Origin of the sequence: Streptomyces sp. 4F14 (assembly GCF_048159485.1) — a bacterium.
In the GTDB taxonomy this organism is placed as follows: Bacteria; Actinomycetota; Actinomycetes; order Streptomycetales; family Streptomycetaceae; genus Streptomyces.
Genome location: NZ_JBLRVY010000005.1, coordinates 56,071 through 113,112, shown reverse-complemented (window position 1 = coordinate 113,112; position 57,042 = coordinate 56,071). Strand labels below are relative to the sequence as shown.

49 protein-coding genes, 2 tRNA genes, 1 pseudogene and 1 riboswitch (2 of these 53 cut by a window edge) are annotated in these 57,042 nt (G+C 71.9%); of the genes and pseudogenes, 21 read left to right on the top strand and 31 right to left on the bottom strand.

The window, feature by feature from the left end; translation table 11 throughout:
* A protein-coding gene (locus ACLZOT_RS09960; protein ID WP_416968676.1) for a glycoside hydrolase family 3 protein crosses the window boundary here: on the bottom strand, positions 1-245 show its beginning. The gene continues 1,288 nt to the left of window position 1, outside the view; 245 of the gene's 1,533 nt are visible here — the first part of the coding sequence; the start codon lies at positions 243-245; its stop codon lies beyond the left edge, outside the window.
* 179 nt (positions 246-424) lie between these two features.
* On the opposite strand from ACLZOT_RS09960, the gene ACLZOT_RS09955 reads away from it, so the two are divergent.
* From ACLZOT_RS09955 to ACLZOT_RS09935, 5 genes are all read left to right on the top strand, one after another.
* Entirely contained in the window at positions 425-1,189 is a 765-nt protein-coding gene (locus ACLZOT_RS09955) for a GntR family transcriptional regulator (protein WP_416968416.1), read from the top strand.
* 126 nt (positions 1,190-1,315) lie between these two features.
* Entirely contained in the window at positions 1,316-1,573 is a 258-nt protein-coding gene (locus tag ACLZOT_RS09950) for a DUF3311 domain-containing protein (protein ID WP_416968415.1), read from the top strand.
* The gene (gene mctP / locus ACLZOT_RS09945) at positions 1,570-3,183 is read left to right on the top strand and encodes a monocarboxylate uptake permease MctP (RefSeq protein WP_416968414.1); all 1,614 of its coding nucleotides are present in this window, start codon (positions 1,570-1,572) and stop codon (positions 3,181-3,183) included. Before ACLZOT_RS09950 ends, mctP begins: the two co-directional genes overlap by 4 nt.
* Before the next feature lie 267 nt (positions 3,184-3,450).
* Positions 3,451-3,589: riboswitch (cobalamin riboswitch) on the top strand.
* A gap of 132 nt (positions 3,590-3,721) precedes the next feature.
* Complete coding sequence (locus ACLZOT_RS09940) at positions 3,722-6,082, top strand: ribonucleoside-diphosphate reductase subunit alpha (RefSeq protein WP_416968413.1); 2,361 nt, start codon at positions 3,722-3,724, stop codon at positions 6,080-6,082.
* Complete coding sequence (locus ACLZOT_RS09935; RefSeq protein WP_416968412.1) at positions 6,082-7,098, top strand: ribonucleotide-diphosphate reductase subunit beta; 1,017 nt, start codon at positions 6,082-6,084, stop codon at positions 7,096-7,098. The genes ACLZOT_RS09940 and ACLZOT_RS09935 overlap by 1 nt, the downstream gene beginning before the upstream one ends.
* Before the next feature lie 60 nt (positions 7,099-7,158).
* Here ACLZOT_RS09935 and ACLZOT_RS09930 read toward each other — a convergent pair whose 3' ends face one another.
* The 10 genes from ACLZOT_RS09930 to ACLZOT_RS09885 all read right to left on the bottom strand — a co-directional run bounded on the left by ACLZOT_RS09930 (position 7,159) and on the right by ACLZOT_RS09885 (position 16,956).
* Entirely contained in the window at positions 7,159-8,511 is a 1,353-nt protein-coding gene (locus tag ACLZOT_RS09930; protein ID WP_416968411.1) for a cytochrome P450, read from the bottom strand.
* The gene (locus ACLZOT_RS09925) at positions 8,512-9,627 is read right to left on the bottom strand and encodes a terpene synthase family protein (protein WP_416968410.1); all 1,116 of its coding nucleotides are present in this window, start codon (positions 9,625-9,627) and stop codon (positions 8,512-8,514) included. It lies immediately after the preceding gene.
* A 271-nt stretch (positions 9,628-9,898) separates the two neighbouring features.
* The gene (gene def, locus ACLZOT_RS09920) at positions 9,899-10,549 is read right to left on the bottom strand and encodes a peptide deformylase (protein ID WP_416968409.1); all 651 of its coding nucleotides are present in this window, start codon (positions 10,547-10,549) and stop codon (positions 9,899-9,901) included.
* 87 nt (positions 10,550-10,636) lie between these two features.
* Positions 10,637-11,617 carry a tetratricopeptide repeat protein gene (locus ACLZOT_RS09915; protein WP_416968675.1) on the bottom strand — a complete coding sequence of 327 codons (981 nt, stop codon included), beginning with the start codon at positions 11,615-11,617 and terminating at the stop codon, positions 10,637-10,639.
* A 72-nt stretch (positions 11,618-11,689) separates the two neighbouring features.
* Entirely contained in the window at positions 11,690-12,937 is a 1,248-nt protein-coding gene (locus ACLZOT_RS09910; RefSeq protein ID WP_416968408.1) for an HD-GYP domain-containing protein, read from the bottom strand.
* On the bottom strand, positions 12,934-14,214 hold the full coding sequence (locus ACLZOT_RS09905) for an HD-GYP domain-containing protein (protein WP_416968407.1): 1,281 nt from the start codon (positions 14,212-14,214) through the stop codon (positions 12,934-12,936). Before ACLZOT_RS09905 ends, ACLZOT_RS09910 begins: the two co-directional genes overlap by 4 nt.
* 80 nt (positions 14,215-14,294) lie before the next feature.
* The gene (rsrA, locus tag ACLZOT_RS09900) at positions 14,295-14,597 is read right to left on the bottom strand and encodes a mycothiol system anti-sigma-R factor (RefSeq protein ID WP_055724886.1); all 303 of its coding nucleotides are present in this window, start codon (positions 14,595-14,597) and stop codon (positions 14,295-14,297) included.
* Positions 14,594-15,274, bottom strand: coding sequence for an RNA polymerase sigma factor SigR (gene sigR / locus ACLZOT_RS09895; protein ID WP_416968674.1), 681 nt, complete (start codon positions 15,272-15,274; stop codon positions 14,594-14,596). Before sigR ends, rsrA begins: the two co-directional genes overlap by 4 nt.
* 193 nt (positions 15,275-15,467) lie before the next feature.
* Positions 15,468-16,139 carry an alpha/beta family hydrolase gene (locus tag ACLZOT_RS09890; RefSeq protein WP_416968406.1) on the bottom strand — a complete coding sequence of 224 codons (672 nt, stop codon included), beginning with the start codon at positions 16,137-16,139 and terminating at the stop codon, positions 15,468-15,470.
* Between the two features lies 1 nt (position 16,140).
* Positions 16,141-16,956, bottom strand: a complete 816-nt coding sequence (locus ACLZOT_RS09885) for an SOS response-associated peptidase (protein WP_416968405.1) — start codon at positions 16,954-16,956, stop codon at positions 16,141-16,143.
* 50 nt (positions 16,957-17,006) lie between these two features.
* Between ACLZOT_RS09885 and ACLZOT_RS09880 the strand changes: the two genes are divergently transcribed.
* From ACLZOT_RS09880 to ACLZOT_RS09865, 4 genes are all read left to right on the top strand, one after another.
* On the top strand, positions 17,007-17,705 hold the full coding sequence (locus ACLZOT_RS09880; protein ID WP_416968404.1) for a M50 family metallopeptidase: 699 nt from the start codon (positions 17,007-17,009) through the stop codon (positions 17,703-17,705).
* 42 nt (positions 17,706-17,747) lie between these two features.
* Positions 17,748-19,064 (top strand): 3-phosphoshikimate 1-carboxyvinyltransferase, encoded by a 1,317-nt coding sequence (gene aroA, locus ACLZOT_RS09875; protein WP_416968403.1) that lies wholly within the window; start codon positions 17,748-17,750, stop codon positions 19,062-19,064.
* Positions 19,065-19,069: 5 nt separating this feature from the next.
* Positions 19,070-20,080 carry a ribosome small subunit-dependent GTPase A gene (gene rsgA / locus ACLZOT_RS09870; protein ID WP_416968402.1) on the top strand — a complete coding sequence of 337 codons (1,011 nt, stop codon included), beginning with the start codon at positions 19,070-19,072 and terminating at the stop codon, positions 20,078-20,080.
* A gap of 114 nt (positions 20,081-20,194) precedes the next feature.
* Positions 20,195-20,518 (top strand): DMT family transporter, encoded by a 324-nt coding sequence (locus ACLZOT_RS09865; protein ID WP_416968401.1) that lies wholly within the window; start codon positions 20,195-20,197, stop codon positions 20,516-20,518.
* Between the two features lie 12 nt (positions 20,519-20,530).
* Here ACLZOT_RS09865 and ACLZOT_RS09860 read toward each other — a convergent pair whose 3' ends face one another.
* Positions 20,531-21,142: a TetR/AcrR family transcriptional regulator gene (locus tag ACLZOT_RS09860; RefSeq protein WP_416968400.1), complete on the bottom strand. Its 612-nt coding sequence runs from the start codon at positions 21,140-21,142 to the stop codon at positions 20,531-20,533.
* Between the two features lie 174 nt (positions 21,143-21,316).
* On the opposite strand from ACLZOT_RS09860, the gene hisN reads away from it, so the two are divergent.
* The 3 genes from hisN (at position 21,317) to ACLZOT_RS09845 (ending at position 23,305) form a co-directional block, all read left to right on the top strand.
* The gene (gene hisN / locus ACLZOT_RS09855; RefSeq protein WP_416968399.1) at positions 21,317-22,117 is read left to right on the top strand and encodes a histidinol-phosphatase; all 801 of its coding nucleotides are present in this window, start codon (positions 21,317-21,319) and stop codon (positions 22,115-22,117) included.
* 165 nt (positions 22,118-22,282) lie between these two features.
* Entirely contained in the window at positions 22,283-22,675 is a 393-nt protein-coding gene (locus ACLZOT_RS09850; protein WP_416968398.1) for a cyclic nucleotide-binding/CBS domain-containing protein, read from the top strand.
* Positions 22,676-22,888: 213 nt separating this feature from the next.
* Positions 22,889-23,305, top strand: a complete 417-nt coding sequence (locus tag ACLZOT_RS09845) for a Fur family transcriptional regulator (RefSeq protein WP_416968397.1) — start codon at positions 22,889-22,891, stop codon at positions 23,303-23,305.
* Positions 23,306-23,368: 63 nt separating this feature from the next.
* On the opposite strand, the gene ACLZOT_RS09840 is transcribed toward ACLZOT_RS09845, so the two are convergent.
* The 4 genes from ACLZOT_RS09840 to ACLZOT_RS09825 all read right to left on the bottom strand — a co-directional run bounded on the left by ACLZOT_RS09840 (position 23,369) and on the right by ACLZOT_RS09825 (position 28,597).
* Positions 23,369-23,442: transfer RNA gene (locus tag ACLZOT_RS09840), tRNA-Met, on the bottom strand.
* A gap of 127 nt (positions 23,443-23,569) precedes the next feature.
* Complete coding sequence (locus ACLZOT_RS09835) at positions 23,570-25,378, bottom strand: tetratricopeptide repeat protein (protein ID WP_416968396.1); 1,809 nt, start codon at positions 25,376-25,378, stop codon at positions 23,570-23,572.
* Between the two features lie 161 nt (positions 25,379-25,539).
* A tRNA-Met gene (locus ACLZOT_RS09830) sits at positions 25,540-25,613 on the bottom strand.
* 56 nt (positions 25,614-25,669) lie between these two features.
* A complete protein-coding gene (locus tag ACLZOT_RS09825) occupies positions 25,670-28,597 on the bottom strand; it encodes a UPF0182 family protein (RefSeq protein WP_416968673.1) in 2,928 nt (975 codons plus the stop codon).
* 163 nt (positions 28,598-28,760) lie between these two features.
* Here ACLZOT_RS09825 and ACLZOT_RS09820 point away from each other — a divergent pair, with 163 nt between their 5' ends.
* Positions 28,761-29,306, top strand: coding sequence for a PPA1309 family protein (locus tag ACLZOT_RS09820; RefSeq protein ID WP_416968395.1), 546 nt, complete (start codon positions 28,761-28,763; stop codon positions 29,304-29,306).
* A 93-nt stretch (positions 29,307-29,399) separates the two neighbouring features.
* Here ACLZOT_RS09820 and ACLZOT_RS09815 read toward each other — a convergent pair whose 3' ends face one another.
* A complete protein-coding gene (locus ACLZOT_RS09815) occupies positions 29,400-30,497 on the bottom strand; it encodes a PDZ domain-containing protein (protein ID WP_416968394.1) in 1,098 nt (365 codons plus the stop codon).
* 92 nt (positions 30,498-30,589) lie between these two features.
* Here ACLZOT_RS09815 and ACLZOT_RS09810 point away from each other — a divergent pair, with 92 nt between their 5' ends.
* Positions 30,590-31,054, top strand: a complete 465-nt coding sequence (locus ACLZOT_RS09810) for a molybdenum cofactor biosynthesis protein MoaE (protein ID WP_416968393.1) — start codon at positions 30,590-30,592, stop codon at positions 31,052-31,054.
* Between the two features lie 129 nt (positions 31,055-31,183).
* Complete coding sequence (locus ACLZOT_RS09805; RefSeq protein WP_416968689.1) at positions 31,184-31,483, top strand: hypothetical protein; 300 nt, start codon at positions 31,184-31,186, stop codon at positions 31,481-31,483.
* A gap of 68 nt (positions 31,484-31,551) precedes the next feature.
* Here the strand turns inward: ACLZOT_RS09805 and ACLZOT_RS09800 are convergent, their stop codons facing one another.
* Positions 31,552-32,661 carry an SDR family oxidoreductase gene (locus ACLZOT_RS09800; RefSeq protein ID WP_416968392.1) on the bottom strand — a complete coding sequence of 370 codons (1,110 nt, stop codon included), beginning with the start codon at positions 32,659-32,661 and terminating at the stop codon, positions 31,552-31,554.
* 194 nt (positions 32,662-32,855) lie between these two features.
* Between ACLZOT_RS09800 and ACLZOT_RS09795 the strand changes: the two genes are divergently transcribed.
* Both ACLZOT_RS09795 and ACLZOT_RS09790 read left to right on the top strand, forming a co-directional pair.
* Positions 32,856-34,271, top strand: coding sequence for a zinc-dependent metalloprotease (locus ACLZOT_RS09795; protein ID WP_416968391.1), 1,416 nt, complete (start codon positions 32,856-32,858; stop codon positions 34,269-34,271).
* On the top strand, positions 34,268-34,789 hold the full coding sequence (locus ACLZOT_RS09790; protein ID WP_416968390.1) for an NUDIX hydrolase: 522 nt from the start codon (positions 34,268-34,270) through the stop codon (positions 34,787-34,789). Before ACLZOT_RS09795 ends, ACLZOT_RS09790 begins: the two co-directional genes overlap by 4 nt.
* A 101-nt stretch (positions 34,790-34,890) precedes the next feature.
* Here the strand turns inward: ACLZOT_RS09790 and ACLZOT_RS09785 are convergent, their stop codons facing one another.
* From ACLZOT_RS09785 to ACLZOT_RS09770, 4 genes are all read right to left on the bottom strand, one after another.
* A complete protein-coding gene (locus ACLZOT_RS09785) occupies positions 34,891-35,643 on the bottom strand; it encodes an AIM24 family protein (protein ID WP_416968389.1) in 753 nt (250 codons plus the stop codon).
* A 17-nt stretch (positions 35,644-35,660) separates the two neighbouring features.
* Entirely contained in the window at positions 35,661-36,347 is a 687-nt protein-coding gene (locus tag ACLZOT_RS09780; RefSeq protein WP_416968672.1) for an AIM24 family protein, read from the bottom strand.
* Positions 36,348-36,355: 8 nt separating this feature from the next.
* The gene (locus tag ACLZOT_RS09775) at positions 36,356-38,038 is read right to left on the bottom strand and encodes a TerD family protein (protein WP_416968388.1); all 1,683 of its coding nucleotides are present in this window, start codon (positions 38,036-38,038) and stop codon (positions 36,356-36,358) included.
* 110 nt (positions 38,039-38,148) lie between these two features.
* Entirely contained in the window at positions 38,149-38,742 is a 594-nt protein-coding gene (locus ACLZOT_RS09770; protein ID WP_416968387.1) for a M48 family metallopeptidase, read from the bottom strand.
* A gap of 228 nt (positions 38,743-38,970) precedes the next feature.
* Here ACLZOT_RS09770 and ACLZOT_RS09765 point away from each other — a divergent pair.
* Both ACLZOT_RS09765 and ACLZOT_RS09760 read left to right on the top strand, forming a co-directional pair.
* Positions 38,971-40,234 (top strand): annotated as a pseudogene (locus tag ACLZOT_RS09765) (ThiF family adenylyltransferase).
* The gene (locus tag ACLZOT_RS09760) at positions 40,227-41,570 is read left to right on the top strand and encodes an ABC1 kinase family protein (protein ID WP_416968386.1); all 1,344 of its coding nucleotides are present in this window, start codon (positions 40,227-40,229) and stop codon (positions 41,568-41,570) included. The pseudogene ACLZOT_RS09765 and the gene ACLZOT_RS09760 overlap by 8 nt, the downstream one beginning before the upstream one ends.
* Before the next feature lie 75 nt (positions 41,571-41,645).
* On the opposite strand, the gene ACLZOT_RS09755 is transcribed toward ACLZOT_RS09760, so the two are convergent.
* From ACLZOT_RS09755 to ACLZOT_RS09740, 4 genes are all read right to left on the bottom strand, one after another.
* Positions 41,646-41,969, bottom strand: coding sequence for a hypothetical protein (locus ACLZOT_RS09755; RefSeq protein WP_416968385.1), 324 nt, complete (start codon positions 41,967-41,969; stop codon positions 41,646-41,648).
* A complete protein-coding gene (locus tag ACLZOT_RS09750) occupies positions 41,966-42,334 on the bottom strand; it encodes a WhiB family transcriptional regulator (protein WP_055723829.1) in 369 nt (122 codons plus the stop codon). The genes ACLZOT_RS09755 and ACLZOT_RS09750 overlap by 4 nt, the downstream gene beginning before the upstream one ends.
* 161 nt (positions 42,335-42,495) lie before the next feature.
* Positions 42,496-42,840, bottom strand: a complete 345-nt coding sequence (locus ACLZOT_RS09745) for a hypothetical protein (protein WP_416968384.1) — start codon at positions 42,838-42,840, stop codon at positions 42,496-42,498.
* Between the two features lie 139 nt (positions 42,841-42,979).
* Positions 42,980-45,196 (bottom strand): ATP-dependent DNA helicase UvrD2, encoded by a 2,217-nt coding sequence (locus ACLZOT_RS09740; RefSeq protein ID WP_416968383.1) that lies wholly within the window; start codon positions 45,194-45,196, stop codon positions 42,980-42,982.
* A 183-nt stretch (positions 45,197-45,379) separates the two neighbouring features.
* Here ACLZOT_RS09740 and ACLZOT_RS09735 point away from each other — a divergent pair, with 183 nt between their 5' ends.
* Positions 45,380-45,622, top strand: a complete 243-nt coding sequence (locus ACLZOT_RS09735; RefSeq protein WP_416968382.1) for a mycoredoxin — start codon at positions 45,380-45,382, stop codon at positions 45,620-45,622.
* Between the two features lie 62 nt (positions 45,623-45,684).
* Here the strand turns inward: ACLZOT_RS09735 and nudC are convergent, their stop codons facing one another.
* The 5 genes from nudC to ACLZOT_RS09710 form a co-directional block, all read right to left on the bottom strand.
* A complete protein-coding gene (gene nudC, locus ACLZOT_RS09730; RefSeq protein WP_319733918.1) occupies positions 45,685-46,629 on the bottom strand; it encodes an NAD(+) diphosphatase in 945 nt (314 codons plus the stop codon).
* A gap of 72 nt (positions 46,630-46,701) precedes the next feature.
* Positions 46,702-48,123 (bottom strand): dipeptidase, encoded by a 1,422-nt coding sequence (locus tag ACLZOT_RS09725; RefSeq protein ID WP_416968381.1) that lies wholly within the window; start codon positions 48,121-48,123, stop codon positions 46,702-46,704.
* 10 nt (positions 48,124-48,133) lie between these two features.
* On the bottom strand, positions 48,134-51,583 hold the full coding sequence (locus ACLZOT_RS09720; RefSeq protein ID WP_416968380.1) for a UvrD-helicase domain-containing protein: 3,450 nt from the start codon (positions 51,581-51,583) through the stop codon (positions 48,134-48,136).
* A 226-nt stretch (positions 51,584-51,809) separates the two neighbouring features.
* Positions 51,810-55,142 carry an ATP-dependent helicase gene (locus ACLZOT_RS09715; protein WP_416968379.1) on the bottom strand — a complete coding sequence of 1,111 codons (3,333 nt, stop codon included), beginning with the start codon at positions 55,140-55,142 and terminating at the stop codon, positions 51,810-51,812.
* 257 nt (positions 55,143-55,399) lie between these two features.
* A complete protein-coding gene (locus tag ACLZOT_RS09710) occupies positions 55,400-55,786 on the bottom strand; it encodes an MGMT family protein (protein WP_416968378.1) in 387 nt (128 codons plus the stop codon).
* A 185-nt stretch (positions 55,787-55,971) separates the two neighbouring features.
* Between ACLZOT_RS09710 and ACLZOT_RS09705 the strand changes: the two genes are divergently transcribed.
* Positions 55,972-57,042 carry the 5' end (the start) of a lysylphosphatidylglycerol synthase domain-containing protein gene (locus ACLZOT_RS09705; protein ID WP_416968377.1) on the top strand. It continues 1,674 nt past the right edge of the window, so 1,071 of the gene's 2,745 nt are visible here — the first part of the coding sequence; it begins with the start codon at positions 55,972-55,974; the stop codon falls past the right edge of the window.

Genomic DNA, 57,042 nt, shown 5'->3' with positions numbered 1-57,042 from the left:
TCCTCGTCGACGGCGACCACCACCTCGGGCCGCGCCTTGCGCAACTCGGCGGTGAGGTCGGAGAGTTGCTCGGGCCCGGCGATGTTGCGGGCGAAGAGGCCGACGGAGGTGAGGCCCTCGTCGAGGCGGCGCAGGAGCCAGTCGGGGGCGGTCGTGCCGGTGAATCCGGGCTGGAGGACGGCGAGGGCGTCCCGGGCCACAGTCGTCTCTGCCAAGGCCACCCTCCGAATGGTGTAGACCAGCATCGCGAGCTTGGACCGGACCAAGGCCCGTGTCAAGGCTCCGGACGCCCTACGCAGGCAGTTCTTACCAGGGCGGGACCGGTCCGGCCTCGCCGTACCGGCACCCGTACACACGATCCCGTGCCACGATGGGTGGCCGCGGCTGACGGGAGGTCGGCCCGTGCGAGCCGGGAAGGCAGGCCATGAGCACCGACGTCAGCAGTGCGGAGAACGAGGGTGGAGCGACCGTCCGTACCGCGCGCGTGCCCAAGTACTACCGTCTGAAGAAGCATCTGCTGGACATGACGGAGACCCAGGCACCCGGCACGGCCGTCCCGCCCGAACGCACGCTCGCGGCGGAGTTCGACACGTCCCGCACGACCGTCCGCCAGGCCCTCCAGGAACTCGTCGTCGAGGGCCGCCTCGAACGCATCCAGGGCAAGGGCACGTTCGTCGCGAAGCCGAAGGTGTCCCAGGCGCTCCAGCTCACCTCGTACACCGAGGACATGCACGCGCAGGGCCTGGAGCCGACCTCGCAGCTCATCGACATCGGGTACGTCACCGCGGACGACCGCCTCGCCGGGCTCCTCGACATCACGCCCGGCGGCCGGGTCCTGCGCATCGAGCGCCTGCGCATGGCGAACGGGGAGCCGATGGCCATAGAGACGGCCCACCTCAGCGCCAAGCGCTTCCCGGCCCTGCGCCGCTCCCTCGTCAAGTACACGTCCCTGTACACCGCCCTCGCCGAGGTGTACGACGTACGGCTCGCGGAGGCCGAGGAGACCATCGAGACGGCGCTCGCGACGCCGCGCGAGGCGGGGCTGCTCGGCACCGACGTGGGGCTGCCGATGCTCATGCTCTCCCGGCACTCCCTGGACCTGCGGGGGGAGCCCGTGGAGTGGGTGCGGTCGGTGTGGCGGGGGGACCGGTACAAGTTCGTGGCGCGGCTCAAGAGGCCGGTCGACTAGCAGCGGATCGACACAGCTTCAGGACGATCCCCCGGCAGGGCTTCCGCTGCGCTTATCCGTCACTTAGATTGCCTGCGCATTGCATTGGTGATCACTGGTGATCTCAGCGAGGGGACGGAGCCGCCCATGTCAGAGACCCCACCGAGGCCGGCGGATCCGGTGGTGACGCCTCTGCGCGTCGTCATCGGCCTCTGCCTGTTCGCCCCCTTCGTGGCGCTGCTGTGGGTCGGGTCGTACGCCGATGTGAACCCGCGGTTCATCGGCATCCCGTTCTTCTACTGGTACCAGATGCTGTGGGTGCTCATCTCGACCGCGCTCACCATGACCGCGTACAAGCTGTGGCGGCGTGACCAGCGCGCCCGCAAGGGGGGTGCGTCGAAGTGAACGGCGGTGTGAACGGCGTCGCGCTCGGCGTCTTCATCTTCTTCTTCCTCGCGGTCACCGTCATGGGCTTCCTCGCGGCACGCTGGCGCAAGGCCGAGAACGAGCACTCCCTCGACGAATGGGGGCTCGGCGGGCGGTCGTTCGGGACCTGGGTGACGTGGTTCCTGCTCGGCGGGGACCTGTACACGGCGTACACGTTCGTCGCGGTGCCGGCGGCCGTGTACGCGGCCGGGGCGGCCGGGTTCTTCGCCGTGCCGTACACGATCCTCGTGTACCCGCTGATCTTCACGTTCCTGCCCCGGCTGTGGTCGGTCTCGCACAAGCACGGGTACGTCACCACGTCCGACTTCGTGCGTGGGCGGTTCGGGTCCAAGGGGCTGTCCCTGGCGGTCGCGCTCACCGGGATCCTCGCGACGATGCCGTACATCGCGCTCCAGCTCGTCGGCATCCAGGCGGTGCTGGACGTCATGGGCGTCGGGGGCGGCGAGGACACGAACTGGTTCGTCAAGGACCTGCCGCTGCTGATCGCCTTCGGTGTGCTGGCCGCGTACACGTACTCCTCGGGGCTGCGGGCGCCGGCGCTGATCGCGTTCGTCAAGGACACGCTGATCTACATCGTGATCACCGTGGCGATCATCTACATCCCGATCAAGCTGGGCGGGTTCGACGACATCTTCGCCTCGGCGAGCGAGAAGTACACCGCTGCCAAGGCGGGCGGGCTCGTTCCGGCCGAGGCGGGCCAATGGACGTACGCCACGCTCGCGCTGGGCTCCGCGCTCGCCCTGTTCATGTACCCGCACTCGATCACCGCGACGCTCTCCTCCAAGAACCGTGAGGTGATCCGTCGCAACACCACGATCCTGCCGCTGTATTCCCTGATGCTCGGGCTGCTCGCGCTCCTCGGCTTCATGGCCATCGCCGCGAAGGTCGACACCCACGGCAACAACCAGCTGGCCATCCCCCAGCTGTTCGAGGACATGTTCCCCGACTGGTTCGCGGGCGTGGCGTTCGCGGCGATCGGTATCGGGGCCCTCGTCCCGGCAGCGATCATGTCCATCGCGGCGGCCAACCTCTTCACCCGGAACATCTACAAGGACTTCCTGAAGCCGGACGCCACGCCGGAGCAGGAGACGAAGATCTCCAAACTGGTCTCGCTCCTGGTGAAGGTCGGCGCCCTGGTCTTCGTCCTGACGATGGACAAGACCACCGCGATCAACTTCCAGCTCCTGGGCGGCATCTGGATCCTCCAGACCTTCCCGGCCCTCGTCGGCGGCCTCTTCACCCGCTGGTTCCACCGCTGGGCGCTGCTGGCCGGCTGGGCGGTCGGCATGGTCTACGGCACGATCGCCGCGTACGGCGTCGCCTCCCCCACCCAGAAACACTTCGGCGGCTCCAACGACAAGATCCCCGGCATCGGTGAGATGGGCTACATCGGCCTCACAGCCTTCGTCCTGAACGTGGCGGTGACGGTGGCCCTCACGTTCGTCCTACGCGCCGCCAAAGCCCCGGACGGGGTGGACGAGACGAGCCCGTCGGACTACACGGCGGACGCGGGCGACCCCGGGGTCCAGACGGAACTTCCCCCGGCGACTTCGGGAGCGGCCCACTAGCTCGACACTCCCTGCCGTCTGGCGGCTGCGGCACCACCGTGGTTGCTCGCGCAGTTCCCCGCGCCCCTGGAAGATGCGCTGCCGCGCACTTCCAGGGGCGCGGGGCTGTATCTGATAGCGGCTCCGCCGCGGGGCGCGAGCAACCACGACGCACCCGCAGACCGCCACCGACAGCACCCCCACCCCCTGCCCGGCATCACAGTTCCCACCCACAAGTTGACGCTCCGAAGCCGACGCGACACAACATCTGGGGGTGACCTGACAGCCCGGCACTAGATGTATGCTCATGCTCGCTGTCGCCGCAGGGGAATCCGGTGGGAATCCGGAACTGTCCCGCAACGGTGTACTTGTGCGTATACGCGCACGGGAGTCAGTCCGAGGACCTGTCGGCAGCAAGCGCCAGCCGTGCCAAGGGACGGCTCGGTGTGCCCTGACGTCCGGGCCTCGCGGAGTGGGCCGGGGACGCGTACGCGCTGTGCGTCCGTGCTGCCCCCTGCCCTCCCGCGAAGGCCCCTTGCCGAGCGAGGGAGAGCCTCACGTGACCATCGCGCCAGCCGAACCGGCTTCAGAGGTCCAGGCGGTCGAGACCGAGAACGACGGTCCCGGTACCGCGCTGCTGCGGACCCTGACGGAGCTGACCGCCGACCTGCCCGACGCGGACCCCGGCCGGGTCGCCGCCGCGGCTCTGCGGGGCCGTTCCGCGCGTGCGGACGAGGCCGAGCTGCGCGAGCTGGCCACGGAGGCCGCCGCGGGCCTGATCGCGGAGGACCCGGCGTACTCCCGCCTCGCGGCCCGCCTGCTGACGATCAGCATCCGCGCCGAGGCCGCCTCGCAGAGTGTGACGACGTTCACGGAGTCGATCTCCGTGGGCCACCGCGAGGGCCTGATCGCGGACCGCACGGCGGAGTTCGCGCGGATCCACGCCACGTACCTGGACGGCCTGATCGACCCGGCCGCCGACGACCGCTTCGGCTACTTCGGCCTGCGCACCCTGCACAGCCGGTACCTGCTGCGCCACCCGATCACCCGCAAGGTGATCGAGACGCCCCAGCACTTCCTGCTCCGGGTCGCCTCGGGCTTGGCCGAGGACGACACCGTCCGCGCCCTGGACGAGGTCTCCGCCCTGTACGGCCTGATGAGCCGCCTGGACTACCTCCCGTCCTCCCCCACGCTGTTCAACTCGGGCACCCGGCACCCCCAGATGTCGTCCTGCTACCTCCTGGACTCCCCCAAGGACGAGCTGGACTCGATCTACGACCGCTACCACCAGGTCGCCCGCCTCTCGAAGCACGCCGGCGGCATCGGCCTCTCGTACTCCCGCATCCGCTCCCGGGGTTCGCTGATCCGCGGCACGAACGGACACTCCAACGGCATCGTGCCGTTCCTGAAGACGCTGGACGCGAGTGTCGCGGCCGTGAACCAGGGCGGGCGGCGCAAGGGCGCGGCGGCGGTGTACCTGGAGACCTGGCACTCCGACATCGAGGAGTTCCTGGAGCTGCGGGACAACACGGGCGAGGACGCCCGCCGTACGCACAACCTGAACCTGGCGCACTGGATCCCGGACGAGTTCATGCGCCGCGTGAACGCCGACCAGGAGTGGTCGCTGTTCTCGCCCTCGGACGTGCCCGAGCTGGTCGACCTGTGGGGCGACGAGTTCGACGCGGCGTACCGCAAGGCCGAGGCCGAGGGGCTCGCCAAGAAGACGATCCCGGCGCGGGACCTGTACGGCCGGATGATGCGCACCCTCGCGCAGACCGGCAACGGCTGGATGACGTTCAAGGACGCCGCGAACCGTACGGCGAACCAGACCGCCGAGGCGGGCCACGTCGTCCACTCCTCCAACCTCTGCACGGAGATCCTGGAGGTCACCGACGACGGGGAGACGGCCGTCTGCAACCTGGGTTCGGTGAACCTGGGCGCGTTCGTCACCGGTTCGGACATCGACTGGGACCGGCTGGACGAGACCGTCCGCACCGCCGTGACCTTCCTCGACCGGGTCGTCGACATCAACTTCTACCCGACCGAGCAGGCGGGCCGCTCCAACTCGAAGTGGCGGCCGGTGGGCCTGGGCGCGATGGGCCTCCAGGACGTCTTCTTCAAGCTGCGGATCCCCTTCGACTCGGCCGAGGCCAAGGCGCTCTCCACCCGGATCGCCGAGCGGATCATGCTCGCCGCGTACGAGGCGTCCGCCGACCTCGCCGAGCGCTCCGGCCCCCTCCCCGCCTGGGAGAAGACCCGTACGGCCCGTGGCGTGCTGCACCCCGACCACTTCGGCGTCGAGTTCACCTGGCCGGAGCGGTGGGCGGCCCTGCGCGAGCGCATCGCGTCGACCGGGCTGCGCAACTCGCTGCTCCTCGCCATCGCGCCGACCGCGACCATCGCGTCCATCGCCGGTGTGTACGAGTGCATCGAGCCGCAGGTCTCCAACCTGTTCAAGCGCGAGACGCTGTCCGGCGAGTTCCTCCAGGTCAACTCGTACCTGGTGCAGGACCTCAAGGACCTCGGCGTGTGGGACGCCCGTACCCGTGAGGCGCTGCGCGAGGCCAACGGCTCGGTGCAGGACTTCGTCTGGATCCCGGAGGACGTCCGCGCGCTGTACCGCACGGCGTGGGAGATCCCGCAGCGCGGTCTGATCGACATGGCGGCGGCCCGTACGCCGTACCTCGACCAGGCGCAGTCCCTGAACCTGTTCCTGGAGACGCCGACCATCGGCAAGCTCTCCTCGATGTACGCGTACGCCTGGAAGTCCGGGCTGAAGACGACGTACTACCTGCGCTCGCGCCCGGCGACGAGGATCGCCCGCGCGGCCCAGGCTTCTGTCCCGGTGCAGGCCACCCCCGACCCCGACGCGGTCGCCTGCTCCCTCGAAAACCCCGAGTCCTGCGAGGCATGCCAGTAATGACCACCGAAGCCAAGAAGAACCTGCTCGACCCCGGCTTCGAGCTGACTCTCCGGCCCATGCGCTACCCGGACTTCTACGAGCGCTACCGGGACGCGATCAAGAACACGTGGACGGTCGAGGAGGTCGACCTCCACTCGGACGTCGCGGACCTCGCGAAGCTGTCGGCGGAGGAGCAGCACCTCATCGGGCGCCTGGTCGCGTTCTTCGCGACGGGTGACTCGATCGTCGCGAACAACCTCGTGCTGACGCTGTACAAGCACATCAACTCCCCCGAAGCGCGGCTCTACCTCTCGCGCCAGCTCTTCGAGGAGGCCGTGCACGTCCAGTTCTACCTGACGCTGCTCGACACCTACCTGCCCGACCCGGACGACCGCGCCGCCGCCTTCGCGGCCGTCGAGAACATCCCCTCGATCCGTGAGAAGGCAGAGTTCTGCTTCAAGTGGATCAACGAGGTCGAGAAGCTGGACAGCCTCCAGACCCAGGCCGACCGCCGCCGCTTCCTGCTGAACCTGATCTGCTTCGCCGCGTGCATCGAGGGCCTGTTCTTCTACGGCGCCTTCGCGTACGTCTACTGGTTCCGCAGCCGGGGCCTCCTGCACGGCCTCGCGACCGGCACCAACTGGGTCTTCCGCGACGAGACGATGCACATGTCCTTCGCGTTCGACGTGGTCGACACCGTCCGCAAGGAGGAGCCGGAGCTCTTCGACGACGTCCTCCAGAAGGAGGTCACGGACATGCTGGCGGAGGCCGTCGAGGCGGAACTCCAGTTCGCCCGCGACCTGTGCGGCGAGGGCCTGCCCGGCATGAACACGGAGTCGATGCGCGCGTACCTCGAATGCGTCGCCGACCAGCGCCTGGTCCGCCTCGGCTTCGCCCCCGTCTACGGCTCCGAGAACCCCTTCTCCTTCATGGAGCTCCAGGGCGTCCAGGAACTGACCAACTTCTTCGAGCGCCGCCCGTCGGCCTACCAGGTCGCCGTGGAGGGCACGGTCGACCTGGACGAGGACTTCTGACCCGGCCCGTCCCGTCACCCGGCCCGGCACTCCCCCGAGTGCCGGGCCGTCGTGCTGGTGTCAGTGGGCGATCGGCCGCAGCCGCAGGTCCCTCGGGCGCAGCGTGATGCCGATGCGGTGCCTGGAGTCCGAGGCCGGGGTTTCCTCGAAGCGGAAGGCCGTGGCGATGGCGGCGGTGAGGAGGGTCATCTCCGCCATGGAGAAGTGGTCGCTGGGGCACTTCCGGTTGCCGACGCTGAAGGGGCTCATGGCGTGTTTGGGGACCTCTTCGGAGCCGCCGGGGAGCCAGCGGTCGGGGGAGAAGAGTTCGGCGGAGTGGTAGGAGCGGGGGTCGCGCTGGACCGCGTAGGGGCTGTAGACGATGTCGGCGCCGGCGGGAATGTCGTATCCGCCCAGGGTTGTGGACACGACCGCCCGTCGGGTCAGAATCCATACGGCCGGATAGAGGCGCAGGGTCTCGACTACGACATTCCCCGTGTACGACAGACTGCGGACGTCGTCGAATCCCACGGGCCGGTCGCCCGCCACGTTTTTCACCTCGGCCCGGATCTTGTCGGCGTGTTCGGGGTACTCGGTGAGCACCAGGAGCAGCGACATGATCATGGAGCCGACGGTTTCGCTCCCCGGGGTGAGTATCGCGATGACCTGGTCGTGGATCTCCTGTTCCGAGATAGGTTCGCCATTCTCGTCGACGGCCTCCAGCAAAGCCGTCAGCAAATCGTCCGGCTTTTGACCTGACGCCCGCCGGTCGGCGACGATCTCGTCGACGAGGAGGTGCAAATCGGCCAGCGCCCGGTTGAATTCGCGGTTGGCCGGAAGCGGCACGCGATAAAGCGGCCCGAGGGGGACGACCATCCGCTGGTACATACCGCGGAAGAGGCTCGCGAGGTCCGCGCAGATCCGGTCGGCCCGCTCGTCCATGTAGCTCCCGCGCATGAGGCAGCGCGCGGCGATCCGGGTGGCGACCCGGAACGACTCGGCGGTGACGTCGAGGCTGTCGGCGCCGCGCCACCGCTCGACGAGGGCCCGCGCCTCCTCCTCCATGACGGACCCGTACCCGGGTATCGCGTCGAGCCGGAACGCGGGCTGGATGGTGCGCCGCTGGCGCCGGTGCAGGGTCCCGTTGGCGGTGGCGACGCCCTGCTTGCCGAGGAGGCTCTCCAGGGACTCCCAGAGGGGCCCGGCGATGATGTAGTCGGGGCTGAGGGCGACCTCGCCGATCAGTTCGGGCGAGGTGACCGCGTACACCGTCTTGGGCCCGAGTTTCAGCCGGACGACGTCCCCGTGGTCGCGCAGTCCGGAGAGGAACGCGAGGGGGGTGCGGGCCAGTTTCCAGCCGTGGCCGAGCAGGGGGAGCCCGCCGCCCGCGAGGGGCGGTTCCAGGGGGGCGGGCCGTACCGATTCGAGGGTCATCTATTTCTCTCCCGCCAGCGCGTTGTCGACATAAGGAGGGGTGGACCGGTCGTCCCAGCTGTCGACCATGTAACGGCCGGACTCGTGGTGGAACCAGTAGACGGAACCGAACCAGTTCCGCATGTTCGCGAGGCATGAATGCACGGCGTCGCGGATTTCCTTGTCGCCGATCCCGTCCGCGTACCGGCGCGTCTCCTGTTCGGCGTCGAGGAAATCGGCGATGCATTCCAGGATCCGCCGCCTGAGTTCGTCGACGGATTCCTCCAGGGTCAGCCCCTCGTGGACGATGAGGCTGATTCCGAGATTGTGCACCTCGTCGCCCGCTATTTCCTTGGGCAGCGAACAGAGGTCGTTGTACCAGGCGGCGAACTCCTGACTGAGGAGGGCGGCCCGCCGGAATGCCGGGTGTTTCCGTACAGCGTCCGGGAGCTGTTTTCCGGCGGCCGCCTCCAGGAGGTCCGTCCATATCCAGTGGGCGAAGGTGAGGCGCCTGAGGGCGAGGTATTCCTCGACCGGCGGGACGCGCGCCTCGACGCGGTTGCGGAATTCGCGGTCGTAGGCGTCGATCACCTGGTGGAAGTGCCGGGCGAAGCGGGCGTTCCAGGCGGCGGGCAGGAAGCCGTAGAGCCTGAGGACGCTGTCGGCGAGGCCCGCGACCAGCGGGTCCTGGTGGTGCAGATGGGCCCTCGGGGCGTCGAGGGCCTGGTGGAGCAGGGACTTGAGGCGCCGCCAGGAGGCGGTGCGGCCGTGCACGATGTCGCGGTCGTGGCGGTCGTCCCAGACGAAGAACCAGGCGCTGTAGTCGGCCACGGCCTGGAGGACGGCGTCGGGGGCGCCGAGGTAGTAGCCCGCCATCAGATCCGTGTAGCACAAGCCGTCGGCATATTCCGCGACCTTGTCGGGCGGCATGAGCCGCTTTTCCAGCAGCCACCGCCTGGTGTTCTGCTGCAACCGTGGCCAATACGGGTGCCGTCGGCGGGGAAACCCGGTCTCGACGACCGGCAGGCAGAGCGACGGCGGAACCGCGATCGCCGTGCCGGTGTTCGGCGCGCGGTTTGCGGCACCGCGTGTGCCGCCGGTCCTGCTGTATGTGGTGCTGTGTGGGAAAGCTGGCACGAACAACCCCTCTCGGCCGCCTGTCGCACACACCCCTCCCGCTGTGCCGGGCGTGCGCCGTTGCGTATCCCCGCTCTTCCCATTCAGCACCACAACTGACCGTTCTGGGAACGGATTTGCTTCTTTCACCACCCCGGAATGATGAGATTCCACCCCTGGCTGACCGGTTATGGATCAGAAGACGCGCTTAGGCGATCGAACGTGCTACGTACATACGGACGACGCCCGGCCGGAGGGGTTCCGGGCCGGGCGTCGGGCGTGCGCGGGGGTGTCAGTCGTTGGCGACGACGGGGTAGCGGGGCTCGTTCTCGGCCATCTGCTTGAGCGCCTCCTTGCGGTCGCGCTTGGAGAGGCGGTCGATGTAGAGGTAGCCGTACAGGTGGTCGGTCTCGTGCTGCAAACACCGTGCGAAGAAGCCGGTGCCGCGGACCTTGACGGGGTTGCCGCGCTCGTCCTGGCCGGTGACCTCGGCGTAGTCGGGGCGGGCGAGTTCGGCATATGCCGTCGGCACGGACAGGCAGCCCTCGTTGCCGTCGTCGAGGCGGCGCTTGTCGGCGGGGAGTTCGACGAGCTTCGGGTTGCAGACGACGCCGGTGTGGCGGACCCCGTCGTCGTCCGGGCAGTCGTAGACGAACACCTTCAGGTCGACGCCGACCTGGTTCGCGGCCAGGCCCACGCCCTCGGCGGTGCGCTGCGAGGCGAACATGTCGTCGACGAGCTTCAGCAGGGACTCGTCGAACTCGGTGACGTCCTTGCACTCCTTGTGCAGCACCGGGTTGCCCACGACGGTGATGGGCAGCGAGGTCCCGCGCTCGCGGTAGGCGGCCTCGCGCGCCTCGTTGTCCTCGGTGTCGATGACGAAGCCCTCGTCGTCCACGGGGAGCACGCCCGCGTGCTGCTGATCGGTGTCCTGCTGCGCCATGACGAGGTAAGCCTTCCTGCAACCTGAAGAAAAATCTGCGGGTACAGCCTAAAGGGAGGCACACCGGAGCACGGGCGCTGTAACGGTTCAGCAGACTTCTTCGAGGTCTCGCCAGTCCCGGGAGTCCGGACTGTCTGCGACCCACCCGTCCAGCAGCCCCCTCACCAGTGCAGCCGGCGCGGCCAGACCGCATTCGCGCTCCGGCACCCACAGCTGTCCGTCGGTCCGGTGGCCGAGGGGGCCCGGCTGGCCCGGCTCGCTGTGGTCGTGGGGGTCGAGGTGCTCCCCGTCGCCCTCGTCGGACGGCATGCGCGACTCGGAGCAGGTCCGGCACAGCAGCCGTACGGACGACGACCAGTCCTCGGCGGCGAACCCGGCGTCGGCGGCGAGCTGTTCGAGGGCGTCGCGGTCGGCCTCGGTGGCCGCCTCCAGGAGCACCACCCAGGTCGGCACCGGCGACGGCGCCCACAGCTCGATCTCGTCGAAGACGGGGTAGGAGTGCCCGGCGGAGGTGGTCCGCTCGCCGTGCGGCACCCCGTCGTGCAGGACGACCTCGCCCCAGCGCCGCCCGGAGGAGGGCAGCGGGATCGACAGCACCTCGACGCGCGCGGGGTCGAGCCGCCGCCCCCACACCACCTCGGCCTCGCCCTCGGGCGAGAGCCGTACGGCGGCGCTGCCGAGGTCCATGCCGACGGGCTCGGCGGAGGACCCGGCGCCGCCCGGCACGTGCAGGCCGTACGCCTGCCAGGCGCGGCGGGCCAGCGGCCAGTCCTGGAGGGCGGTCGCGGCGATGCCGACGTTCCACCAGTCGGGGGCGCCCGCGTCCCGGTCGAGGAGGGCGACGGCGCGCAGGCCGGCGGCCCGCGCCTGCTCCCAGTCGTGCCGGAACTTGTGCAGGAGGGCCAGGTTGAACCAGGACTCCGACAGCCAGGGTTCCAGATCGGCCGCACGGGTCAGGAGGGCGCCCGCGTCCTCGTACCGTCCGTCGCCGATCAGCGTGAACGCGCGATCGGTGGCCTGCCGCCAGGAGGCGGAGGGCCGGTGCCGTCCCTTGCCGAAGATCCTCACATCACCACCCGCCAGTTCCCCTGACACCCTCTGCTCATCGCATCAAACCATGGACGACCGCGAGGGCGCTTCCTACCCATGGGTTACCCAGGGACGGACGGGGTATGACGGCCCGCCCCGATCGCCGGACAGCACCCGCGCGAGCGCCGCGACGACGTCGGGGGCGTACCGCGCGCCCGTCCCGAGCCGCAGCTCCTCCAGCGCGCTGAGCGGCCCTAAGGCGCGCGCCTTCTCCTCGTACGCGTTGACCACCCGGACGATCCGCGCGGCCCGGGGCTGGTCGGCGCCCGGGTCTGCCTGGCGTTCGACGACGGCGGCGACCTGCGCGCCCGCGCCGGTCTGGCGGACGACGGCGCCGCCGAGGAGCGCGATCCGGCGCTGTTCCTCGGGCGGCAGGCCGCAGGTCGCGCCCTCGGGGACGGGGTCGAGGAGGCTGAGCTGGCCGATGTCGTGCATCAGCGCGGCGTACTCCAGGACCGTCGACTCGGCCTCGGTGAGCCCGAGTTCGCGGCCGACGGCCTGGCAGAGCGCGGCGACCCGGTGGGCGTGCCCGGCGGGCGTGTACCCGGCGATCTCGGTGGCCCGCGCGAGGGAGGCGATGGTCTGCCGGTAGGTCGCCCGCACGGCCGCGTACCGGCGCAGCGCGACCTGCGTCAGCAGCAGCGGCACGCAGAACAGGGGCAGCGCCCACAGTCCGACGACGGCCACCGCGAGCGCCGTCACCGCGCCGGTCGCGCACACCGCCGACCCGATGCCGGGCATCGCGCGCAGCTCGTCGCGCAGCAGGGGCCCGTACGGCCATCCCGTGCGCGCGTGCGCGAGGGCGGCGGCGACGACCGCGTCGCACAGGGCCGTCAGCACGAGCAGCGCCAGCAGGAGGACGGCGTACCCGGGGCCGTCGGCGAGGACACCCCGGTTGACCAGGGGCTGGAAGCACAGCGCCGCGAACCCCACGGACAGGACGCGGCGTACGAGGTGGTCGGCGGCGCCGCCCCTCCCGCGCGCGATGTGCGGCACGTTCCCGGCCAGCGAGGCGACCGCGACCACGGCGACGACCTGCGCGGCACCGTGCCCGGTGGGGTCGCCGGCGTCGTCCCCGAGGAGCGCGTACGCCAGGGCGGCGGCGGCGCCGAGGGGGGCCATGTCCCGGACGCCGGGGCCGCTCCAGCGCAGGGCCTCGCCGAGGGCGATGAGGGCGGCGAAGGCGAGGACGGTGGGGGCGTCCTTGAGGCCGTCGGCGCAGGTGAGGACGGCGGAGACGGCCACGGCGAGGGCGGCGCAGGCGTGGAGGGCGGCGAGGGGGAGGGGGCGGGGCCTCACGGTCGTACCGCCCGATCGTCTTTCTGTACGACTTCGGCCTTCGCCGGTGCCATCTCCGGCACCCCCGACTCCTCCGCCGTCACCACCGGATGCCACCCCCACCGGTCCAGCGCCCGCCCGAGCGCCTCCACCATCCGCGGGTCGAACTGCGCGCCCGCGCACCGCCGCAGCTCCTCCATCGCGACCGGCACGGGGCGTGCCCTGCTGTAGGAGCGGGTCGAGGTCATCGCGTCGAAGGCGTCCGCGACGGCGACGATCCGGGCGGGTTCGGGGATGCCGTACCCGGCGAGGCCGTACGGGTAGCCGCCTCCGTCGAACCGTTCGTGGTGGTGGAGGATCGCGGCGCGGGCCTCGCCGAGGAAGGCGATGCCCCGGGTGATCTCGTGCCCGTACTCGGGGTGCAGTTCGATGACGCGCCGCTCCTCGGGGGTGAGGGGGCCGTCCTTCCGCAGAAGCCTGGTGGGGACGCCGAGTTTGCCCACGTCGTGCAGGATCCCGGCGAACCGGATCAGCTCGACGCGCTCCTCGTCCATGCCGAGTTCGCGGGCGATCATCACGGACGCCTGCCCGACGCGTTCGCTGTGCCCGCGCGTGTACTCGTCCTTGATGTCGACGGCCTGCACGAGCGCGCGGATGGTGGCGCTGTGGGCGGCGCGTTCCCGGTGCACCTGGGCGAACACCCACCAGGCCACGCACATCGGCAGCAGCACGAGCAGCGCGGCGACGGGCCCGTACGGGCTGCGCCACAGGACGGCCATCATCAGCCCGGCGAGCCCGTGCACGGCGAGGGGAGCGAGGGAGCGGCAGATCGCGGGCCGCCGGACGGGTTCCCCGGCGAGGAAGCGCACCCCGCTGTCGAGGACGATGAGCACGAGGCAGTACGCGAGGACAGCGCAGGCGGCGGGCGCGAGGGCGTACGGGAACTCGGGCCCGACGACGGCGTCCCGTCCGCCGAGCCGCCAGTGCACCCACCCGGCGGCCCAGACGGTGACGGCCCCGGAGGCTCCCCGCCAGACCCGCCGGACCCAGCCGGTGGAGGCGCACAGGGCGCCGGGCAGGGGGACGAAGGCCGCGGCGGGCGGCGGCAGCAGGAACACGGCGGCGAGGAGCACGGGGTGGAAGGCCCCTTTGACGGCCCGCTCCCCGATCGCGTGCACGAGGGCGAGCAACCCGACGGCGGCCCAGGGCGTCTTACCGGGCAGGGGCGTACACACCACGACGGCTACGAGAACGACCGCCCCGACGAACACCCGCGCCCGCCCCGAAATAGCCTCCACGGACGGGAAGCGTAGGGACGGGCGCAGGGGACGGACGGGGTAACCAGGAGTAGTACCCCATTCGAGTGAACGATGGTGTGTCAGGTCTCCTGAGGGGCACCCGCGACGTCATGGTCCGGGACGACCTGCCCCGAGCGGATCAGGTCGAGCCGCCCGAGGACCTTGGCGCGCAGGTCGGTCGGTACGTCGTCCTGTCCGCAGCACCGCTTGACCAGCTTCTTCACGGCCTCTTCGAGGCCGTACTTCTCCAGGCACGGCGAGCACTCGTCGAAGTGTTCCCGGAACTTGTCCCGGTCCCCGAGAGGCATCTCGCTGTCGAGGTACTCGTAGAGATGATCGAGCACCTCGGAGCAGTCCGTCTCGTGGTCGTCTCCGCAGCTCATGAGCCCGAGCCTTTCGCTTCGTTCGACTCCCCCGCGCCGGCCGGGACGAGACCGCGCTCACGGGCGTAGTCCTCCAGCATGCCGCGCAGTTGGCGCCGGCCCCGGTGCAGCCGGGACATCACCGTACCGATGGGTGTCCCCATGATGTCGGCGATCTCCTTGTACGCAAAGCCCTCGACGTCCGCGAGATAGACGGCGATGCGGAACTCCTCGGGGATCGCCTGGAGCGCTTCCTTCACGTCCGAGTCGGGCAGGTGGTCGAGGGCCTGCGACTCGGCGGAGCGCAGACCTGTCGACATGTGCGACTCGGCGCGCGCGAGCTGCCAGTCCTCGATCTCCTCGGCCGCGCTGCGCTGGGGCTCGCGCTGCTTCTTGCGGTAGGAGTTGATGAACGTGTTCGTGAGGATCCGGTACAGCCACGCCTTCAGGTTGGTGCCCTCGCGGAACTGGTGGAAGGACGCGTACGCCTTGGCGTACGTCTCCTGTACGAGGTCCTCCGCGTCCGCCGGGTTACGGGTCATCCGCAGCGCGGCGGAGTACATCTGGTCGAGGTACTCCAGCGCGTCCCGCTCGAAGCGCGCGCTGCGCTGAGCGGTCGACTCGTCGGCGCCCCGGCCCTCGGGCTGCTCCGCCTGGCCGTGATCGGTCCCTGCGTCGGTACCGGTGACCGGACCCACCTCCTCAAGATTCCAGGCAGCACCGAGACCGGTGCCACCAGAATCGGAGGATAGACGACGATCCGCTCCCGCCGCCGCTCGAATCTGAGCGGTCCCGGCCGCGTGCAGCACCGTCCAGTCCAGGTCGGCGCGGCTGGAACGGTTCGGGCAGATGGTCGAACCCATGCGGCGGACTCCCTCTCTCACGGCGTTCTCAACGTTCTCTGTCCGCCTCAACAGTGGTACGGGGCTCAACATTCCCGAGTGACGCGATCCACGCGGCGACGCCGTCCGTGATGACGCTCACGGTCTCCTCCTGCGTGATCCCGCACCGCTTCGGCACCGCGAACCCGTGGTCCCCGTACGCCACCTCGACCATCCCGAACTCCCCCGCCGGGAACTCCTCCGGCTTCCCGAACGGGTCGTTGCCGCCCTGCACGACCAGCGTCGGCACCCCGGCCCCGAGCAGCTCGGCGGCACGGGACTTCTCCGGCCTGCCGGGCGGGTGCAGGGGGAAACCGAGCGCGAGGACGGCGACCGCGCCCAGCTCGGTCGCCGTACGGCAGGCGACGCGGGCCCCCGCGGAACGGCCACCCGCGATCACCGGCAGCCTCCTCGCCGCCACGGCACCCCAGACGCCGCGCCACCCCACGTCGAGGGTCTTCGGCGCCGGTGCCACCTTCTTCCCGGCCACCCGCCACGGCTGCTCGACGAGGGCGACGGTGACACCGTGGGCGGGGAGTACGGCGGCCAGGGCCTGGAGGTCGCGGGCCTCGATGCCGCCGCCGGCGCCGTGGCTGACGGCGAGGACGAGGCGGGGGTTCTTCGCCGGGTGCCAGGTGATCCGGGCGTCGCCGGCATCGGTGGGGACGATCTCGGGGCTCATGTCAGAAGAGTGTGCCCTCCTCCGGTCCCTCCAGTTCGGTCAGCAGCTCCGGGCCGTTGTTGCGGACGTTGCTGACGGTCGTCGACACCGGGTAGGCGCGCATCAGGCCGTGCGGGGGCGGGGACAGCATCGGCATGAGGTCGTCGAGGCCGGTCGTCGTGGGGTCCAGCCACGCGTCCCACCGGTCGGGCGTCAGCATCAGCGGCATCCGGGGGTGGATCTCGGCCAGGCTGCCGGGGCCGTCGGCGGGGGCCACCGCGAGCGGGGTCGTCTCGGCCTCGGTCGTGATCACCGAGCACGTCACCCACCAGGCCCGGGGGTGGTCGTCCGGCAGCGTCCGGTCACGCCAGAACTCGTACAGACCGGCCATCGCGAACACGGACCCGTCGGCCGGCAGCACGAAGTACGGCTGCTTGCGGGGCCGCTTCTTCTTGCCCTCGACCTCCAGGTCCCGTTCCTCCTTGGCGGTGACCCACTCGTAGTAGCCGTCCGCCGGGACGATGCAGCGGCGCGTGGCGAACGCCCGCCGGAAGGAGGGCTTCTCGGCGACCGTCTCGGCCCGCGCGTTGATCATCCGCGCGGCGCCCTCCGGGGACTTGGCCCACGAGGGCACGAGCCCCCAGCGGACCGTACGGAGCTGCCGAACCGGGCGCCGGTCCTCCGCGTCTTTCAAGGGGCGGTCCAGGACGACGTACACCTCTTTGGTCGGCGCCACGTTGAAATCGGGAGCCAGCGCCTCTTCCGGCTCGATCTTCTCGATCTCAAAGATTCCTGCGAGATCCTCGGGTCCACGACTGGCCGCATACCGTCCGCACATACGTGCCACACTGCCAGACCCCGCACGACCGTTGGGAGCCACCGCCAGATATGGACACCTTGTGGGACCGCGTCACCGGACTCCAGCCCGACCCCGACCTCTGGGTGGTCCTGGCGACAGCCGCGGCCGCCCTCGCGATCGTCGTCCCCCACAACCTGTGGCGCGTCTCCCGCAACGCGATCACGATCGCGCACGAGGGGGGCCACGGCCTGATCGCGCTGCTGACCGGCCGCACCCTGACGGGCATACGCCTGCACTCGGACACCAGCGGCCTGACCCTGAGCCGGGGCAAGCCGCACGGCCTGGGCATGATCCTCACGGCAGCCGCGGGCTACACGGCCCCCTCGCTGCTCGGCCTGGGCGGCGCGGCGCTGCTCGGCGCGGGCCGGATCACCCTGCTGCTGTGGGTGGCGACCGCGCTCCTGGTGGCGATGCTGGTGATGATCCGCAACGCGTACGGGGTCCTGACGGTGGTGCTGTCGGGCGGCGCGTTCCTGGTGGTGTCCTGGCTCGCCGGCCCCCAGGTGCAGGCGGCGTTCGCGTACGCGGTGGTGTGGTTCCTGCTCCTCGGAGGCGTCCGCCCGCCGTTCGAACTCCAGGCGAAGCGCAGAAGGGGAGGAGCGGCGGAGTCGGACGCGGACCAGCTGTCGAGGCTGACGCATGTGCCGGCGGGGCTGTGGCTGTTCCTGTTCCATACGGTGTCGCTCTGCTCGCTGCTGGGCGGGGGACGGTGGCTGCTGGGGCTGTGACGCCGCGCATCCCCGAATACGACGGCCGACTAAAGTGAACGCATGCCGCAGAACCCCGTCCACACCGCCCACTGGCCCGCCCCCACCGCGAGCGGAGCCGTCGATGCGACGGTCCACGTGCCGGGGTCGAAGTCCGTCACCAACCGTGCCCTGGTCCTAGCCGCGCTGGCGAGTGAGCCGGGGTGGTTGCGCCGGCCCCTGCGGTCGAGGGACACCCTGCTGATGGCGGGCGCCCTGAGGGCGATGGGCGTCGGCATCGAGGAGGGGGTCGGCCCGGACGGCACGGGTGAGGCGTGGCGCGTCCTGCCCACCGACCTCCACGGTCCGGCGACGGTGGACGTCGGCAACGCGGGCACGGTCATGCGGTTCCTCCCCCCGGTCGCCACCCTCGCGAACGGCCCGATCAGGTTCGACGGCGACCCGAGGTCGTACGAACGCCCCCTGCACGGCGTGATCGACGCGCTGCGGGCCCTGGGCGCGCGGGTCGACGACGACGGCCGGGGCGCGCTGCCCCTGACCGTGCACGGCGGCGGCGCCCTGGACGGCGGCCCGGTGGCGATCGACGCCTCCTCCTCGTCCCAGTTCGTGAGCGCGCTCCTGCTGAGCGGCCCCCGTTTCAACCAGGGCGTGGAGGTCCGACACACCGGCGCGACCCTGCCCTCCCTCCCCCACATCCGGATGACCGTGGACATGCTGCGCGCGGCCGGCGCCCAGGTGGACACCCCGGAGGCGGGCGGCGAGCGCAACGTCTGGCGGGTGACGCCGGGCGCCCTGTTGGGCCGGGACCTGACGATCGAGCCGGACCTCTCCAACGCGCAGCCGTTCCTCGCGGCGGCGCTGGTGACGGGCGGCCGGGTCACGGTCCCGGACTGGCCGAGGCGCACCACGCAGCCGGGGGACGCGCTGCGGGAGATCTTCACGGCGATGGGCGGCTCCTGCGAGCTCACGGACGAGGGCCTGACGTTCACCGGCACGGGCAAGATCCACGGCATCGACGTGGACCTGGGCGAGGTGGGCGAGCTGACCCCGGGCATCGCGGCGGTCGCCGCCCTCGCGGACTCCCCGTCGACGCTGCGCGGCGTCGCGCACCTGCGCCTGCACGAGACGGACCGCCTGGCCGCGCTCACCAAGGAGATCAACGAGCTCGGCGGCGACGTCACGGAGACCGCGGACGGCCTGCACATCCGCCCGAGGCCGCTGCACGGCGGCACCTTCCACACGTACGACGACCACCGCATGGCGACGGCCGGCGCGATCATCGGCCTGGCGGTGAAGGGCGTCGAGATCGAGAACGTGGCGACGACCGCGAAGACCCTCCCGGACTTCCCGGAGATGTGGACCGGGATGCTCGGGAACTGACGATCATGCGTCGCTACGGCAAGCACACCGACGAGGACGACATCCGCTCGCGCCCCAACCGCAAGGGCAACCGTCCCCGGACGAACATCCGCCCCAAGCACGAGGACGCCGCCGAGGGCATGGTCCTCACGGTCGACCGGGGCCGCCTGACCTGCCTCGTCGAGGACCGTACGGTCCTCGCGATGAAGGCCCGCGAACTGGGCCGCAAGGCCGCGGTGGTCGGCGACCGGGTCGCCCTCGTCGGCGACCTCTCGGGCGCAAAGGACACCCTCGCGCGCATCGTCCGCATCGAGGAGCGCACCTCGGTCCTGCGCCGCACGGCGGACGACGACGACCCCTACGAGCGCGTGGTCGTCGCCAACGCCGACCAGCTCGCCATCGTCACCGCCCTCGCCGACCCGGAACCCCGCCCCCGCCTGATCGACCGCTGCCTGGTCGCGGCGTACGACGGGGGCCTGGAACCCCTCCTGGTGATGACCAAGTCGGACCTGGCCCCGCCGGACAAGCTCCTGGAGCTGTACGGCGACCTCGACATCCCGTACGTGGTCACCAACCGCGAGGAGCTGGAGGACGGGGTCGCGGCGGACCGGGTGCGGGAGTTCCTGACGGGCCGTACGACCGCGTTCGTCGGGCACTCCGGCGTCGGCAAGACGACGCTGGTCAACGCGCTGGTCCCGGCGGACCGGCGGCGCGTCACGGGCCATGTCAACGCGGTGACCGGCCGGGGCCGGCACACGACGACGTCGGCGCTCGCGCTGCCGCTGCACGGCGTCGACGACTGGGTGATCGACACCCCCGGCGTCCGCTCCTTCGGGCTCGCCCACATCGACCCGTCCCGGGTCATCCACGCCTTCCCCGACCTGGAGGAGGGCACCACCGGCTGCCCGCGCGCGTGCAGCCACGACGAGCCGGACTGCGCGCTGGACGCGTGGGTCGCCGAGGGGCACGCGGACCCGGCCCGCCTCTACTCGCTGCGCCGCCTCCTGGCGACGCGCGAGCGCACGGAAGGCGACTGACGGGGCAGCTCTGACCTGGGTGTTGTTTGTGTGTACCGGAGGCCGGTAAGTGCACAATCGCAGCGACCCCGACGAGCGAACACCAAGGCGAACACCAAAACGGGAGGACAGCACATGGCATGGCTGCTGGTCGTCGTGGCCGGACTGCTCGAAACAGGTTTCGCGGTATGCCTCAAGCTGTCCCACGGCTTCACCCGGCTGTGGCCGACGATCGCGTTCGCCGCGTTCGCGCTGGGCAGCTTCGGCCTGCTGACCCTCGCGCTGAGAAAGCTCGACGTGGGTCCGGCGTACGCGGTGTGGACGGGGATCGGCGCGGCCGGCACCGCCATCTACGGGATGATCTTCCTGGGGGACCTGGTCTCGACGCTGAAGATCGTGTCGATCAGCTTCGTGATCATCGGGGTGATCGGGCTCCAGCTCTCGGGCTCGGCGCACTGAACGGGGGGGGGATCAGCCCACCGCCCGGCGCTCCAGCGCGCCGGTCACCAGGTCCCTGACGCCCCCCTCACCCGCCGGGGCCGCGACACAGGAGAGCGCCAGCCGTACGGCCAGTTCGGCGCCGCGCGCCACCTCGTCGGCCTCCCCCTTGCCGGCCTTGGCCGGCACCAGCACGGCCAGCGAGCGTTCCCGCACATGCGCGACGAAGTCCCCCGGCGAGGGCAGCGGCCCGTCCGCCCGGCGCTGCGCCGGCACCGCGGTGGCCGACAGGACCGCCCTGAGCGGCGGTGAGGGCAGCCGTTCGCTCCAGCAGCCGGTGAGCATCGCCCGCACCAGGGGGTTGTCCCGCGCGTGGGCCACGGTCCACTCGGCGAGCCCGGCGAGCCGCTCGCCGATGTCCCCCTCCCGCGCGAACGCCCGCTCCACGCCCGCGAGATAGCCGTCCGCCTCCCGCCGCACCAGCGCCCGCGCGAGCCCGTCCTTGCTGCCGAACTCGTTGTAGAGCGTCTGCCGCGACACCCCGGCCGCCGCCGCCACGTCCACCATGCGCACCGTCGACCACGACCGCCGCGCCAACGCCGCGAAAGCGGCGTCCAACAGAGACTCCCGCGCTGAGGGCATCATCGCCTCCCTGGGCCGAGCAACTCTGCCGCCCACATTTGACGCGCCCGGAACCGGTGTCAAGAGCCCGCGTCCCGATACGGCGGGAACCCGTCACCGGAAAACCGACACCAACCCGCAACCACCTCGTGCCCCCGCGCATAGCCCCGCTCCCACCTCGGCGGATACGGTTCCCCCATGCCGGACTACCTCGATGACCTCCGCCTCGCCCACGTCCTCGCGGACGCGGCCGACGCCGCCACCACGGCCCGCTTCAAGGCGCTCGACCTGAAGGTGGAGACGAAGCCGGACATGACCCCGGTGAGCGAGGCCGACAAGGCGGCCGAGGAACTGATCCGGGGCCACCTCCAGCGGGCGAGGCCGAGGGACGCGGTCCTCGGCGAGGAGTACGGCGTGGCGGGGACGGGCCCCCGGCGCTGGGTGATCGACCCGATCGACGGCACCAAGAACTACGTACGCGGCGTCCCCGTGTGGGCGACGCTGATCGCGCTGACGGAGGCCGGTGAGGGCGGCTACCAGCCGGTCGTCGGTCTGGTCTCGGCGCCCGCGCTGGGCCGCCGCTGGTGGGCCGCGAAGGGCCACGGCGCCTTCACCGGCCGCTCCCTGTCCTCGGCGTCCAGGATGCACGTCTCCCGGGTCGCGAGCCTCTCCGACGCCTCCTTCGCCTACTCCTCCCTCTCCGGCTGGGAGGACCGCGGCACCCTGAACGGCTTCCTCGACCTGACCCGCGAGGTGTGGCGCACGCGCGCGTACGGCGACTTCTGGTCGTACATGATGGTCGCCGAGGGCGCGGTGGACCTGTGCGCGGAGCCGGAGCTGTCGCTGTGGGACATGGCGGCGACGGCGATCGTCGTCCAGGAGGCGGGCGGCATGTTCACCGGTCTGGACGGCCGTCCGGGGCCGCACAGCGGGAACGCGGCGGCGTCGAACGGGCTGCTGCACGACGAGCTGCTGGGGTATCTGAACCAGCGGTACTGAGCTTTCCGAGCGCGTTTCACCGGCACATCTGAGCGCGCGCGCCCTCAATTGGCGCCGCGCGCCCCCTTGTTGACCCCCGCTTTACCTGCGACGCTGAGGGCGCCCCCACTTGTGCACTTGTGAATCTCCGCACTTTCCGGGATCACAGGAGGAGGTCACCCCTCGATGCTCGTCCACGAAGCCATGACCCCGACGGTCCTCACCATCGGCCCCGCCCACACACTCCGCCAGGCCGCCGCCCTGATGTCCGCCCGCCGGGTCGGCGCGGCCGTCGTCCTCGACCCGGACGCCGGCAACATCGGCATCCTCACGGAACGCGACATCCTCAACTCCGTCGGCCTCGGCCAGAACCCCGACTTCGAGCACGCCCACGCCCACACCACGACGGACGTCGTCTTCGCGACGCCCACGATGTCCCTGGAGGAGGCGGCCCGCGCGATGACCCGGGGCGGCTTCCGGCACCTCGTCGTCCTCGACGGCGGCGAGCCCGCCGGCATCGTCTCGGTCCGCGACATCGTCCGCTGCTGGGTGCCCGTGGAGGTACGGGTTCCGGCGTGACCCCGGACATGACCGGTGGGCCGTCCCCGCGGGGACCGGCCCACCACCTCGGCGAGCGGTCCAGTGCTGGAGCGGCCGTGCAGGGCCTGGACCACGGCCTCCAGCCGCTCGTCGATCTCAGTCCGGATCCTACATTGGACTCAATCCAAGTCAAGTCAGCTTCCAAAGTCACACCCGTTCGTAAAACGGCACCCGGCTGTTAATCTGGACCGCATGAGTGACCTCCTGGAGCGGCTGCGCGGACGCGGATGGCGCATGACCGCACAGCGGCGCGTCGTGGCCGAAGTCCTCGACGGCGAACACGTCCACCTCACGGCCGACGAAGTCCACTCCCGAGCGGTGGCGAAACTCCCGGAGATCTCCCGCGCGACGGTCTACAACACCCTCGGCGAACTGGTGACCCTGGGCGAGGTCCTGGAAGTCACCACGGACAAACGGGCCAAGCGCTACGACCCCAACGCCCACCGCCCCCACCACCACCTCGTCTGCGCCCACTGCGGCACCATCCGCGACGTCCACCCCACCGGCGACCCCCTCACCGACCTCCCCACGACGGAGCGCTTCGGCTTCACGATCGAGGCGGTCGAGGTCACGTACCGGGGCGTCTGCCCGAACTGCCTGAAGGCATAGCGGGTTCCCCGAACACGCCGAAGGCCCGGACCCTGTTCCCAGGATCCGGGCCTTCGTCATCAGTAGCGGGGACAGGATTTGAACCTGCGACCTCTGGGTTATGAGCCCAGCGAGCTACCGAGCTGCTCCACCCCGCGTCGGTGAACACAACGTTACGCGAGGGCCGGGATGGAAGCAAACCGGTTCTTTGAAGCCCGTCTGGGGGCACCTCCCTGCTCGAAGAGCTTGGGGGAGGGACGGGTAGGGGCGGCGGGGGCGAGGAGATCACGCGCTCAACTCCTCCCGCAGAGCGTCCCGCAGCCGAGCCGCCCGCTCCCCCACCTCCCCGGGCCCGAGCTCCACCGCACGAGAGGCCCACCGCTGCCCCTCGACCAGCTCCCCCCTGCGCGCGCACACCAGCGCGAGCCGAAGCGCGGCCCGACCGTGCCCGGCGGCAGCCGCCCGCTGCCACCACACGACCGCCTCGGGCTCGCTGCCCTCACGCACGAGCAGCAGCCCCAGGTTGAAGGCCCCGTTGCGGGAACCGGCCTCGGCGGCGGCGCGGTACCAGCGGGCCGCCTCGACGACGTCCCCCCGCCCCGCGGCCAGCATCCCCACCCGCACCTGCGCCCGCCGGTGCCCCTGGGACGCGGCCCGCTCGTACCACTCCTCGCACTCGGTCTTCTCCCGCACCGGCTCGCCCAGTTCGTGCGCGGACACGGCGGGCCGCCGCGCGTCGAGCAGCGCGGCCAGCCGGTACGCCCCCTCGGCGCTCCCCCCGCCCGCGGCGCACCGCAGATGCCGTTCGGCGGCCTGCTCGTCCCCCTCCCGGAGCCGGGCCATGCCCACCTGGAGCGCGGCCTCGGTGTGCCCGGCGGCAGCCGCCCGCTCGTACCACCGCAGCGCGGCCTCCTCCTCCCCGCGCCCGGCGTGCAGGATCCCGAGGTTGAAGGCGGCGTCGACGCTCCCGGACTCGGCGGCCTTGGAGAACCACGGCTCGGCCCCGCTGGCGTCGCCGTTCTGCAGCAGCAGGATGGCGAGCGCGTTGGCGGCCTCGCGGTGCCCGACGTACGCGGCCCGCCGGTACCACTGCTCGGCCTGCGCGATCCGGCCCTGTTCGGCGCAGAGCAGCCCGAGGTTGTAGGCGCCGTTGATGTCTCCGGCGTCCATGGCGGCGCGGTACCAGCGCTCGGCGGTCTGGTTCTGCCCGCGCTCGGCGTGCAGCGCGCCGAGGGCGTTGGCGGCGTTGCCGTCGCCGTCCTGGGCGCCGCGCAGCCACCAGATCGCGGCGTTCTCGACGTCCCCGGCGTCGCGCAGGAGGAAGCCGAGGGCGCAGGCGGCCCGGGCGTCGCCGTCCTTGGCGGCCATCAGGTACCAGCGCCCGGCCTCCTTGACCTCGCCGCGCCGCTCCAGGATCCCGCCGAGGTGCAGGGCGGCCCGCAGATGGCCGCGGGCGGCGGCCTGCCGGTACCACTGCTCGGCCTCGCCGCTGGACTCCCCCCGCTCGCCGAGGAGGCCCCCGCTGCCGGGCCGGTCGAGTCCTCGGGCGAGCCGGTAGGCGGCTTCGCGGTGCCCGCGCTCGGCGGCGGCCCGCAGCCAGGTGACGGCCCCGGCGTCGCCCCGGTGCTCCAGGAGGTCGGCGAGGGCGTAGGCGCCGAGGGTGTGGCCCTGTTCGGCGGACTGGCGCAGCCAGTACTCGGCGGCGGGTTCGTCGCCGCGCTCGCGGTGGTGGCGGCCGAGGGCGTGCGCGGCGGCGGAGGACCCGGCGACGGCGGCGACGCGCCACCATCCGGCGGCCTCGTCGGCGTACCCGCGCTGGTGGAGGAGGACTCCGAGGTTGTTGGCGGCGGCCCGGTCGCCGGCGGCCGTGGCGGCACGCAGCCGGGGCTCCGCACCGTCGAGGTCACCGCGCCGCAGCAGCCGCGCGCCGAGGACGCTCGCGGCCTCGGTGTCGCCGCCTTCCGCCGCGAGCCACAGGCGTGCTTCCTCGGCGGCTTCCCCCGTCTCGTCCGGGGCCGCCTCTTCCGCCTCACCTGAAGGCCGCGCAATTCGCCCTGTCCCGTACAGAGTTCCCTTGTCCCCCATAACGTCCATCGTCGCACCACCTGCAACCGAGTTACATCCGGTATACCGCAGTCAGTGAGGTCACTTCAGCGTTTTGTCGACATGCCCACAGAGAGACACATCAAACCCCTTTTCCTTCCAACACGCGCCGAAGGCCCGGATCCTAGTTGGATCCGGGCCTTCGCCTTCAGTAGCGGGGACAGGATTTGAACCTGCGACCTCTGGGTTATGAGCCCAGCGAGCTACCGAGCTGCTCCACCCCGCGCCGTTGTGAGACAACCGTACCACGGCGCGGAGGGAGCCTTCGACCTGCTCAAGCCCCTAGGAGCTGCTGGGACTTGGCTTCGGCGACGGACTGGCCGCCGGAGCCGGCTTCTTGGCCGCCGCCTGCGCGTCCTCGGCCCGCTTCAGCGCGGCCCCCAGATCCGTCTGGGCCTTCCCGTACGCCTCCCAGTCACCCTTCTTCAGGGCTTCCTGGCCGGCGGTGAACGCCTTCTGGGCGTCCTGGAGGGCCTGTTGGACCGTCGGGTTGGACGAGGTCGGCGGCGGGGTCGTCGTCCCGCCCCCGTCGTCCTCACCGGGTGGTGGTGTGGTCGTCGGCGGGCTCTGGGTGTCGAAGACCTTGTCGAGCGCCGCCTCCAGGGTGTCCTCGAACGCGGTGTTGCCGTTGTAGGTCACCAGCACCTTGCGCAGCAGCGGGTACTTGAGTCCACCGCCGCGTACGTAGACCGGCTCCACGTAGAGCAGTCCGCCGTCCAGCGGGACCGTCAGCAGGTTGCCGTACTCGACCTCGGAGTCGCCGCCTCTCAGGAGCCTGATCGACTCGGCGATGTCCTGTTCGGAGTTGAACTGGCTCTGGACCTGTTTGGGTCCGTCGACGGTCGTACTGGTCGGCAGTTTCAGGATTCTGATCTTGCCGTAGTCGGCCGTGCCGGCCTCCGCGTCGACCGCCATGAACGCGCTCAGGTTATCCCGGCCGTTGGGCGTGAGGGTCGTCGTCAGCGAGAACGCCTGCGCCTTCTGGTCGGGCATCTTCAGGCTCAGGTAGTACGGCGGGACCGCGTCGCCCGACTTGTTCGTCGGGTCGTCCGGGACCTGCCAGACCTCGCTGCCGCTGAGGAACGTCGTCGCGTCCTTCACGTGGTAGCGGGTGAGCAGCTCGCGCTGGACCTTGAAGAGGTCCTGCGGGTAGCGCAGGTGGTCCATCAGGTCCTTGGAGATCGCGCTGCGCGGCTCGACCGTGTCCGGGAACGCCTTCATCCAGGTCTTGAGGACCGGGTCCTGGGTGTCCCACTGGTAGAGCTTGACCTCGCCCGTGTACGCGTCGACGGTCGCCTTCACCGAGTTGCGGATGTAGTTGACCTGGTTCTGCTGGGCCACCACCGCGCGCGAGTTGTTGGCCGCCGTCAGCGAGTCGGCCGTCGTGTCGCCCAGCGTCGTACGGGAGGCGTACGGGTAGCCGTTGGTGGTGGTGTACGCGTCGACGATCCACTGGATCTTGCCGTGGACGACCGCCGGGTAGGCGTCGCCGTCGATCGTCAGCCAGGGGGCGACGGCCTCGACGCGCTCCTTGGGCGTGCGGTTGTACAGGATCCGCGAGCCCTCGCCGATCGCGCCGGAGTACAGGATCTGCGGCTCCCCGAAGGCCACCGCGTACGCCGCCCGGTTGACCGGGTTGGACAGGTTGACGCCGCTGTCGCCGGTGTAGCTGGTCGTCTTCTCGCCGCTGTCGTCGGAGTAGTCGATCTCCTTCTGCGGGCCGCCGACGATCGAGTACGTCGTCGTGCGCTCGCCGTAGTAGATCCGCTGCTGGTACTCGCCGAGCTGGCCCGTGGAGGGCAGATCGGACTCCGTGAACACCGGGCGGCCCTCGGAGTCGACCGAGGTGCCCTGTGCCGCGACCACGCCGTAGCCGTGGGTGTAGCGGAAGTGGTTGTTGATCCAGTTCTTCTTCGGGATCCCGGCGAGGTTGATCTCGCGCAGGCCGATGACCGTGTCCTGGTCCTTGCCGTCCTTCGTGTACCGGTCGACGTCCAGGTTGGTCGGGAAGGCGTAGTAGTTCCGGATCTGCTGGAGCTGCTGGAACGTCGGCGAGATGATGTTCGGGTCCATGATCCGGACGCTGGCCGCCGCGTCGGCGTCCGCGCGGAGCTTGGTCTTGTCCGTCGCCGCCGGCTTGCCCGAGTACTCGGTGACCTGCGCGTCGTCGATGCCGTACGCCTCGCGCGTCGCCTTCAGGTTCTTCGCGACGTACGGGGCCTCCTTCGCCTGCTCGTTCGGCTGGACCTGGAACTTCTGCACGATCGCCGGGTACAGGCCGCCGATCAGGATCGCCGAGAGGACCATCAGGCCGAAGCCGATGACCGGGAGCTGCCAGGTGCGCCGCCACAGGGTGGCGAAGAAGAGCAGGGCGCAGATGACGGCGATGCAGAACAGGATGGTCTTCGCCGGGAGGTAGGCGTTGGCGTCGACGTACCTGAGGCCCGTCCAGCTGTCGGTGGCCTTGAAGTCGCTGGACTTGACGGCCAGGCCGTACCGGTCGAGCCAGTAGGCGACCGCCTTCAGGGCGACGAAGATGCCGAGCAGCACCGACAGATGGCCGGTGGCGGCGGCCGTCGCGCGCGCGCCGGGGCTGGTGACGCGCAGCCCGCCGTACAGGTAGTGGGTGAGCGCCGCCGCGATCACCGAGATGATCGTCGCCGCGAAGCCGAAGCCGAGCAGGAAGCGGTACCAGGGCAGGTCGAACGCGAAGAACGACACGTCCATGTGGAACTGGGGGTCCTTCTGGCCGAAGGACACGCCGTTGACCCACATCAGCCAGGTCCGCCACTGGCCCGACGCCGAGGCGCCCGCGATCAGGCCCACCAGGGCGGTGATCCCGAGCAGCAGCCACTTCTTGTACGGCGCGATGCCCATCCGGTAGCGGTCCAGGCTCTGCTGCTCGACCGACATGGCGGCCAGCGGCGGGCGCAGGCGGTGCGCGAGCCAGATGTTGAAGCCGACCGCCAGGGCCATCAGCAGGCCGAAGACGAAGAAGAGCCCGACCTTGGTCCACAGGGTGGTGGTGAACACGGACGAGTAATGCACCGACCGGTACCAGAGCCAGTCGGTCCAGAACCCGGCGAACATGGTGAACGCCATGCCCAGCACGGCCAGCACGCCCAGTGTCAGGAGCAGGGTCCTAGCTCGCCTGGACGGGCGGCCCACTCTGATCCGTGGCCCCGTCGGGCCTCCGCCGCGGTCCGGCATCTGGAAAGCCAAGGTGGCACCTCGAAGTTCGCTGTCGATCCCTCAGGCCCGCGTTTTCGCCGACCCCTCGTGGCCCCCCGTGATCGCGGGCCCACACCTATGCAACTTACTCACCGTTTACTCGGTTCCCGATTCAGGTCACGAACGAGAGAGGATTGTGACCATGTCCAACACTCCCATGGCGGCGAACCCGCTCACCCGGGCCGTACTGGAGATCGACGAGTACGTCTCCGGTCTCGGCTGGGACCAGCCCGCCCGCCTCTTCGCCCTCGTCGACACCGCGCGCCTGCGCCGCGAGGAACCCCGTCTCGCGGCTCAGCTCGGCCTCGACGACGCTCCCGAGACCGCTGCCGGTCTCACCCCCATCGAGCAGGACGAGGTGCCCGCCGGCCGGCCGCTCGACGAGTTCCTCGCCACGATCGCCTGGCCGGCCGCGGTCACCGGCTGCGCCCTGACGGTCGAACGCCTCATGCTCCCGCCGTCCGCCGAGGCCCAGGTCCCCTCGAACCTGAACGAGAAGAAGCTCGCGCAGTGGGTCGCCGCGCACCCCGACCGCCAGGAGGTCCGCATGACCGTCGCGGTCCTGCGCGACGGCACCCGCGACTCCGCCGTACGCCTGCGCGAGAAGGACACCCCGTCGGAGGTCCTCACGGGCGGCGCGCTGGTCCCCGGCCTCGCGGAGGCCCTGTCGGCGACGTTCGAGGACTGACTCTTTTTTTCTCTACGACGGTGAGGGCGCCCTTCTCTGCCTCGGGCTGGGCGCCCTCCGTCTGTTTGCGTACGGGCTGTTCGGGTACGGGCCTCAGCCCTTGGTCGTGCACTTGGGCAGGGCGTCGGTCTTGCCCTCCCTGATGTCCGTCAGCGCGCCGAGCGCGTCCTCGATGGTGGCGACCTTGATCAGGGTGAGGCCGCCCGGGACGTCCTTGGCCGCGGCCGCGCAGTTGTCGGCCGGGGTCAGGAAGTACCGGGCGCCCTTGTCGCGGGCGCCGACCGTCTTCATCTCGATGCCGCCGATCGGGCCGACCTTGCCGTCGTCGTCGATCGTGCCCGTCCCGGCGACGAACGTGCCACCCGTGAGGCTGCCCGGGGTGAGCTTGTCGTAGATCCCGAGGGCGAACATCAGACCCGCGCTGGGGCCGCCGACGTCCGCGAGCTTGATGTCGATGCTGAAGGGGAACGTGTGGTCCGTCCCCGCCGAGATCCCCACGATGGCGCGCTTCTCGCCGGTGTCGTCCGAGGTCGCCGTCCGGATGGTGACCTTCTGGGTGACCGTCGCGGTCTTGCCGGACTTCTGCGCGGCGGCCTGCGCCTTCGCCGGGGTGATCGTGAACACGACGTCCTCGCCCGGCTTGTGCTTCGTCACCAGCTTGGCCACGTCACCGGGTTCCTTGACGGCCGTGCCGTCGACGTCCTTGATGACGTCGCCCGCGTGCAGCTTGCCCTCCGACGGGGAGCCCTTCACGACCGTCGACACGATCACCCACGACTGCACGGGGATCTTCAGCGCCTTCAGCGCGGCCACCTTCGCGCTCTCCTGGGACTGGCTGAACTCCTCCGCGTTCTCCTGCGTCGACTGCTCCTCGGTCTTGCCGTCCGGGTACAGCGTGTCGTGCGGGACGACCTTGTTGTCGTGCGCGAGCCAGCCGTACACGGCCTCGACGAGGTTCATGCGGTAGTCGGCGCCGGTGACGCGGACGGTCGTCATGTTGAGGTGGCCGGTCGTCGGGTACGTCTTGTGGCCCGAGATCTGGAGCACCGGCTCACCGCCGTGGTCGCCCAGCGTGTTCACCGTCGGGCCCGGGGACATCTCGGAGTACGGCACCTTGACGAACACCCCCGCGCACAGGAGCGCGATCAGCATCAGGGTCGAGGCGAGCATCGTGGCTGTGCGGCGTGGCATGGGTCGACAGTACGGGACGGGGCTGTCGGTGCATCGTCAGGGAGCACGGGCTCTCGCCCAAGGGGATGCCGGGATGGGAGACCATGGGGGGTATGGCTGATGTTTCTTTTGACCACCCCGGGGAAGCCGCTGCGGACGATCCGGTCAGGCTGATCGCCGTCCGGGACGAGGCGCTGTCCCTGGACGAGGTGTTCCGGGCCGTGGGGGACGAGGCCGCCGGGGGCATCGCCCTGTTCGTCGGGACCGTCAGGAACCATGACTCGGGGGCCGACGTCGACGCGCTCGGGTACTCCTGCCACCCCAGCGCCGAGGACGAGATGCGGCGGGTCGCGGAGAAGGTCGCCGCGGAGTTCCCGGTGCGGGCGCTCGCCGCCGTGCACCGGGTGGGCGAGCTGCGGGTCGGGGACCTCGCCGTCGTCGTCGCCGTGTCCTGCGCGCACCGCGCGGAGGCGTTCGCCGCGTGCCGCAAGCTGATCGACGACCTCAAGCACGAGGTGCCGATCTGGAAGCGGCAGGTGTTCTCCGACGGGACGGAGGAATGGGTGGGTGCCTGCTGAAGCCCCCGGGCGCGCGGGCCGGGGCTCCGGTTGCGTAACCGGCCCGCCCGCGTGAGCGTTGTCCTGGCGGATGGCTTATCTGCTGATCAGTCAGTTCGCGGTGGCTCGTGCGGTGTCGGGAGGTCGGCAATGGGGGCGCTCGCCTGGTTGGGGATCCCGCTGCTCGCGGCGATCGGCGCGGGGGTGTGGGGCGGCTGGGCGAACCGCACGCGCAGGGCCCGCAGCGACGGCCCCGAACTGGACGGATACGCGCGTTTCCGCGAGGCGATGGAGCGGCCGGTCCCCAGAGACGTACCCGTCAGGTACGCGACGTTCGACGCCGTCCACCTGCCCGAGGCGGTCACCCCGGCCCAGGACCTGCCTCCCGGGCCCGCGCGTCACCCGGACGCACCCCTTGAGGCGACGGCTCCCGAGACGGCCCACACCTGAACCCCGGGTGAGGGTGGGCGGGGCCGCGGGGAACAGCCTGTGCCCGCCCTCGCCGTACTACCTCCGTACTACCTCCGCCGCGCCTTCCGAGCCCGGCGTACGACCGCTGCCGCGCCGAGCAGCGCGACCGTCGCCCCCGCGGCTCCCGCCGCCGTCGCGTCCTTGCGGCCCAGGCGGCGGCCGGCGACGGTGTGCCGGCCGGCGGCCTCCGCCAAAAGTTCCGCGAGGACCTCCTCGTTGCTCCACCGGGGACGCCAGCCGGCGGCGTGCAGGCGGCTCCCGCTGACCACCCAGGGGTACATGGTGTAGGCGAGGTCGCCGGCCGGGGACGGGGTGAGCCCGATGCGGTGCAGGCGGGCGGCGGCACCCAGCGCGACGGCGGACGGCAGCTCCATCCGCCGGATGCCGCTCAGCTCCTCGACCTCCTCCTGTTCGAGCCACCCGTCGCACCCGACGGCGAGCTCCCCCTCGACCTTCTCCAGGACGGCGTACTCCAGGGCCGTGCACAGGTCGTCGACGTGGCAGAACTGCCAGGCGGGCCGGGAGCCGGCGACGACGAGGAGGCGGGGCGACTCGAAGTACCGGGTGAGGGCGGTGTCGGTACCGCCGACGAGGGTCGCGGGGCGCACGACGGTGACATTGAGCCCGGGGTGCGCGCGGGGCGCACGCCGGGCGAGCCGCTCGATCTCCAGCAGGTCCCCGACGCCGGTGGCCTCGGCGGTGGCCCGCAGCTCCGCGTCCTCGGCGAGCGGCAGCTCGTTGTCGGGCAGCGCGCCGTACACCATCGCGGAGGTGCACAGGACGACCCGGTGCACCCCGGCCGCCGCGGCGGCGGTGAGCACGGTCTGAGTACCCCGCACGTTGTACGCCGTACGGGCGGCGGCGTCGGACCCGAGGTCGAGATCCAGCGCGAGGTGGACGACGACGTCGGCGCCCCGCAGCTTCTCCGCGATCGCCGGATCACGCACGTCGAGGACGTGCCACGTCACGTCGTCGCACTCCCCCCGCCGCTCGTCGATGGCGACGACCTGCTTGATCTCGTCGGACGCGGCGAGCCGCTCGGTCAGCAGCGCGCCCACCCCGTGCGCCGCGCCGGTCACGGCGACGACGGGCCCGCGCGCGGCGGCACCGGTTGAGCGGTTTCGCGCTGCGCGAACCTGCGGATCTGGGGAACTCACCAGGTGTCTCCAGCGGTTGTCATGGCATACGGGCGCGGATGACGCGTACGTACCAGGTGGCTCCATCCTGCCGCAGGCCGCGAGTCGGCGGAGCACCGAGGCCCGATCGGGCCCGGGTGTCTACGCTGGGTGGTGTTGCAGGGCAGCCGCGCCGCCGGTCGTCAGACCGGTGGCCTTACCAGCCGAGGAACCCCGTGAGTGACACCCCATTCGGATTCGGCCTTCCGCCGGAGGAGCCGGAGGACGGCGACGGCAAGAAGAAGGACCAGCAGAGCGGTGGTGGTCAGGGCCCGGCCAACCCGTTCGGTTTCGGCTCTCTGCCCGGTGCCGGAGGCTTCGGCGGGCCGGGCGGGGACAACCCGTTCGCCGCGATGTTCGGCTCCATGAACCCCACCGACCTGGGCGCGGCCTTCCAGCAGCTCGGCCAGATGCTGTCCTACGAGGGCGGCCCGGTGAACTGGGACATGGCCAAGCAGATCGCCCGCCAGACGGTCGCGCAGGGCACGCAGGACGGCGTGAAGGACGCGAGCGTGGGCGCGGCGGAGCGTACGGCGGTCGAGGAGGCGGTGCGCCTGGCGGACCTCTGGCTCGACGACGCGACGTCCCTGCCGTCCGGCGCGGGTACGGCGGTGGCCTGGTCGCGCGCGGAGTGGGTCGAGGCGACGCTGCCCGCGTGGAAGGAGCTGGTGGACCCGGTCGCCGAGCGCGTCGGCGCGGCGATGGGCGACGTCCTGCCGGAGGAGATGCAGGCCATGGCGGGCCCGCTGATCGGCATGATGCGCTCGATGGGCGGCGCCATGTTCGGTACGCAGATCGGGCAGGCCGTGGGTGTCCTCGCGGGCGAGGTCGTCGGCTCCACCGACATCGGCCTGCCGCTGACCCCGACCGGCAAGGCCGCGCTGCTGCCGGTGAACATCGAGACGTTCGGCAAGGACCTGGGCGTCGCGAAGGACGAGGTCCGGCTGTACCTGGCGCTGCGCGAGGCGGCCCACCAGCGGCTGTTCGCGCACGTGCCGTGGCTGCGCTCGCACCTCTTCGGCGCGGTCGACGGGTACGCGCGCGGGATCAAGGTCGACACGGCCAAGCTGGAGGACGTGGTCGGCCAGTTCGACCCGCAGAACCCCGAGCAGCTTCAGGACGCGCTCCAGCAGGGCATGTTCCAGCCGGAGGACACGCCGGAGCAGAAGGCGGCCCTGGCCCGTCTCGAAACAGCCCTGGCGCTGGTGGAGGGCTGGGTCGACGCGGTGGTGCACGCGGCCGCGAAACCCCGCCTGACCTCGGCGGACGCCCTGCGCGAGACCCTGCGCCGGCGCCGTGCCTCCGGCGGTCCCGCCGAGCAGACGTTCGCCACGCTGATCGGCCTGGAGCTGCGCCCGCGCCGCCTGCGCGACGCGTCCCGCCTGTGGGCGTCCCTCACGGACGCGCGCGGTGTCGACGGCCGTGACGCCCTCTGGGCCCACCCCGACATGCTCCCCACCGCCACCGACCTCGACGACCCGGACGGCTTCGTCCACCGCGAGCAGCTGGACTTCTCGGAGCTGGACAAGCTCCTCGGGGAGGCGGCCGAGGGCGGCCCCGACCTCAAGAAGAAGGACGACGACACCGAGTGAGTCTGCACGACGACGCGGCCTCGGTCCTGAAGGAGTACGAGGCTCAGGGCGACCTGCGTGACACGTATCTGGCCCACCTGGCCTCCCACCCGGACGGCATGTGGAAGTCCTGCGCGGACGGCCACATCACGGCGAGCGCGCTGGTCATCGACCCGGCGCGCGAGCGGGTCCTGCTGACGCTGCACAAGAAGCTGCGCATGTGGCTCCAGATGGGGGGCCACTGCGAGCCGGGGGACGCCTCCCTGTCCGCGTCGGCGCTGCGCGAGGGCACGGAGGAGTCGGGCATCGAGGGGCTGACGTTGGTTTCCGGTGGACCGATCCGCTTGGACCGCCACTTGACGCCGTGCGCGTGGCATCTGGACGTGCAGTACGCGGCCGTCCCCCCGGAGGGCGCGGTGGAGAAGATCAGCGACGAGTCGCTGGACCTGCGGTGGTTCGCGTACGACGAGGTGGCGGGGGTGGCGGACGACTCGGTGGTACGCCTGCTGGAGGAAACAAGGAAACGGTTGTCCTCGTAAGGCAGGGTGCGTTGCGGTACCTAGGGGCGCGGGGAACTGCGCGAACAACCACAACGCACCCCGCACCCGCCCCACAACCCTCCGAGGCACCCCCTTAGGCGCTAGTTCCGACTACCCCCCAACGAATTCCCGCTGAGCCCCCCACTCCCCATCCCGAACTGCCCGAGCACCCCGGACGTCCTCAGATGCTGCGGCGGCAACAGCTCACTCGGCTGCACCAGCACATGCCCGGTCCCGGAGAACTGCATCTCCCACCCCTCCCCCGAGGACCCCCGCCGCCGCCACACGGCAGACGTGGACGTCGGCGCCTGCAACTGCGTACGCAGCGAGGTAGACCAGGCGATCACCGCGTCCGAGTCGCAGCAGACGTTTTTCCCCGGCCCGACCTCCAGCACCAGCGGCTCCCCGGACGTCATCACGACGACCTGCCCGTTCCCGCTCAGCTCAAGGTTGTACGCCCCGGCAGACGCCACCTCGACCGCACTGTCGATCGCGACGATCCCGACCTTGAGCGACCCGTCGAACGCGAGCACGGACGACGAGTCGACGGTGATCCCCCGGCCCACTTCCATGATGTGCAGGTGCTGCGCGAAGTTCGCGAGATACACGACCCCGCTCCCCTTGCACCGCATGAGTTCGAGCCGCTCCCCCGTCATCCGCTCGACGTTGCGCCACCCGCGGTCCCGGTACTGGCTGTCGAACTGGACGTCGCCCTCGAAGGCGACCATGGCCCCCTGCCGCGCGAGGACCGCTCCGCTGCCGCGGGTGACGTCCGTCTTGAGGAGCTGCGGGTTCTGGAGGGTGTAGCGCTCGGTGGACTCCACCGGAATGTGCGCGAAGAGTGTGCTGTGCATGTCGTTCGTGGCTCCCCTCAGCCCCGGATCTTGAATCGGTCGCCGGTGTCCTCGCTGGGCTGGACGACGACGAACCCCTGGCCCTTGAAGCCGACCTGGAACGCTTCCCCGCTGCCCCGCCCGATCAGCGCGCCCGCCTTGATCGAACGCTTGGCCTTCATGTCGAGCCCGTCGGTCCAGGCGATCAGCGCGTCGGGGTCGACGTACGTCTCGCGCTCGGCGCAGTCGAGGGAGATCGGCATGCCCCGGCTGACCAGGGCGACCCACCCGGTGCCCCGGACGACGAGGTTGGTGAGGCCGGACCCGGAGAGCTTGGCGAGCCCCTTGACGGGCTCGATCTTGAGCTCCAGGGCGGCGTCGCAGGCCAGCAGGGTGGGCCCGTTGACGGAGATCGCCTCGTTGGCCAGGTGCAGGACGAGGACGTCGCCGCCGTAGTCCGCGAGGTAGAGGTCGCCGTCGCCGCGGCACATCATCAGCCGGCCGCCCTCGCCGGTGACCATCTCCTCGGCGGTGCGCCGCAGGTTCGCGGGGGCGCCGTCGAACTGGACGTACCCGTCGTACGCGATCATCGAGCCGGCCTTCGCGTACAGGTCCTGGCCGGTGACCATGGTGACCTTGAGGGTCTTGGAGCTGTGCACGCTCATCCGGACGCCGGCGGTGCCTGTCGCGGTGTGCTGCTGCGCGCTGAGTGTCTGGAGGTCCACGGTCTGCCTCACACTTCGAAGGGCTGGACGACGACGAAGTTGCCGGGGGCGCCCCGGAACTGGAGGTTGACGGCCTCCGCGGTCTGCCGGGCGTACCCGGAGCGGCGCAGGCGCAGCGAGGTCGTGGTGACCGCCTGCGCGCCCGCGGACCAGGCGATGACGGCGTTGCCGTCGACGTACGTGGCGGGGCCGACCGGGAGGACGACGGGCACCCCGCGGGTCTTGACGACGACCGCGCCCGTGCCGGAGAACAGCATGCTGAACAGGCCGCCGCCGGGCAGGCCGGCGCCCTCGATACGGCGGACCTCGGTGTCGAGGGCCTCGTCGAAGGCGAGCACCCCGCGCGCGGAGGTGTAGAGCTGCTCGCCCTGGAGGCGGATGACGAAGAGGCGGCTCGCCTCGTCCGCGAGGAAGACCTCGCCGTCGCCGGAGCAGCGCATGAGGCTCATGCCCTGGCCGGTGAGCTGTCCCGTCAGCTTGCCGAGGAGTCCCGAGCCCTTGTGGGCGAAGTCGATGTCGCCCTGGTAGGCGACCATGCTGCCCTGTTTGGCGAGGATGTTCGCGCCCTTGCTGAGCGTCGCCCGCACGAGCTCCGGGTTCTGCTCGGTCCAGCGGTCGCCCACGGGGGCCTCGGCGTACCTCGTGAGGACTGCGCGGAGGCCGGCTTCGGGGGGTACGGGGGCGAGGGCGGTGGTGGCGCCGAAGGGGGCGCCCAGGGGGGTGGTGCCGGGGGTGCCGAAAGGGGCGCCCGGGGGCGTCGTGCCCGGCGGGGTGAACGGGCCGCCCTGCGGGGCGGGGGCCGTCGGGGTGGGTGGGGGTGGGATCGTGCCGGCGGGTGGGGTGTGGAGGCCGGCGGCGATGGTCGGGGCGGCGTGGGGGGCGAAGGCGGGCGCGGGGGCCGGTGGGGGTGTGGAGGGGGTGCCGAAGGAGGGCGCGGGCACTGCGACGGGCGGGGTCGCGGGCGGCGCGGCCGGGGTGGCCTGGGCCGGGGCGGTGACCTGGGCCGGGGCGGTGGTCTGGTGCGGTACGGCGGTCGTCGCCGGGGGCGCGGGAGGTGCCGGGGATCCTGCCGGGGCGGCGAAGGCCGGCGGGGCGAAGGCGGGGGGCGCCGCCGGGGCTTCGGGGGCCGTCGGCTCTTCCTGTGCCCCTTCCGTCTCCGCCTCCTCAGCCACCTCGCCGCCGAAGTTCTTCAGCAGCGCGTCGAGGCCGCCGTCGAAGCCCTGGCCGACCGCGGCGAACCGCCAGACGTCCTTGAGGTAGAAGTCGCCGAGCATCACCGCGCGCTCGGTGGAGAACTCCGAGCCGTCGAAGGCGTACCGCGCGACCTCCTCGCCGCCCGCGACGATGCGCAGGTAGCCGGGGGCGATCTGCGACATCTGGCCGTCGCCGTCGATCGTCGCGGTGAAGGACAGCTTCTGGATCTGCCGCGGGATCCGGTCCAGGGTCACCCGGAAGGACTCCGTGTCCCCGGCCTGTTCACCGAGGAGCTGGATGGACTCCTCGGGCGACTTCGGCTGGTTGAAGAAGACGAAGTACCGGTCGTCCGAGAGCCGTTCGTCGGCGTCCAGGCCGAAGCAGCTGATGTCGAAGGCCAGGCCCGGCGCGGAGATCTGCACCCCCACGTACAGATCCGTCCCCGCCGTCAGATCGCCGACCTTGGCCTTGTGGCCGCGTTGGAATTCCCTGGGCATGTGCAACGACCGTCCCCCACTCCCGAATGCGAGTTCGTTCGGGCCAGGCTAACCGCTGCCTCTGACATCGCCCGAAGCCGGTACGAACCCGGTACACAACGCGCGCCGCCTCACTCCCCGCGCGCGCCCGGCAGGTGCGGGAGCCGGTCGGCGGAGACGACGCCCTCCAGGTACCCGCGCGCGCGTTCGGTGCGCGGGTACGCCTCAAGGAGCCGCCAGAAGTCGGGGCCGTGACCGGGGACGAGGAGATGCGCCAGCTCGTGCAGGAGGACGTAGTCGATGACGTACTCCGGCATGCCCTTCAGCCGGTGGGACAGCCGGATGCTGCCCTCCGCGGGCGTGCACGAGCCCCAGCGGGTGTTCTGGTTGGTCACCCAGCGCACGGAGCTGGGCCGGGCACGGTCGTCGAAGTACTGCGCGGACAGCCGCTGCGCGCGGTCGGCCAGCTCGGCGTCGCCGGGGACCCGTTTGCTCTCCTGGGCGGCCAGCTTGTCGAGCATGACAGTCACCCAGCGCTTCTCCTCGGCCTCGGACATCCGGGCAGGGATGAGCACGACGGTGCGGTCGCCCTCGCGGTACGCGGAGACCGTCCGGCGGCGCCGGGCGCTCCTGCGGACCTCGATCGCACTCGCCCCGGAGCCGCTCGGCGGCGGGCTCGTCGTGCTGCGCTGTGATGTTCCGGCGTGCAGTGGGTCGGCGGACACGCCCCGACGTTACCCGCTGCACACGGGAGAAGTCTTGACTCCGGGACGGTTCGGTGTCGTTCCCGTGGCGTACGGGTGCTCCGAGCGGCCGACTTGTACGACTGATGGCGATACCTGTGGATAACTTTCGGCGGGTTCGCGTGGGGGTGGGCATGCTGAGGGTGACGGACGAGGCGAGGGTTCCGGGGCCGTGAGGCCATGACTGCAACGACGACGGGGGTGGTGGCCGTGCATCCGAGGGTGAAACCGGCGCTGCGGCGCGGGTGGCGTGATCTGAGCACGGTGCAGTTCGGGATGACGCCGGCGCACGCGCTGACGCTGGGGCCGCTGGACAGCGCCACGCAGGGGTTCCTCGATCTGCTGGACGGGACGCGGGGGCTGCCGCTGCTGCGGGAGGAGGCGCGCAGGCGGGACCTGCCGGAGGGGCATGTGGACGGGCTGGTGCGGGACCTCGCGGGAGCGGGGCTGCTGGACGACGCGCGCGGGGGCGGTCCTGACGCGGACGCGCTGCGGCGCAGGGGCGCGGTCCTGGAGCGGCTGGGCCCGGACCTGGCCGCGCTGTCGCTGATCGCCCCGGAGCCAGGCGAGCCGATGCGGCTGCTGGCGGCCCGGCGCCGGGCGCGCGTGCAGGTGCGGGGCGCGGGCCGGGTCGGCGCGGCGCTGGCCGCCCTGCTGTCGGCGGCGGGCGTCGGCTCGGTCGACGTGGTCGACGAGGGGCGGGTGGAGCCGGGTGACGTGGCGCCGGGCGGCCTGCCCGCGGGCGCGATCGGCGAGCCCCGCCGCGAGGCGGCCCGGCGCGCGGTGCGTACGGCGTCCCCCGACCGTCCGCCGTCCCGCGAGCCCGGTCCCGGGCCGGGGTTCGCGCTGGTGGTCCTGGCCCCGCGCGACGACGTCGCCGTGTACGCCCCGGACCCGGCCGCCGCCGAACCGCTGATCGCCTCGGGCACGCCGCACCTGTACGCCGGGGTGGTGGAGGCGACGGGCGTGGTCGGCCCCCTGGTCCTCCCCGGCGAGACGGCCTGCGCGGGGTGCCTGCAGCGGTCCCGCTGCGACGCCGATCCGGCCTGGCTGCGCCTGCTCGCCCAGTGGCGTTCGGGCCGGCGCCGCCCCACCCTGCCGTGCGACCTCGCCCTGGCCACCACGGTCGCGGGTCTCGCCGCGGGCCACGCCCTGGCCTTCCTCGACGGCCGGACCGCGCCGCCGGGAAGCACCCGCTGGGAGATCTCGACCCCGGCGCTCCAGTGGCGGGCGAGGACGGTCGCGGCCCATCCGGAGTGCGGATGCGGGGCGGCGGACGCCGGGGAGCGCGCGGGGGCGGAACCTCCGGCGGCTCTGTCCGGTCCTTCTTGCCGAACCTTCTCCGACTGTTGAGGAGGACCCCGTGGAGGACTTGAGGTCGCACGAGACAATGGCAGGGCAACGGCATTCGATGGAGTCACTCCGTCCGGCGAACGCGGCGCGGCCGGTGGGTACTTGGAGGGCGCATGTCTGATCTTCCCCGCAAGGCGGTCACCCGCACCGCCAAGCTCGCCGCGCTCCCGCTCGGCATCGCCGGCCGGGCCACCTGGGGCCTGGGCAAGCGGATCGTGGGCGAGTCCGCGGAGCTCGTCGGCCGCGAGCTTCAGCAGCGTACGGCGGAGCAGCTCTTCAAGGTCCTCGGCGAGCTGAAGGGCGGCGCGATGAAGTTCGGGCAGGCCCTGTCGGTCTTCGAGTCGGCGCTCCCGGAGGACGTGGCGGGCCCCTACCGCGCGGCGCTGACGAAGCTCCAGGAGGCGGCCCCGCCGATGCCGACCCGTACGGTGCACGCGGTGCTCGCGGAGCGGCTCGGCGCGAACTGGCAGGACCTGTTCCTGGAGTTCGACGACAGGCCGGCCGCCGCCGCGTCGATCGGCCAGGTCCACCGCGCGGTGTGGCGGGACGGCCGCGAGGTCGCGGTGAAGGTCCAGTACCCGGGCGCGGGCGAGGCCCTGCTCTCCGACCTGAACCAGCTGGGCCGCTTCGCCCGGCTGCTCGGCCCGCTGGTCCCGGGGATGGACGTCAAGCCGCTGATCACCGAGTTGCGCGACCGGGTCTCGGAGGAGCTGGACTACGCCCTGGAGGCGGCGGCCCAGCGCGCGCACGCGCAGGAGTTCGCGGACGACGCCGACATCGTCGTACCGGCCGTGGTCCACCAGTCCGATCAGGTCCTGGTCACCGAGTGGATCGAGGGTGTGCCGCTGTCCGAGGTAATCGGGGAGGGGACGCGGGAGCAGCGTGACCGGGCCGGGCAGCTTCTCGCCCGGTTCTTCTTCTCGGGGCCCGCGCGCACGGGCCTGCTGCACGCCGATCCGCATCCCGGCAACTTCCGGCTGGTCCCCGACGGTGACGGCTGGCGGCTGGGCGTCCTGGACTTCGGTACGGTCGACCGGCTGCCGGGGGGTCTGCCGGCGCCGATAGGCGAGGCGCTGCGGATGACCCTGGCGGGCGACGCGGGCGCGGTCCACGAGCAGCTGCGCGCGGAGGGCTTCGTCAAGGAGTCCATCGACCTGGACCCCGGCGCGGTCCTCGACTACCTGCTCCCGATCATCGAGCCGGTCCAGGCCGAGGAGTTCACGTTCACCCGCTCCTGGATCCGTACGCAGGCGGCTCGTATCGCCGATCCGCGCTCCCCCGCGCACCAGTTGGGCAAGCAGCTCAACCTCCCTCCGTCGTACCTCCTCATCCACCGCGTCACGCTCAGCACGATCGGCGTCCTGTGCCAGCTGAACGCGACGGTCCGGCTGCGCGCGGAGCTGGAGGAGTGGCTGCCGGGCTTCACCGCCGAGCCGGATCCGACCGTCCTGCCCTAGCCCGGGGCACCACAAGGGGCCGGCCCGAATCCGGACCGGCCCCACGGACAACCTCAGTCGTACGGTGCGTACGCCTTACTGCATGACGGCCATGGCGAGCGCCCGGCGAGCGCGCCGCGAGGCACGCTCGGCACGGCGCTGCATCCGCCGGGCGGCGACCAGGCGGATCGCCTGGCGCTCCTGCTCGGCCTCCCGCATGCGCTCGTGCATATGCGCACGAGCCAAGGCTTCTGGGATGAGTTGCATCTCTCGGGTCCTGTTCTGACGCGAGTCGTTCGCGCCGCTGGTGGTGACGTCTGTGTTCGCGGAGCCCACGGGCTCACTGGCGGACGGCTTCATCGGGGCCTGCTTCTGGGGGTCGTGCGTGAGGGGACGGTCGATGGTTCCGGTGATGTTCATGCCGAGACCGGGTTCTTGCGCGGGCGGCCACGCGGCCGCTTGCGGGCGACGACGACGCCCTGCACGAACAGTTCGCCACCCCAGACGCCCCAGGGCTCGCGCCGCTCCTTCGCACCGGCGAGGCACGCCTCGACCAGCGGGCAGGTACGGCACAGGGACTTCGCGTACTCGACGTCCGCGGGCGACTCGGCGAAGAAGACCTCCGGGTCGTAGGAGCGGCAGGGGACGGGTACGCCGAGGTTCTCGATGGCGTCGTCGAGCGCGGTGAGCGCGGTGAGGGGAGTCAAGGCGGGGTCCTCCTGGAGACCGGGCGGGGGGATCGTTTCGGAAGGCGGTACGGACGTTTCGTGCGCTTCGAGTTGCACGGTTTCGTCTTCCTCGTCTGTCGGACCGGCCCTGTTGGGCCGGTGTCGGCTTGTCGTCCCGAGGCTCCTTCGGCTGTCTGTCCCCGGTGCGGGGACAAACAGAAGGGCCGCGGATCCCGGATGGGGTTCCGCGGCCCTGAAGGCGCCGGCCTGATCGTCGATCAGGCTGGATCACTCCAGGGATCTGGCCCGCGGAAGGCCCACATCTGGTGGTGCTGCGTCGTCTGCTTCGGGTTTCCGGCACCGGCTGCCGTAAAGACATAGGCCAGTGCCTTTGCCTCTACTGCTTCCAGTGCCTTCATCGGTCGCTCGTCGCGGGTGGGAACACTCGCGGGGGCGACGGAGAGGGACTCGGGCCGACCGGCGCGGAGGCCGGACAGACCGGTGCCCGGGTTCGAGGCGCCGAGGATGCACACGGAGACGACCGAGGGATCGGTCAGTTTGACGGTGCTGATGAAGCGGGTCTTGTTGATGATCACTGGAATCGCCTCCTCTCGGCGTCTCATGGACCGGGGATGAACCCGACCCGACGGATATGCAAGTACAACACGGATCAGGGCTCTTCGAGAAGGCCGCCGTTCCGGTGTGTAAGAACCTATGGGGATTGCCGGGGCATGCGCAAACTATTTTTTCGACGACTTCGCATCAGTCCTCCCCTTCCTCCTGCGCACGGTCCTGACCTGCGCAGATGGCCAGCACATCGGTGCCGTACCGGTTGAGCTTGCGCTGACCGACGCCGGGGATGCGCGCGAGGTCGCCCGGTTCCTCGGGGGCGGTCTCGGCGATGGCGACCAGCGTCTTGTCGGTGAAGACGCAGAAAGCGGGCTGTCCGGTGTGCTTGGCCTGGACCTCTCGCCAGGCGCGCAGCCTCTCGTAGAGGCCCTCGTCCATGTCGGAGGGGCAGTCGTCGCACCGCAGGAGTTTCAGCTCGCCGCCGTCGGTCAATGTGCGCCCGCAGATCCGGCAGCGCGCCGGAGTGCGCCGGCGCCGGGGGGACGCGCCGGGGGTGTCCGCCTTGCCCGCCGCGGCTCCGGCGGTGCCGCGCTCGACGCCTCCGGTGGCGCCCGGGGCGGCGGTGCGGCCCGCCGCGCTGCCGGAGCCGGGGCGCAGGCCGTCGAGGAAGCGGGAGGGGCGGCGGCTGGGCCTGCCGCCGGGTGAGCGGGCGAGGGCCCAGGAGACGTGGAGCCGTTCGCGCGCGCGGGTCACGCCGACGTACAGCAGCCGCCGTTCCTCCTCGATCTGCTCGTCGGTGCGGGCGTAGGTGATCGGCATCATGCCCTCGGCGACGCCGACCAGGAAGACGACGTCCCACTCCAGGCCCTTGGCGGAGTGCAGGGAGGCGAGGGTGACGCCCTGGACGGTCGGGGCGTGCTGGGCGTTCATCCGCTCGTCGAGTTCGGCGATCAGGTCGGCGAGCGTGGCGTCCGGCTTGGCGGCGGTGAAGTCGCGGGCGAGGTGGACGAGGGCGGCGAGGGACTCCCAGCGCTCTCTGACGGCCCCGGAGCCCGCCGGGGGCGTCGTCGTCCATCCCTCGCCGGAGAGGACGGCACGCACCTGCGAGGGCAGGTCCACGGCGTCGTCCAGCGCGGAGTCGTTGCCCCCGAAGCGGGCGGCTGCGCGCAGGGAGGCGGTCGCCTTGCGGACCTCGGGCCGGTCGAAGAACCGCTCGGCGCCGCGCAGCTGGTAGGGGACACCGGTGTCGGCGAGGGCCTGTTCGTAGGTCTCGGACTGGGCGTTGGTGCGGAAGAGGATCGCGATCTCGGCGGCGGGGACGCCGGCCGCGAGCAGTTCGCGGATGCGGCGGGCGGCGCCCTCGGCCTCGTCGGGTTCGTCCGCGTACTCGGTGTAGGCCGGTTCGGGGCCGGGCGTGCGCTGGGAGACGAGTTCCAGCCGGTGGTCGGCGGCCCGGCCGCTCGCCTGGGCGAGGAGGCCGTTGGCGAGATGGACGACCTGGGGGGTGGAGCGGTAGTCGCGGACCAGTTTGACGACGGTCGCGCCGGGGTGGCGGGTGCGGAAGTCGAGGAGGTGGTCGGGGGTGGCGCCGGTGAAGGAGTAGATGGTCTGGCTGGCGTCGCCGACCACGCACAGGTCGTCGCGGTCGCCGAGCCACAGCTCCAGGAGGCGCTGCTGCAGGGGGCTGACGTCCTGGTACTCGTCGACCACGAAGTGCTGGTACTGGGCGCGGACCTGGTCGGCGATGTCGCGGCGGTCCTGGAGGACGGCGACGGTCAGCAGCAGGACGTCCTCGAAGTCGATGACGCCGCGCTCGCGCTTGAGGTTCTCGTAGGCGGCGTAGAGCTGGGCCAGTTCCGCGGGGTCGCGGGGGGCGTCGCGGCCCGCCTTGGCGACGGCCGGCGCGTAGTCGGCGGGGACGGTCTGGGTGACCTTGGACCACTCGATCTCGGCTGTCGCGTCCCGCAGTTCGCCGCGGTCCAGGCGCAGTCCGCAGGCGGCGGCGGCGTCGGCGACGAGCTGGAACTTGCGGTCGACGAGGCGGGGCAGGGCGCCGCCGATCGCCTTCGGCCAGAAGTACTGGAGCTGGCGCAGGGCGGCGGAGTGGAACGTCCGCGCCTGGACGCCCTGGGCGCCGAGCTGGCGCAGCCGGCCGCGCATCTCGCCGGCCGCGCGGTTGGTGAACGTGACGGCGAGGACGCTGGAGGGCTGGAGGATGCCGGCGCGGACCCCGTAGGCGATGCGGTGGGTGATCGCCCTGGTCTTGCCCGTGCCGGCGCCGGCCAGCACGCACACCGGGCCGCGCAGGGTGGTCGCCACCTCGCGCTGCTCGGGGTCGAGCCCTTCGAGCACCGCGTCGGCAGAGTCCGGTGCCTGCGGGAAGAGAGGGGAGTGCGTTGCTGCTGTCACACCGCCATGCTGCCAGGTCCGTCGGGACGGGCGAGAAAGTTATCCACAGGCGTGACCCGATTGTCGTACCGGTGCGGCGGGCGTCACGTCCGGGTGACCCGGGGGCGGGAATGGCGGGGGATTCCCGTACGTTTCCTCTCCTGCGAGCACACCTCCCCCGACCCGCCGAAGGAGCGCGAAGACATGCCGGGCACTGTGACGATGTACAGCACCACGTGGTGCGGCTACTGCCGCCGGCTGAAGAGCCAGATGGACCGCGAGGGCATCGCGTACACCGAGGTCAACATCGAGCAGGACCCCGACTCCGCGGCTTTCGTCGAGAAGGCGAACGGCGGCAACCAGACGGTCCCGACGGTGCTGTTCCCGGACGGCTCGACACTGACGAACCCGTCGCTGGCGCAGGTGAAGCAGAAGATCGGCGCGTAGGCGCGTACGCGCGAGAGGGGCGGTCCCGGTGAACGGGGCCGCCCCTTTTTGGTTTCGCGCGTTCAGATGAAGCTGCGGGTCGGCAGGGGCTTGCCGTACCAGAGTTCGATCAGGCGGGCCGCGATGGAGATGCCGTAGGGCGGCAGGACCTCGCCGGACTCGAAGGCGGCGCCCAGTTCGTCGCGGGAGAACCAGCGGGCCTCGTGGATCTCGTCGCCGTCGACGTCGATGTCGGTGGACGTGGCGTGCGCGAGGAAGCCGAGCATCAGGCTGGACGGGAAGGGCCAGGGCTGGCTGGCGACGTACTCGACGCGGCCGACGGTGACGCCGACCTCCTCGAAGACCTCGCGGCGCACGGACGTCTCGATCGACTCGCCGGGCTCGACGAACCCGGCGAGCGTCGAGAAGCGCCCTTCGGGCCAGTGGACCTGGCGGCCGAGCAGGAGGCGGTCCTCGTCGTCCGTGACGGCCATGATGACGGCCGGGTCGGTGCGCGGGTAGTGCTCCGCGCCACAGGCCGGGCAGCGGCGGATGTGGCCCGCGGCGGCGATGACGGTGCGTTCGCCGCAGCGGGAGCAGAAGCGGTGGGTGCGCTGCCAGTTCTCCAGGCCGACCGCGTGGACCATCAGGCCGACGTCGCGCGCGGACAGCAGCAGGCCCGCCTCGCGCAGGCCCGCGGGGCGCGCGGACTGGTCGATGCGGCCGGGGAGGGCGTCCTTCTGGAGGGCGAAGTAGCTGACGCCGTCCTCGTCGGTGCCCAGGAAGTAGCGGTGCGCCTCGGTGAGCGGCGCCTCGAAGGAGGGCGTCATGACGAGTTCGGTCCGGCCGTCGGGCGTCTCGTCGATGAGGACCTGGCCGCCGGAGACCACGAAACAGCGGGTGGTGGGGTGGCTCCACGCCGCGGCGAGCCACGCCTCGTCGAGCCGGTGGTGGGCGGCGCGGTCGATGCCGCTGGGTGCGGTGAGCGACACGGGCCGGTCGGCGTTCGGGTCGGTCCAGGTGGTCACGGGTACTTCCAACTCCCCCGGGGCGGCGGTTGGTTCGGCGGGACGTACGGCAGGGGCGGGTGCGGGTGTCGGTCAGGGCGCATGGCGCCAGGTGCGCGCGAGGTCGTCCCACAGGTGGGCGGTGGTCTCGACGCCTTTGAGGAGCAGGTCGAGTTCGACCTTCTCGTTCGGCGCGTGCCAGCCGTCGGAGGGGACGGAGATGCCCAGGAACAGCACGGGGGCGCCGAGGACCTCCTGAAGGTCGGCGGCGGGCCCGGAGCCGCCCTCACGCGTGAAGCGGACGGGTTGCCCGAAGGCGCGGCCCATGGCGCGGACGACGGCCTGGAGGGCGGGGTGGTCGAGCGGGGTCAGGCACGGGCGGGTGGCGGGGCTGAAGTCGATCTCGCAGCGGATCCCGGCGGGCACCTGCTGGGCCACCCACGCGCGGACGGCCTTCTCGACGGCGTCGGGGTCCTGTCCCGCGACGAGCCGGAACGACAGCTTCACGAACGCGGAGGCGGGGACGATCGTCTTGCTGCCGGCGCCCTGGTAGCCGCCGCCGATGCCGTTGACCTCGGCGGTGGGCCGCGCCCAGACGCGCTCCAGGGTGGAGTAGCCGGCCTCTCCCCGGGCGGCGTGGGAGTGGGCGGTGCGCAGCCAGCGCCCCTCGTCGAAGGGCAGTTCGGCGAAGAGGGCGCGCTCCTGGTCGGTGAGGTCGACGACGCCGTCGTAGAAGCCGGGGACCGCCACGCGCGCGTGCTCGTCGTGCAGGGCGGCGACGAGGCGGGCGACCTCGGTGGCCGGGTTGGGGACGGCGCCGCCGAAGGAGCCGGAGTGGATGTCCTGGTCGGGGCCGTACAGGCGGATCTCGCAGTCGGTGAGGCCGCGCATGCCGGTGCAGACGGTGGGCGTGTCCTCGGACCACATGCCGGTGTCGGAGACGATCACGGCGTCGGCGGCGAGCCGGTCGGCGTTGGCCTCGACGAGGGCGCGGAAGTTCGGGGAGCTGGACTCCTCCTCGCCCTCGATCAGCAGCTTCAGGTGGACGGCGGGGGCGGTGCGGCCGGTGGTGGCAAGGTGGGCGCGCACACCGAGGGTGTGGAAGAAGACCTGTCCCTTGTCGTCGGCGGCCCCGCGCGCGTAGAGGCGGTTGTCGCGGACGACGGGGTCGAAGGGGTCGGTGTCCCAGCCGTCCTCGCGGGCCGCCGGCTGCACGTCGTGATGGCCGTAGACGAGGACTGTGGGGGCCTCGGGGTCGCTCGCGGGCCACTCCGCGTAGACGGCGGGGGCGCCGGGGGTGGGCCAGACCTCGACGACGGGGAAGCCGGTCTCGGTGAGTTTCGCGGCGAGCCAGTCGGCGCTGCGGCGGACGTCGGGGGCGTGCTCCGGCTGGGCGGAGACCGAGGGGATGCGCAGCCACTCGGCGAGGTCGCCGAGGAAGGCGGCCCGGTGCTCCTCGATGTACGCGCGGACGGCGCTGACATCACTGACGGCGCTGTCAATGGGCTGGCTCATGTCCACGAGCCTATCCGGCCGCACCGACATCGTCGCCGGGCGCCCGGACCCCCGCCGGCTGCTCCCCGGGACCCCGCGCACCCCGCAGAATCCGCTCCAGAGCGGTCCTTCCGGGCAGCTCCGGGGGCCGGACGACGTCTCCGGTCCTCACGTAGAGGAACGCCGCTGTGACGGATTCCACGGGCACGCCCTCCTGCTCGGCCCACGCGAGCCGGTACAGCGCGAGCTGCAAGGGGTCGGCGGTCCGCTCCCGGTGGGTCTTCCAGTCGACGATCTCGTACGTCGCCGTCGCGCCGTCGCCCTCCTTGTAGACGGCGTCGATACGGCCCCGTACGACGCGGCCCGCCAGGGAGAGCTGGAAGGGGGCCTCCACGCGGTGGGGCGTGCGGCGGGCGTAGTCGGTGTGCTCGAACGCCTCCTTCAGTGCCTCCAGGTCGCCTTCGTCGTCGATCTCCGCGTCCTCGGTGCCGGGCAGGTCCTCGGGCTCCAGGAGGGGCAGGGTGAGCGCCTCCCAGCGGGCCTCCACCCAGGCGTGGAAGCGCGTGCCCCTGCGCGCGGCGGGTTTCGGCGGCTGGGGCATGGGGCGGGCCAATTCCTGCGCGAGGCCGTCGGGGTCCTCGGCGAGGCGCATGACCTGGGAGGCGGTGAGGACGGCCGGGAGGGGGACGTCGGTGACGGTCCGGCGGGCGCGCAGGAGTTCGCCGGTGAGGGCGTCGAGGTCGCGGTCCCAGGAGGCGATGGTGCGGGCGTCCTCCGGGGTGAGGGGGGTGGCCTGGTGAGGGACGGTGGGGTGGGCGGGGGCGCGCGGGGGGTCGTCGTACGGGTCCGTATCGTCGTACGGCGGCGTTTCGTCGTACGGGATCGTCTCGTCGTACGGGCCCGTTTCGTCGTACCGGGGGTCGTAGGGGTCGTCGTCGTCCGGGGGCGGGGGCCAGTCGGGGTCCTCGTGGGCGTGGGGGGTGTGGACGGCGGTGGGGGTGTCGAGGTGGGTGAGGACCGTGTCAGCGGCGGCTCGGCGGCGGCGCAGGGCGGTGTCGTCGAGGGGGAGCGGCCAGGCGTGGTCGGCGGTGGTGTCCTGGAGGGTGGGGTTCTCCTCGCCGTCCTCGGGGGCGTCGGCCCACACGTCGATCTCGCCGTGGCCGGCGGCGCAGTGGTCGTACAGGGCGGTGAGGAAGCCGGAGGGGCCGCGGGGTTTCTTCTGGGTGGGGCCCCACCAGTGGCCGGAGCCGAGCAGGAGGCTGCGCGGGCGCGTGAAGGTGACGTAGCCGAGGCGGAGTTCCTCGGTGTGCTGGTGGTCCTTCATGTCCTCGTGGAACGCCTTCATGCCCTTGGCGTCCCAGCTCACGACGTCGGGGAGGGTGTCGGCGTCGCCGCGCAGGGCGTGCGGGAGGACCTTTGCCTGGGCGGTCCACTTCTCGCGGCCCTTGGCGCTGGGGAAGGTGCCGTCGACGAGCCCGGGGACGGCGACGACGTCCCACTCCAGGCCCTTGGACTTGTGGGCGGTGAGCACCTTGACGGTGTTCTCGCCGCCGGGGAGGGCGTTGTCGAGGCCCTTCTCGTACTGGGCGGCGGTGCGCAGGAAGGCGAGGAAGGCGAGGAGGGTGGCCTGTCCGTCGTGGGCGGTGAAGGAGGCGGCGACGTCGAGGAAGTTCGACAGGGTCTCGCGGCGGCGGGCGGCCAGCGCGTGCGGGGACGCCGAGAGTTCGACCTCCAGGCCAGTGACGGCGAGGACGCGGTGCAGGACGTCCATCAGCGGGTCGGACAGGGAGCGGCGCAGGTCGCGCAGTTCGGTGGCGAGGTAGGCGAAGCGCACGCGCGCGTCCGGCGAGAACGGCAGGCCGTCGTCGTCCCCGGCGCCGTCCAGGAACGTGTCCAGGGCGTCCGCGAGCGATATCACCTCGGCCGGGTCGGTGCCCTCGACGGCGGCGGCGAGGCGCCGGTCGGGGTCGCCGTCGTCGTCCGCGCCCGCGTGGGTGACGAGCCGTCGGGCGCGGCGGCCCAGGAGGGCGAGGTCGCGGGCGCCGATGCGCCAGCGGGGGCCGGTGAGGAGGCGGACCAGGGAGGCGTTGGCGCCGGGGTCCTGGAGGACCTCGCAGACGGCGACGAGGTCGGCGACCTCGGGGAGGTGCAGCAGCCCGGAGAGGCCGACGACCTCGACGGGGACGTCCCGCGCGACCAGGGCGCCCTGGATCTCGGCGAAGTCGGTCGCCGTGCGGCACAGGACGGCGATCTCGCCGGGCGCCCTGCCGGTGTTCACGAGGTGGGCGATGGAGTCGGCGATCCAGTCGATCTCCTCGGCGTGGGTGCGCAGGAGGGCGCAGCGGACCGTGCCGTCGCGTTCGGCGCCGGGGGCCGGGCGCAGGGCCTCCACGCCCGCGTGCATCGCGCGCAGGGGTTCCGCGAGGCCGTTGGCGAGGTCGAGGAGGCGTCCGCCGCTGCGGCGGTTCTCACTGAGGGCCTGGCGGGTGGCGGGGCGGCCGTCGGCGTGCGCGAAGTGCTCGGGGAAGTCGTCCAGGTTGGCGACGGAGGCGCCGCGCCAGCCGTAGATGGCCTGGCAGGGGTCTCCGACGGCGGTGACGGGGTGGCCGGTGCCGCCGCCGAAGAGGCCCGCGAGCAGGATGCGCTGGGCGACGGAGGTGTCCTGGTACTCGTCCAGGAGGACCACCTTGAACTCCTCGCGCAGGATCCGGCCGACCTCGGGGATGCCGGCGAGGCGCGCGGAGAAGGCGATCTGGTCGCCGAAGTCGAGGAGGTCGCGGTCGCGTTTGGCGGTGCGGTAGCGGCGGACCAGTCCGGTCAGGTCGCGGCGGGCGGTGGCCGTCTCGGGGACCTTGCGCAGGTCGGCGTTGCTGAGTTTGGCGCGCTCCAGGGCCGTCAGCAGGTCGGCGTCCCACGCGCGCAGGTCGTCGGGGTCCACCAGGTGTTCGGCGAGTTCGGCGTCGAGCGCGAGGAGGTCGGCGGTCAGGTCGGCGAAGGAGCGGGTGAGCGCCGGGTAGGGGCCCGGGGCCTCGCGCAGGACGCGCGCGGCGAGCTGGAAGCGGGTCGCGTCGGCGAGGAGGCGGGACGTCGGCTCCAGGCCGAGGCGCAGGCCGTGGTCGGTGAGCAGGCGGCCGGCGAAGGAGTGGTAGGTGGAGATGACCGGCTCGCCCGGGGGGTCGTCCGGGTCGACCGGGTCCGGGTCGGTGACGCCTGCTTTGACCAGCGCCTTGCGGACGCGTTCGGCGAGTTCTCCGGCCGCCTTGTTGGTGAATGTCAAGCCGAGGACCTGCTCGGGGGCGACCTGGCCGGTGCCGACCAGCCACACCACGCGCGCGGCCATCACGGTCGTCTTGCCCGACCCCGCTCCGGCCACGATCACCTGCGGGGCGGGCGGCGCCGTGATGCAGGCCGTCTGCTCCGGGGTGAAGGGGATGCCGAGGAGCTCTTTGAGCTGCTCGGGGTCGGTGATGCGGGAGGACATGCGAGGAAGGCTAGTGGGCGGCACTGACAACGGGGGACAAATCGGCGGGTGGGGCGGGAGATGTGCAGGTGGGAGGGGTGGTGGGGTCGGTCACAGGGGGTGGCTGCGACCGATGCGGCCGGGCGTTCGGCGCCCGGCGGGGCTCGGCAGCGGTGTCCAGGGCGGCTCGGCGTCAGCGCCCGGGCGACCGGGTTGTCATGCGCCCGCCCGCCGCCTCCGTCCGCCCTCACTCCACCACGTGCCGCCCCTCCGGCCGTGCGCTGCACGACGCCCGGAACGCGCAGTGCGTGCAGTGCTGGCCGGCGTCGGGGGTGAAGCGTTCGTCGAGAACCTTGCCGGCGGCCGTGGCCAGCAGGTCGCCGACCCACTCGCCGGACAGCGGCTCCTGGGCCTGCACCTTGGGCAGGGTGTCGCCGCCGTCGCGCTGGGCGGCGCCCTGGCGGAGCTGGACGAGTTCCGCGCCGCCCGCCTCGGGCCGTACGCCGTCGAAGACCTCGTCAACGGCGCCCTCGCGCACGGCGAGCTGGTAGACGGCGAGCTGGGGGTGGCGGGCGACCTCGGCGGCGGTGGGCGCCTGTTTGCCGGTCTTGAAGTCGACGACGTACGCGCGCCCGTCGGTGTCGGTCTCGACGCGGTCCATCTGGCCGCGGATGCGCACCTCGTACTCGCCGGCTTCGAGGGTGACGTCGAAGTCGTGCTCACTCGCCACGGGGGTGCGGCCCGCGCGGTCGAGCACGTGCCACTTCAGGAAGCGTTCGAGCGCCGCGCGCGCGTTGTGCTTCTCCTGGTCGGACTTCCAGGGCGCGTCGAAGGCGAGCGCGTTCCACACGGAGTCGAGGCGCTCCATGAGGACGTCGAGGTCGGCGGGGGTGCGGCCGGAGGCGACCTCGTCGGCGAGGACGTGGACGACGTTGCCGAACCCCTGGGCGGCGGTCGCGGGCGCGTCGGCCTTCACCTCGCGGCCCAGGAACCACTGGAGCGCGCACGTGTTGGCGAGCTGGTCGAGAGCGCTGCCGGACAGGACGACGGGCTGGTCGCGGTCGCGCAGCGGGACCTTGCTCTCGGTGCGGTCCCACATGCCCCACCAGCGGTACGGGTGGGCGGCGGGGACCAGCGGGCGGCCGTCGTCGTCGGCGAGCGCGGCCAGGCGGGCGAGGCGGCGCGCGGCGGCCTCCCTGAGGGCGTCGGAGGCGCGCGGGTCGACCGTGGTGGCGCGCAGTTCGGCGACGAGCGCGGGCACCGACAGGGGGCGGCGGGGGCGGCCGGTGACGTCCTTGGGTTCGACGCCGAGTTCGGTGAGGAAGCGGGAGGGCTGGTCGCCGTCGTCGGCGGGTGCCTTCACGGCGGTGACGACGAGGCGCTCGCGCGCGCGGGTGGCGGCGACGTAGAACAGGCGGCGTTCCTCGGCGAGCAGCGCGCCCGGGGTGAGGGGTTCGGCGAGTCCGTCGCGGCCGATGCGGTCGGCCTCCAGCAGGGAGCCGCGCCGGCGCAGGTCGGGCCACAGCCCCTCCTGGACGCCGGCGACGACGACCAGGCGCCACTGGAGGCCCTTGGCGCGGTGCGCGGTCATCAGGCGCACCGCGTCCGGCCGTACGGCGCGTCGCGCGAGGGTGTCGGCCGCGATGTCCTCGGCCTCCAGTTCCTCCAGGAAGTTCAGGGCACCCCGGCCGCCGGTGCGGGCCTCCGCGCGGGCGGCCGTCGCGAACAGCGCGCACACGGCGTCGAGGTCTCGGTCGGCGTTGCGTCCCGCCGCGCCGCCGCGCAGGGCGGCCTTGGCGAGCCGGCCGGGCCAGGAGGTACGCGCCCACAGTTCCCACAGCGCCTCCTCGGCGGTACCGCCGTCCGCGAGGCGCGCGCGGGCCCGGGCGAGCAGTTTTCCGAGGTCTTGTGCGCCGCGCGCGTACGTGCGGTCGTGCACGGCGAGCCGTTCGGGTTCGGCGACCGCGCGCGCGAGGAGTTCGTCCGAGGGCGGTGGCAGGGGGTTGCCGCCCGCCCGCTCCTCGTCGCGCAGCGCGCGCCCGAGGCGGCGGACGTCGGCGGCGTCCATGGCGGCGAGGGGCGAGGCGAGGAGGGTGAGGGCGGTCTCGGTGTCGAGCCAGACGGGGGGCTCGTCGGCCGTACTGTCCGCGTCGCCCGCGTCGCCTGTGTCGTCCGTGCGGCTCGTGGCCTCCGCCGTCGCGACCGCGCGCAGGGCCGTCAGCAGGGGGGCGACCGCCGGTTCGTGGCGCAGCGGGACGTCGGCGCCGTCGGTGTGCAGGGGGACGCCCGCGGTGCTGAGGGCTCGGCGCAGGGCGGGTACGGAGCGGGTGCCCGCGCGCACGAGGACGGCCATCTCACGCCAGGGGACGCCGTCCTCCAGGTGGGCGCGGCGCAGGATGTCGGCGATGTTGTCGAGTTCGGTGCCGGTCGTCGGGTACGTGTACACCTCGACGCCGCCGCCCTCGCGCGTGGGGGCGAGGGCGCGGTGGGCGCGGGCCTTGTCCGCGGGGAGGCGGGTGAGGGGCATGCGCTGGGCGAGCAGGCGGGTGGCGGTCAGGAGGTGCGCGGCGGAGCGGCGCGAGGTGCGCAGGACCTCGACGGGGGCGGGGATGCCGTCCGCGCGCGGGAAGGTGTGCGGGAAGTCGAGGATGCCGTTCACGTCGGCGCCCCGGAAGGCGTAGATCGACTGGTCGGGGTCGCCGAGGGCGACGAGGGTGCGGCCGTCTCCGGCGAGCGCGCGCAGCAGGCGTACCTGGGCGGGGTCGGTGTCCTGGTACTCGTCGACGTAGACGGCGTCGTAGCGCGTGGCGAGCTGCCGGGCGGCGTCGGGGCGCTGGGCGAGGAGCACCGCGCGGTGGACGAGTTCGGCGTAGTCGAGGACGCCTTGGAGGTCGAGGACGTCGAGGTACTCGGCGAGGAAGACGGCGGCGGCACGCCAGTCGGGGCGGCCGATGCGGTCGGCGAAGGCGCGCAGGGCCTCGGGGCCGAGGCCAAGTTCGCGGCTGCGGGCGAGGACGGCGCGGACCTCGTCGGCGAACCCGCGCGTGGTGAGGCAGGCGCGCAGTTCGTCGGGCCAGCTCACGTGCGCGAGGCCGAGGCGCTGGAGGTCGAGCTGTCCGGCGAGCAGTTCTCGGACGGTGACGTCCTGCTCGGGGCCGGAGAGCAGGCGCAGGGGTTCCACGAAGAGTTCGCTGTCCTGGTGGGCGCGTACGAGGGCGTAGCAGAACGAGTGGAAGGTGGTCGCCTGGGGTGCGCGCGAGGCGCCCATGCGCAGGGCCATGCGGTCGCGCAGTTCGACGGCGGCCTTGCGGCTGAACGTCAGGACGAGGATCCGCGCGGGGTCGCCGCCGCCGGCGACGCGGGCGGCGACGGACTCGACGAGGGTGGTGGTCTTGCCGGTGCCGGGGCCCGCGAGAACCAGCAGGGGGCCGGTGGTGTGGTCAACCACGGCACGCTGCGCGGCGTCCAGACGAGGGGGAGCCTCGCGGGCCGGAGGGGTGCGCACCAGTCGGTAGGCGCCACGGGTCCCCTGCCGTACCTGGGGGTGCGGCAGGCGCCCGGTGGAGGGAGAGGTGCTCACGTGGTTCGCCGGTCCTGGTGGGTGTGCTGGTTCGTCGCCGACCGTCCGTGCCGGGCGGTGGTCTCGGGATGAGGGGGACGGGTGCGGCCGACGCTACGCCGGGTGCCGGCCCGGAGGCGGGTCTTCCGGTCGGTCCCTTGCGCCTCGTACGGCTCGCACGTCCCTTGCCCCTCGAACGTACGTCATGTTCCGGAGGTGCCCCGGTTCACCCGGACGGCGTACGGGTCCGCGGAGGGCTCGGGCGACCGCGGAAGCCGTCAGGCGGGACCGTCCGTGACGCCGCCGCCGTCCCAGCGCGCCCGTTTCATGTCGAGGCGCGGGAGATGCCCTTGGGCGGCGGCGCTCGCCTCCTTCAGCGGGGTGCCCTCGGCGCGGTAGTGGTCCAGGGCCCGCAGTTCGTGTCCAGGCAGCAGTGCGCCGTCCGCGCGTACGACGCGCCACCACGGCACGGCGCTGCCGTAGAGGGCCATCACCCGGCCCACCTGGCGGGGGCCGCCCTCCTGGAGCCACTCGGCGACGTCCCCGTACGTCATGACGCGGCCCGGCGGGATCAGCTCGGTGACGTCGAGGACCCGCTCGGCGTACTCGGGCAGTGCGTCCGTGTACTCCGCGCGGGCGTCGTCGGGAAGGCTCTGCTCGCTCATCCGTCCCATCCTGCCGCACCGCGCCGACAATGCGACGGGTCCGCGACACTGTGTGACCCTCGCCCCCGAAGGGCGCTTCAGGCAGACTGTGCGCCCCGCGTTCGCACCCTGACATCACCGGATGTCGGTCGGGCATGCCACCATCGTGCGGGCGGTGACCGGTGATACGAGATCAAGAAGAGACGATGAAGCAGCAGGGTGTGCATTCCGAGGACGCGGAGGGCACCTCTGACGGCGCGTCGCGCCCGGACACAGGTGAACCGCCCACGCGCGGGAACGCGAGAAAGCCCGAAGGGGCCGAGGGGACCAAGGGGCCCGAGGAGTACACAGACGTGGCACACGTGGACGAGGTGGAGGGCGACGAACCGCTGCTCCCCGCGCGCGTGCACCGCCCCTCCGACCTCATGCGGCTCCTGGCGGGCGTCCTCGCGGTCGTGGTGCTCCTGGCGATCGCCGCGTTCGCGCACGGCACGACCTCCGGCCTGGAGCAGGACATCAACAAGGGCACCGGTCAGGCGCCCGACCTGCTGATCAAGATCGCGGGGCTGGCGTCCAGCATCGCGATCCTCCTGGTGCCGGTGGCGTTCGCGATCGAGCGGCTGATCAAGCGCGACGGGCTGCGGATCGCCGACGGCGTCCTGGCGGCCGTCCTCGCGCACGGGGTGACGCTCGCCACGGACCTGTGGGTCGCGAAGGCGGCGCCGGACTCCATCCGGGAGGCGCTCACCCAGCCCTCCCCCGGCGACATCCACGCCCTCACCGACCCGGTGCACGGCTATCTGGCACCGGTCATCGCCTACATGTCGGCTGTGGGCATGTCACGCCGCCCGCGCTGGCGCGCGGTGCTGTGGATCGTGCTGCTGCTCGACGCGCTGTCGATGCTCGTCACCGGCTACACGACCCCCTTCTCGATCATCCTCACGGTGCTGATCGGCTGGAGCGTCGCCTACGGCACGCTGTACGCGGTCGGCTCGCCGAACGTCCGCCCCACCGGGCGCACGCTGATGGCGGGCCTCAGGACGGTCGGTTTCCGTCCGGTCAGCGCCGCGCGCGTGGAGGCGTCGGAGTCCGGTGACAGCGACCGGGGACGGCGCTACTTCGTCACCCTGGAGGACGGTGCCCCGCTGGACGTCACGGTCGTCGACCGGGAGCAGCAGGCGCAGGGGTTCTTCTACCGCGCGTGGCGCAATCTGGCACTGCGCGGCTTCGCGACCCGCTCCAGCCTCCAGTCGCTGCGGCAGGCGCTGGAGCAGGAG

Coding starts and splice junctions, on each gene's coding strand:
- ACLZOT_RS09845 (WP_416968397.1), top strand. CDS start 22,889: ATGAGTGACCTCCTGGAGCGGCTGCGCGGACGCGGATGGCGCATGACC.
- ACLZOT_RS09810 (WP_416968393.1), top strand. CDS start 30,590: ATGGCTGATGTTTCTTTTGACCACCCCGGGGAAGCCGCTGCGGACGAT.
- ACLZOT_RS09930 (WP_416968411.1), bottom strand. CDS start 8,511: ATGACCCTCGAATCGGTACGGCCCGCCCCCCTGGAACCGCCCCTCGCG.
- ACLZOT_RS09755 (WP_416968385.1), bottom strand. CDS start 41,969: ATGAACATCACCGGAACCATCGACCGTCCCCTCACGCACGACCCCCAG.
- ACLZOT_RS09825 (WP_416968673.1), bottom strand. CDS start 28,597: ATGCCGGACCGCGGCGGAGGCCCGACGGGGCCACGGATCAGAGTGGGC.
- ACLZOT_RS09785 (WP_416968389.1), bottom strand. CDS start 35,643: ATGCACAGCACACTCTTCGCGCACATTCCGGTGGAGTCCACCGAGCGC.
- def (WP_416968409.1), bottom strand. CDS start 10,549: ATGGCGCAGCAGGACACCGATCAGCAGCACGCGGGCGTGCTCCCCGTG.
- ACLZOT_RS09835 (WP_416968396.1), bottom strand. CDS start 25,378: ATGGACGTTATGGGGGACAAGGGAACTCTGTACGGGACAGGGCGAATT.
- ACLZOT_RS09725 (WP_416968381.1), bottom strand. CDS start 48,123: ATGAGCCAGCCCATTGACAGCGCCGTCAGTGATGTCAGCGCCGTCCGC.
- ACLZOT_RS09935 (WP_416968412.1), top strand. CDS start 6,082: ATGACCACCGAAGCCAAGAAGAACCTGCTCGACCCCGGCTTCGAGCTG.
- ACLZOT_RS09850 (WP_416968398.1), top strand. CDS start 22,283: ATGCTCGTCCACGAAGCCATGACCCCGACGGTCCTCACCATCGGCCCC.
- ACLZOT_RS09885 (WP_416968405.1), bottom strand. CDS start 16,956: ATGTGCGGACGGTATGCGGCCAGTCGTGGACCCGAGGATCTCGCAGGA.
- ACLZOT_RS09815 (WP_416968394.1), bottom strand. CDS start 30,497: ATGCCACGCCGCACAGCCACGATGCTCGCCTCGACCCTGATGCTGATC.
- ACLZOT_RS09880 (WP_416968404.1), top strand. CDS start 17,007: ATGGACACCTTGTGGGACCGCGTCACCGGACTCCAGCCCGACCCCGAC.
- ACLZOT_RS09865 (WP_416968401.1), top strand. CDS start 20,195: ATGGCATGGCTGCTGGTCGTCGTGGCCGGACTGCTCGAAACAGGTTTC.
- ACLZOT_RS09820 (WP_416968395.1), top strand. CDS start 28,761: ATGTCCAACACTCCCATGGCGGCGAACCCGCTCACCCGGGCCGTACTG.
- ACLZOT_RS09745 (WP_416968384.1), bottom strand. CDS start 42,840: ATGAGACGCCGAGAGGAGGCGATTCCAGTGATCATCAACAAGACCCGC.
- rsrA (WP_055724886.1), bottom strand. CDS start 14,597: ATGAGCTGCGGAGACGACCACGAGACGGACTGCTCCGAGGTGCTCGAT.
- ACLZOT_RS09720 (WP_416968380.1), bottom strand. CDS start 51,583: ATGTCCTCCCGCATCACCGACCCCGAGCAGCTCAAAGAGCTCCTCGGC.
- ACLZOT_RS09735 (WP_416968382.1), top strand. CDS start 45,380: ATGCCGGGCACTGTGACGATGTACAGCACCACGTGGTGCGGCTACTGC.
- aroA (WP_416968403.1), top strand. CDS start 17,748: ATGCCGCAGAACCCCGTCCACACCGCCCACTGGCCCGCCCCCACCGCG.
- ACLZOT_RS09890 (WP_416968406.1), bottom strand. CDS start 16,139: ATGAGCCCCGAGATCGTCCCCACCGATGCCGGCGACGCCCGGATCACC.
- ACLZOT_RS09775 (WP_416968388.1), bottom strand. CDS start 38,038: ATGCCCAGGGAATTCCAACGCGGCCACAAGGCCAAGGTCGGCGATCTG.
- ACLZOT_RS09860 (WP_416968400.1), bottom strand. CDS start 21,142: ATGATGCCCTCAGCGCGGGAGTCTCTGTTGGACGCCGCTTTCGCGGCG.
- rsgA (WP_416968402.1), top strand. CDS start 19,070: ATGCGTCGCTACGGCAAGCACACCGACGAGGACGACATCCGCTCGCGC.
- ACLZOT_RS09955 (WP_416968416.1), top strand. CDS start 425: ATGAGCACCGACGTCAGCAGTGCGGAGAACGAGGGTGGAGCGACCGTC.
- ACLZOT_RS09805 (WP_416968689.1), top strand. CDS start 31,184: ATGGGGGCGCTCGCCTGGTTGGGGATCCCGCTGCTCGCGGCGATCGGC.
- ACLZOT_RS09950 (WP_416968415.1), top strand. CDS start 1,316: ATGTCAGAGACCCCACCGAGGCCGGCGGATCCGGTGGTGACGCCTCTG.
- ACLZOT_RS09710 (WP_416968378.1), bottom strand. CDS start 55,786: ATGAGCGAGCAGAGCCTTCCCGACGACGCCCGCGCGGAGTACACGGAC.
- ACLZOT_RS09760 (WP_416968386.1), top strand. CDS start 40,227: ATGTCTGATCTTCCCCGCAAGGCGGTCACCCGCACCGCCAAGCTCGCC.
- hisN (WP_416968399.1), top strand. CDS start 21,317: ATGCCGGACTACCTCGATGACCTCCGCCTCGCCCACGTCCTCGCGGAC.